Source organism: Streptomyces sp. NPDC097619 (genome assembly GCF_040302735.1).
GTDB lineage: Bacteria > Actinomycetota > Actinomycetes > Streptomycetales > Streptomycetaceae > Streptomyces.
In genome coordinates this window covers 1-47,288 of the sequence record NZ_JBEOSD010000053.1, presented here as the reverse complement: position 1 = coordinate 47,288, position 47,288 = coordinate 1, and the positions used below count along the sequence as shown (strand labels likewise).

General features: G+C 74.7%; 16 protein-coding genes and 2 pseudogenes. 10 read left to right on the top strand and 8 right to left on the bottom strand.

All coding sequences use genetic code 11. From position 1 onward, the window contains the following. The 3 genes and pseudogenes from ABTZ17_RS16940 to ABTZ17_RS36920 form a co-directional block, all read right to left on the bottom strand. On the bottom strand, positions 1–93 hold a 93-nt coding region (locus ABTZ17_RS16940; RefSeq protein WP_280842533.1), incomplete at its 3' end, for a biotin carboxylase N-terminal domain-containing protein. Positions 94–462: 369 nt separating this feature from the next. After that, complete coding sequence (locus ABTZ17_RS36925; RefSeq protein ID WP_502994709.1) at positions 463–2,724, bottom strand: ATP-binding protein; 2,262 nt, start codon at positions 2,722–2,724, stop codon at positions 463–465. 1,761 nt (positions 2,725–4,485) lie between these two features. After that, a pseudogene (locus tag ABTZ17_RS36920) lies at positions 4,486–5,241 on the bottom strand (AfsR/SARP family transcriptional regulator); the annotation flags it as partial. 370 nt (positions 5,242–5,611) lie between these two features. On the opposite strand from ABTZ17_RS36920, the gene ABTZ17_RS16930 reads away from it, so the two are divergent. The 5 genes from ABTZ17_RS16930 (at position 5,612) to ABTZ17_RS16910 (ending at position 12,113) form a co-directional block, all read left to right on the top strand. Then, on the top strand, positions 5,612–7,147 hold the full coding sequence (locus ABTZ17_RS16930; RefSeq protein ID WP_352196402.1) for an MFS transporter: 1,536 nt from the start codon (positions 5,612–5,614) through the stop codon (positions 7,145–7,147). A 248-nt stretch (positions 7,148–7,395) separates the two neighbouring features. Further along, complete coding sequence (locus ABTZ17_RS16925; RefSeq protein WP_352196401.1) at positions 7,396–8,934, top strand: MFS transporter; 1,539 nt, start codon at positions 7,396–7,398, stop codon at positions 8,932–8,934. A gap of 499 nt (positions 8,935–9,433) precedes the next feature. Further along, on the top strand, positions 9,434–10,609 hold the full coding sequence (locus ABTZ17_RS16920; protein WP_352196400.1) for an acyl-CoA dehydrogenase family protein: 1,176 nt from the start codon (positions 9,434–9,436) through the stop codon (positions 10,607–10,609). 24 nt (positions 10,610–10,633) lie between these two features. Beyond that, a complete protein-coding gene (locus ABTZ17_RS16915; protein ID WP_352196399.1) occupies positions 10,634–11,869 on the top strand; it encodes a cytochrome P450 family protein in 1,236 nt (411 codons plus the stop codon). Between the two features lie 13 nt (positions 11,870–11,882). Further along, positions 11,883–12,113 (top strand): ferredoxin, encoded by a 231-nt coding sequence (locus ABTZ17_RS16910; protein ID WP_352196398.1) that lies wholly within the window; start codon positions 11,883–11,885, stop codon positions 12,111–12,113. Between the two features lie 277 nt (positions 12,114–12,390). On the opposite strand, the gene ABTZ17_RS16905 is transcribed toward ABTZ17_RS16910, so the two are convergent. From ABTZ17_RS16905 to ABTZ17_RS16885, 5 genes and pseudogenes are all read right to left on the bottom strand, one after another. Further along, complete coding sequence (locus tag ABTZ17_RS16905) at positions 12,391–13,821, bottom strand: flavin monoamine oxidase family protein (protein ID WP_352196397.1); 1,431 nt, start codon at positions 13,819–13,821, stop codon at positions 12,391–12,393. 352 nt (positions 13,822–14,173) lie between these two features. Beyond that, positions 14,174–14,932 carry an SDR family NAD(P)-dependent oxidoreductase gene (locus ABTZ17_RS16900; RefSeq protein ID WP_352196396.1) on the bottom strand — a complete coding sequence of 253 codons (759 nt, stop codon included), beginning with the start codon at positions 14,930–14,932 and terminating at the stop codon, positions 14,174–14,176. A gap of 829 nt (positions 14,933–15,761) precedes the next feature. Beyond that, positions 15,762–22,244: a type I polyketide synthase gene (locus ABTZ17_RS16895; RefSeq protein ID WP_502994707.1), complete on the bottom strand. Its 6,483-nt coding sequence runs from the start codon at positions 22,242–22,244 to the stop codon at positions 15,762–15,764. Positions 22,245–22,286: 42 nt separating this feature from the next. Beyond that, positions 22,287–27,692 (bottom strand): annotated as a pseudogene (locus ABTZ17_RS16890) (type I polyketide synthase); the annotation flags it as partial. A 69-nt stretch (positions 27,693–27,761) separates the two neighbouring features. Further along, positions 27,762–41,546 (bottom strand): type I polyketide synthase, encoded by a 13,785-nt coding sequence (locus ABTZ17_RS16885; RefSeq protein ID WP_352196393.1) that lies wholly within the window; start codon positions 41,544–41,546, stop codon positions 27,762–27,764. Between the two features lie 336 nt (positions 41,547–41,882). Here ABTZ17_RS16885 and ABTZ17_RS16880 point away from each other — a divergent pair, with 336 nt between their 5' ends. The 5 genes from ABTZ17_RS16880 to ABTZ17_RS16860 all read left to right on the top strand — a co-directional run bounded on the left by ABTZ17_RS16880 (position 41,883) and on the right by ABTZ17_RS16860 (position 47,066). Then, positions 41,883–42,266 carry a YybH family protein gene (locus ABTZ17_RS16880; protein ID WP_352196392.1) on the top strand — a complete coding sequence of 128 codons (384 nt, stop codon included), beginning with the start codon at positions 41,883–41,885 and terminating at the stop codon, positions 42,264–42,266. Between the two features lie 141 nt (positions 42,267–42,407). After that, entirely contained in the window at positions 42,408–42,836 is a 429-nt protein-coding gene (locus ABTZ17_RS16875) for a YybH family protein (RefSeq protein WP_352196391.1), read from the top strand. Between the two features lie 160 nt (positions 42,837–42,996). Continuing rightward, positions 42,997–43,746, top strand: a complete 750-nt coding sequence (locus tag ABTZ17_RS16870; RefSeq protein WP_352196390.1) for a thioesterase II family protein — start codon at positions 42,997–42,999, stop codon at positions 43,744–43,746. An 82-nt stretch (positions 43,747–43,828) separates the two neighbouring features. Beyond that, positions 43,829–44,566 (top strand): 4'-phosphopantetheinyl transferase family protein, encoded by a 738-nt coding sequence (locus ABTZ17_RS16865; RefSeq protein ID WP_352196389.1) that lies wholly within the window; start codon positions 43,829–43,831, stop codon positions 44,564–44,566. Positions 44,567–44,873: 307 nt separating this feature from the next. After that, the gene (locus tag ABTZ17_RS16860) at positions 44,874–47,066 is read left to right on the top strand and encodes an ATP-binding protein (protein ID WP_352196388.1); all 2,193 of its coding nucleotides are present in this window, start codon (positions 44,874–44,876) and stop codon (positions 47,064–47,066) included. The last annotated feature ends 222 nt before the right edge of the window (positions 47,067–47,288 follow it).

Below are 47,288 nucleotides of genomic sequence, written 5' to 3'. Positions count from 1 at the left end.
GTAAACGGCAACGCTCGCGATCCCCGCGTCCCGGCAGGCCCGGGCAACACGGACAGCGATTTCGCCACGGTTGGCGATGAGCACCTTGCGCACGAAGGCTCTCCTCAACTTGGATGACGGTCTTTTTTCGGGTTGTCTGATGGGGTTGTCTGATGCAAGCCCGCACCTCATGCCGCCATATTCGGGCCAGACACGCCCAGAACGTATCCGGGTGCATTCCGCCTATCGTTCATCCGGCGGTAATCACGGACCGCCGGTGGGGCCGGACGGCTCTGTGAGCGGGGTCCGGTGGAACGGCCGGTGGGTGGGCGGTGAGCGGGCGGAGTTCCGGGGCTGGTCGCCGGAGGATCCGGGTGGGTCCGAAAGGGTGCGGAGCGGAGTGCCGGTGGGGCCGGACGGGTGGACCGGCCCCACCGGCGCTCCGGTGGTCGGGTGGGTCGGGGTCCGGGCTCGGGTTCCGGGTCAGGCGGGGTGGTCGGCGGGTTCTTCGGGGCCGACGAGGGTGTCGGGGGCGGTGCCGCGGCCGGTGGCGAACTCGGCGGCGTAGCGGGTCTCCCCCAGGGCGCGGCGGGCGGCGCCGGAGATGCGGGCCACGTCGGCGCCCTCGGCCTTGGCCAAGGGACGGCCGACGGAGGCGCGGGCCTCGGCGGCGGCGCCCAAGAGGCGGGCGGCGCGGTCGTGGCGGCCGGTGAGGACGTGGGCGCCGGCCAGGCCCTCCAGGGCGAGGGCGAGGGCCCGCGGGTCACCGGTCTCGCGGGCGGCCGCGTAGCCCGCGAGGTGGCGGGCGCGGGCGGTGACGGCGTCGCCGCGGTGCTCGGCGATGAAGCCGAGCTCGGCCATGACGAGGGCGGTGCCGAGGTCCCCGTAGACGGTGCGGAGCCAGTCCAACCACTTGTCGAGGTGGGCTTCGGCGTCGTCGAGGCGGCCCTCGCGGCGGGCGACGAGGGCGAGGCCGGTCTCGGCGAACTGTTCGCCGCGCTTGTGGGACTGCTCGGCGGCGAGCCTGCGGCCGTTCTCGTGGTACTCGCGGGCCGCGGCGTAGTCCCCGGTGAGGAGGGCGATCCGGCCCAGGCCCGACCACTTGTAGGAGGCGTCCGTCCACAGGCCGAGTTCCTCTGCGCGGTGCAGGCCCTCGCGGTGGAGGCGGGCGGCCCGCTCGTAGTCCTCCTCGATCTCGGCGAGGGAGGCGAGGGTGTCGGTCGCGCGGAGCCGGCCCCAGCGGTCGCCGAGCTCGCGGAACAGGTCGAGGCTGACGGTCGCGTCGCGGGCGGCGGCGGGGAAGTCGCCGCGGATGAAGGCGTGCCCGGCGCGGAGGGAGAGGGCGGCGGCGCGGCCCCAGGTGTCGTCGAGTTCCTCGAAGGCGGTGAGGGCGGCGGCGACCCGGACCTGGTTGGCGGCCAGGTCGCCCGATCCGTACAGGGTGAGGGCGAGGAGCCAGAGGGCGTGGGCCCGGTAGCAGGGGTCGGCGATGTCGTCGAGGGCGAGGAGGGCCCGGTCGACGGCGGCGGGGCCTTCGGCGGCGCCGGAGTGCAGGGCGAAGGCGGCACGGCGGACGGTGGCGTCGGCGCGGTGGGTGCCGCAGGCGCGGGTGCCGTCCACGGGGACGGTGAGGGCGCTGTCGAAGGAGCGGAGGGCTTCGCCGAGGCGGCCGCGGAGGAACCAGTACCAGGAGAGGGCGATGACCAGGCGGAGGGCCTCGTCGGCGGCGCCGGTGCGGACGGTGGTCTCCAGGGCGGCGCGGAGGTTGGCGGCCTCGGTGTCGAGGCGTTCGAGCCAGGTGCGCTGGGTGCGGCCGCGGAGGTGGGGGGCGGCGGTCTCGGCGAGGGCGAGGTAGTGCTCGGCGTGGCGCAGGCGGGTGGCGGGGCCCTCGGCGGCTTCGTCGAGGCGTTCGAGGCAGTAGGCGGCGACGGATTCGAGGAGGCGGTAGCGCACGCCCGCGGGCGTTTCGGTGACGGCGACGAGGGAGCGGTCCACGAGGCGGGTGAGGAGGTCGAGGACCTCGGGCGCGGTGACGCCCTCGCCCGCGCAGACGGCTTCGGCTGCTTCCAGGGTGCAGCCCTCGGCGTGCACGGCGAGGCGGCGCAGGACGGCGCGTTCCTCTTCGGTGAGGAGGTCCCAGCTCCAGTCGATGACGGCTCGGAGGGTGCGTTGGCGGGCGGGGGCGTCGCGGTGGCCGGCGGCGAGGACGCGGAAGCGGTCGTCGAGCCGGGCGGCGAGTTCGCGGAGGCCGAGGGTGCGGACGCGGGTCGCGGCGAGTTCGAGGGCGAGGGGCAGTCCGTCGAGGCGGCGGCAGAGGGCGGCGACGGTGGGGGCGTTGTCGGCGTCCAGGGTGAAGGCGGGGTGGGTGGCGCGGGCCCGCGCGAGGAAGAGGCGGACGGCGGCGGAGCGGCGGACGGTCTCGGGGTCGGTGTCCGTGGCGGGCGGCAGCGCGAGCGGGGGTACGGGGTGCAGGGCCTCGCCGGCGATGCCGAGGGGTTCCTGACTGGTGGCCAGGATGCGGAGGTGGGGGGCGCGGGCGAGGAGGATGCCGGCGAGGGCGGCCACCGAGTCGACCACGTGTTCGCAGTTGTCGAGGAGGAGCAGGCTTCGGCGGCCGGCGAGGGCCGCGGCGAGACGGTCCAGGGGGTGTGGGGGATGCGGGGGGTGTGGGAGGTGATCGGTGGGTGGGGCCGCCGTGGTGGGCGTGGTGGGGGCGGGGTGGTCGGCGGCGGTGTCGTCCCGCATGCCGAGGGCGGCGGCGACCAGGTGGGAGACCGCGGCGAGGTGCGGGGCGGTGGCGGTGAGTGTGGCGGTGGCGGCGGGGAGGGTGGTGCGGTCGAGGCCGGAGAGTTCGACGAGCCAGACCCCGTCGGGGAACTGCTCCTGGACCTGGCCGGCCGCTTCCAGGGCGAGGCGGGTCTTGCCGACGCCGCCGGGGCCGGTGAGCGTCACGAGACGGGGGCCGGGGGACGGGGAGAGCGCCGGGAAGGGCGCCGGGGATGGGGCCGTCAGGTGAGGGGCGTGGTGGGTGGGTTCGGGGTGGCCGCCGGTGAGCAGGGCGCGGAGGGTGGCCACCTCGACGGTGCGGCCGACGAGTTCCGTCGGGGCGACGGGGAGGTTCGTACGGGGGCGGGCCGGGGCGGGTGCCGGGTAGCCGGCGGGGAGGGCGTACGGGACGGCGACGCCGTGGGAGCCATGGGGGGATTGGGGGGCGTGGCCTCCGTACGGGGCATGGCCGTCCTGGGGGGCGGGGAAGGCGCCGGGCGCGGTCCAGCCGAGGGGGGCGTAGGGGCCGGCCTGGGGGATCTGTCCGGTGGGGTCCCAGGCGGCGGGGGCCGCCGCCGGCCACGGGCCCGACGCCGGCGGGGGCGGGGCGACCGGAGGCCAGGCATCGCCGAGGGGTGCGTACGGGCCGGCCTGCGGGGTCGGTGGGGTGGGGGTGGCCGGTCCCTGGGGTCCGGGGACGGCGAGAACGTCGGCGGGGACGGGGACGGTGGGGTGGGCTGAGCCTGGGTCAGCGGTGTCGTGGGCGTCCGCCGATATGGGTGCGGGCACGGGTTCCGCTGTGCCGGGCGCGCCTGTGAGGCGTACGGACGTGGGCGTACCGGCGGCGGGTGCGGGTGCGGGAATACCGGTGGTCGGGGTGGGCGGCGCCGGGATGGTGCCGGGCGTCGCCGCGTGGGCCGCGGCGGCGGAGCCCAGGGCGGAGGCGGGAACCACGGGTGCGGCCACGGGCGCCGGGGCCGTGGCGGACTTCGTCGTGGCGGGCGGGGCGGTGGGCGGATCCGACGGGTGCGCGTTCGGCGACGGAGCGGCGGGCGCGGCAGGCGGTACCGCGCCAGGGACCGGTGCCGTGGGCACGGCGAGCGAGGGCAGCCCGGTCGGGACGCCCGTGACAGGTGTGGGTGGCGCGGCGGGCGGCTGGGGGCTCGGGGGCGGGGTGATCAGGGGCGGGGTGATCGGTCCCGTGGGGACGTTCGACGGGTGGGGGGCCGGGAGCGCGGGATCGGAGGTCGTGGACGGCGGCGGTACGTCGGCGGTCGGCGCCCCGGGGGTGCCCGTGGACCCCGTGGATTCCGAGTACAGGGCCTCGGCCGCGAATGCCGGGGGCGCTCCCTGCGGCTGCGCACCCGGGGCCGCAGGGGTGGACGCCGCGGGTGCGGCCGACGGTTGGGTACCGGGGGTCGCGGTGGCGGGTGCGGGTCGGGTCGCGGTGGCGGGTGCGGGCGGGGTCGCGGTGGCGGGTGCGGGCGGGGTCGAGGGGTGGGGGATGCCCGCGGCGAACGTGAGCCAGGGGGCGCCCGGGGTCGGGGTGCGGGTGGCTGTCGGGGTGGGCTCGGGCGTGGGGCCTTTCGGGCGGGTGGGGGGTGGGGGCGTGGTGCCCGGGGAGAAGGTGACCCAGGGGGCACCGGGGGTCGGGGTGGGGGTGGTCCCCGTCGGGGTGGCGGGCGGGCCCGGGCGGGTGGGGGGAGGTGGGCCGGGGGTGGCGGGGGTCGAGGGGACGGCCGGCGGGGTGAGGGCGGGGTCCTGGCGGAGGATCGCGCGGTGCAGGGCGGTGAGTTCGGGGCCGGGGTCGAGGCCGAGTTCGTCGCGGAGGCGGCCGCGCAGGCGGTCGTAGGCGGTGAGGGCCTCGCTCTGGCGACCCGAGAGGTACAGGGCGCGCAGGTGGACGGCGTGCAACCGTTCGCGGAGCGGGTGCGCGGCGGTGAGGGCGGTGAGTTCGTCGGCGAGGGGGCGGTGGGCGCCGAGTTGGAGGCGGGCCTCGGCCTGCTCCTCCAGGGCGGAGACGCGCTGTTCCTCCAGCTGGCGGACGGCGCGCAGGGTGAACTCGGCCTCGGTGAACTCGCCGTAGGCGGGGCCGCGCCAGAGGGCGAGGGCGTCGGTGAGGAGGGCGGCGCGGGCCGCGGGGCCGGCGGCGGTGCGGGCGCGGGCGGTGAGGCCCTCGAAGCGGGCGGCGTCCAGGGCCTCGGGGGCGGGGGCGATGAGGTAGCCGGGGGCGCGGGAGACCACCAGGGCGCGGCCGCCGGGCTCGGCCTCCTCCAGGGTGCGGCGGAGTTGCCAGACCTTGTTCTGGAGGGCGGCGGCCGGGCGGGCGGGCAGGTCCTCGCCCCACAGGTCGTCGAGGAGGCGGTCCCGGGAGAGGGGGCGGCCGGTGTGGACGAGGAGGTCGGCGAGGAGCGCCCGGACTTTGGGCTCCCCGACGAGGACGGGCCGTCCGTCGTCGGTCCACACCTCCAGTGGACCCAGCACCCCGAAACGCATGGGGCGCACCTTAACTCAAACCCCTGGTGGGAGCGGGGTGCGGGAACCGTCGGGGGGAAGTGCGGTCGGTGGGCGGGCGGTTGGCCGCGTGGGGTAATCGGGGGCTCCGTGAGCGGGAGGGGGGTCGGCCGAGAGCGGGCCGTGAGGGGACCGAGAGAACGGGCGGCCAAGGTGTTCTCCGTAAGGCCGCCGTAAGCCCGTTGTAAGGAACGCAGCGGTCGGAGGACACGGCCTTCGGAGGCCGGGGACTCCCCGGAAGCCCTTCGTGACTCTCCTTCAGGACGAGTCCTCCAGCAGTAGGCAGGGACTCCTCTGATCCGTCAGATCGGAGGTCGGTCCCCGGACCCAGGAATCGAGGAATCGAGGCCCCATGTCTCGCGAACCCCGTCACACTCGCACTGACCACGGCGGCGCCGCCGGGTCGCAGGACCTGGCGACCGGTCCGCAGAGCGGCCCCGACCCCCACCGGTGGAAGGCGCTCATCCTTCTCGTCGCCGCGTTCTTCATGGTGATCGTCGACTCGCAGATCGTGATGCTGGCCCTGCCGGCGATCGAGACCGAGCTGGAGTTCTCCGCGGGCGGCGTCGCCTGGGTGATGAGCGCGTACCTGCTGAGCTTCGGCGGTCTGCTGATGTTCGGCGGCCGGACCGCCGACCTCCTCGGCGGGCGCCGGATGTTCCTGATCGGCACCGCCGTGTTCGGCATCGCCTCCGTGCTCTGCGGTCTGGCGTGGACGGACGAGGTGCTGATCGTCGCCCGTGTCCTCCAGGGCGTCGCCGCCGCGGTGATGACCCCGACCGCGATGGCCGTGCTGATGCACTCCTTCGAGGAGGGCCCGGAGCGCAACAAGGCCCTGGGCATCTGGACCGGTGTCGGTGCCTTCGGTGCCACCGCCGCGCTGCTCATCGGTGGTCCGATCACGGACGGCCTGGGCTGGGAGTGGATCTTCTACATCAACGTGCCGGTGGTCGCCGCGGTGCTGGTCTTCGGGCCGCGCCTGCTGAAGGAGACCCCGGTCCGCCCGGGCCGCAAGAACTTCGACCCGGCCGGTGCCATCTCCATCACCGCCGCGATCGCCCTGCTGGTGTACGCCGTCTCCGAGGCCCCGATCGTGGGCTGGGGCAGCGGCCGCACCATCGGTCTGCTGATCGCCTCCGCGGTGCTGCTGGTGCTCTTCACCGTCATCGAGAACCGTTCGAAGGCCCCGCTGGTCCCGCTGCGGATCTTCCGCTCCGCCACGGTGGTCGGCGGCAACATCCTGATGATCATCGTCGCGATGTCGGTGTACGGCGGTGCGCTCATCACCTCGCTGTACGCCCAGCAGGTCCTCGGCTACAGCGCCGTCAAGTTCGGTCTGAGCACGGCGATCTACGCCGCGATGTCCATCATCGGCGCGAACGTCAGCGCCCGACTGGTGGCGAAGGTCGGCTACAAGCCGATCGCGGTGGTCGGCATGGCGCTGCTCTCCGGCGGTCTGCTGCTGCTGACGCAGATCGACCCGAACGGTGGCTACTGGACCGACCTGTTCTTCGGTCTGGTGATCTTCGGCTCCGGTATCGGCTCCACGAACGTGGCGGCGGCCGTCGCCTCGCTGACCGGCGCCAAGCCGGAGGAGTCGGGCCTGGTCTCCGGCATCAACAACGCGGTCTTCCAGATCGGTGCCGCGCTCGGTATCGCCATCTCCTCCTCGGTGGCCTTCGCCTTCACCGACGGCACCAGCGCCCAGGCCCTGACGGACGGCTTCTCCGCCGGCTTCCTGACCACGGCCATCTACGCCCTGGTCGGTCTGGTGGTCGCCCTGGGTCTGCTGCTGGTCCGCAAGCCGGCGCAGCCGGTGGTCGCGGAGGGTGGCGCGGCCGCTCCGGTCGAGGCTCCGGCGAAGGCCCAGGTGCCGGTCGGGCACTGACGGTCCCTCGTACGACCTGAACCACCTGGATCACGTGAACGGCGTGAACGGCGTGAACGGCGTGACTCACCTGAACCACGTGAACCACCTGCACAACCCGCACCACTGAGTACCCGCACCACTGAGTACCAGCACAGCACCACCGCACCGCCAACAGGGGTGATCCCGAGTCCGCTCGGGGTCGCCCCTGTGCCTTTGTCGGGCCCGGGCGGCCCCGGGTCCGCGTACCCCTCGGTCAGGAGGACCGCATGTCGACACTCGTACGCCTCCCCTCCCCCGTACCGGCGCCGCCGCCCCCGCGCGGCCGGTGGCTGGCGCTGCCGGTGCTGCTGGCGGCCGTGTTCATGACCACCCTGGACTTCTTCATCGTGAACGCGGTGGCGCCCGCGACCCGACAGGACCTCGGGGCGGGGCAGAGCGCGGTGCAGTTCGTGCTCGTGGGATACGGGTTGGCGTACGCGGTGGGGCTGATCACCGCGGGCCGGCTGGGCGATCTGCTGGGGCCGCGGCGGGTGTTCGTGGCCGGGCTGGCCTTGTTCACGGTGGCCTCCGCGGTGTGCGGGGCGGCGCCCGGGGTCGGAGTGCTGATCGGGGCCCGGGTGGCCCAGGGCGTGGCGGCGGCTCTGATGGGGCCCCAGGTGCTGGCGCTGCTGGGGCTGCTGTACAAGGGTCCGGACCGGGCCCGGGCCTTCGCCTGGTACGGGGCGGCCGTGGGGGTCGCCGGGACGGGTGGGCAGGCCGTGGGCGGTCTGCTGCTGGCGGCGGACCCGGCCGGGCTGGGGTGGCGGACCTGCTTCCTGGTGAACGTGCCGCTGGGGCTGGCGGCGCTGGCCCTGACCCGGCTGCTGCCGGAGGGGGAGCGGGTGCCGCGGGGCACGGCCGGGAACCGGCTGGACCCGTGGGGGACGGCCTTGTCCGCGGCGGGACTGTTCGCGCTGGTCTTCCCGCTGGTGGTGGGGTGCGAGTACGGGTGGCCGCTGTGGGCCTGGGCGAGCCTGGCGGCCGCGCTGCCGCTGGGCCTGGCCTTCCGGGCGCAGCAGCGGCAGCGGATGGCGGCGGGGCACGAGCCGCTGGTGGATCCGGGGCTGTTCCGGGACCGGCGGTTCACGCGGGGCCTGATCTCGGTGGCGCTGCTGTTCGGGGTCTCCGCGGGGCTGACGTTCACGCTGTCGGTGTTCCTGCAGGAGGGCCGCGGGATGTCGGCGATGGCGGCGGGGGCCGTGTGCACCGCGCTCAACGCGGCCTTCCTGGCGGCTTCCGGCTGTACCGGGCGGCTGACGGGCCGCTTCGGGGACCGGTTGCCGGTGCTGGGCGCGGGGGTGCTCGCGGCGGGGCTGGTCGTGACCGCCTGGTCGGCCGTCGGGGCCGGGACGGGCGGGGTGCCGCTGGGTCTGGTCGGGGGGCTCGCGGTGACGGGTGCGGGGATGGGGCTGCTGATGGCCCCGCTGACGGCGGGTGCGTTGGCGGGGGTCGGGCAGCGGCGGGCCGGATCCGCGGCAGGGGTGCTGGGGACGGCCCAGGAGGCGGCGAGCGTGCTGGGCATCGTGCTGACGGCGCTCGTGTTCTTCGGGCTGCTGGGTCCGGCCGGGGCGGAGGCCCCCGGGGTGGGGGCCGGAGCCTGGTTGGGGGCGTTCCGGGGGGCGTTGGGGGGCTTGGCCGTGGTGGCGCTTTTGATCGCGGTGATCCATGGGGGGCGGGGGCGGTGGCGCCGTCGTCTGGGGGTGCGACTGCGGCTGCGGCGGGCCGAGGTGGAGGGGCGGGTCGCGGAGGAGGTGGGGGTCGGCTGATCGGAGAGGGTGCCGGTCGTGGGTGGTTGCTCGCGACCTTGGGCGGGGCCTTCACGTGGCCGAGTGCGTGCCGGTCGTGGGTGGTTGCTCGCGCAGTTCCCCGCGCCCCTGAGCAGGGGACCTCACGGCGCCGCGTACGTGCGGGCCGTCCCTGGTTGCTCGCGCAGTTCCCCGCGCCCCTGGACAGGGGAGCTCACGGCGCCGCGTACGTGCGGGCCGTCCCTGGTTGCTCGCGCAGTTCCCCGCGCCCCTGGACAGGGGGCCTCGCGGCGCCGCGTACGTGGGTGGTTGGTCGCGACGTTGTCCGTGGTGCTGGGTGGGGGGTGGAAACCGGTCAGGGGTGGGTGATCCGTTTGTGGGGGCGGAGGGGGTTTCGGCGGTGGTCGGGGGGTTACTGCCGAGTGGAATGCAAATGAGACCCGAATAGCTATGGTTACCCACGTCGCACGCCGACAGGGCAGAACAGATTAATCAATATTGATGATTCCCCGGAGGGAATATGGGCACGTCTGGCAACGCCACCGCTACCGTTCTCGAGGCCGTTCGGGAGGCGATTCCCGTCCTGCGCAGCAGGGGTGCCGAAATCGAGGGGAACCGCCGCCTCACGGACGAAAACATCGAGCTTCTCGAAAAGGCCGGGGTGTTCCGGATCGCCGTTCCGGAGCGTTTCGGCGGGCTCGACCTGCCGGTGGCCGACCAGGCGGAGGTCCTGGCAGAGATCGCCCGCGGCTGCGGCTCCTCCGGCTGGGTCTCGATGGTCTGGGTGTCCACCGCGTGGATCGCCACGCTGTACCCGGACAAGGCGCAGGAGGAGATCTTCGCCAACGGTTCCGTGCGGATCTCCGGCGGCTTCACCCCGTCGGGCACCCTCACGCCGACGGACGGCGGCTACATCCTCAACGGCAGCTGGCGGTTCAACACCGGCGTCGGCGGCTCGCAGTGGAACGTGCACGCGGCCATCGTGGAGCGGGAGGACGGCACGCACGAGGAGCTGTTCGCGATCGTGCCCCGCGAGGACGTGACGGTCGGCGACGACTGGGACGTCTTCGGTGCGGCCGGTACCGGCAGCGCCACCTCCACGGCGAAGGACGTCTTCGTCCCGCACCACCGCGTGGTCGACGTCTCCGTGTACGACGCCTCCACCCGGGACCGCTGGAACGCCGACCTCAACGGCCGCAACTACAACCTGACCAGCTACATCCTGGCGACCTGCGCCCCGGTGTACATCGGTCTGGCCAAGGCCGCCCTGGAGCTGTTCAAGGAGAAGGTGCACGGCAAGCCGGTCACCTACACCGAGTGGACCGACCAGGCGCAGCACCCCTACACCCAGGTGCAGCTGGCCGTCGCGGCGAACAAGATCGCCGCCGCGGACGCGCTGTCCAAGGAGTGGCTGTCGGTCATCCAGGGCCGCGAGGACCTCGGCGAGAAGCTCACCGTCGAGGAGAAGGCCGAGATCCGCGGGCAGGTCGGCTACGTGGTGCAGAGCACCAAGGAGGCCGTGGAGACCCTGTTCAACATCAGCTCGGCCTCCACGATCCTGCGCAGCAACCACTTCCAGCGCGCGTACCGCGACATCGTCGCGCTCTCGCTGCACGGCCTGCTGACCCCGGTCAGCTCCCTGGAGGTCCACGGCCGCGTGCTGCTGGGCCTCGAACCGCGCACCGACTACATCTGACGGGTCCTATCCAGGAGATCAGGCATGACTACCGCCCAAGAGGCGCCGGCACTCTTCGATTCCGCTTACTACCAGGACCCGTACTCCGTGTACGACTGGCTGCGCGTGAATTCTCCGGTCCATTCGTTCCGTTTTCCCGTCGGGGATGTCCCGATGGTGTTCCTCTCCCGGTACGAGGACGTCAAGTCGCTCATGAGCGACCAGCGGTTCAGCAATGACGGTGCTCTCTGGGGCAGCGAGGAGTTCAAGAAGTCGGGGATGATATTCGGGGGTGACACCCTCATCGGGCGCATCCTCACCGTCCTCGACCCGCCGGACCACACCCGCGTGCGCAAGCTCGCGATGGGCGCGTTCACGCCGCGGCGCGCCGCGCTGTGGAAGGAGCCCGTGGACCGCATCGTCAACGAGGCCCTGGACGAGCTGGCGAAGTCCGAGAACCCGGACGTCATGGACTTCGCGGGGAAGATCCCCGCGGACGTGACGGGCGAGATCCTCGGCTTCCCGCTGGACCGGTTCCGTGACATGCTCCACGCGATCGAGCGGGCCTTCCACGCCGACCCGGAGAACCCGAACAACGCGGCCGAGGTGGACGCGGCGTTCGAGGAGATCGTCACGTACGGGCGGGAGCTCATCGTCGAGAAGCGCAAGAACCCGGGTGAGGACCTCACCTCGGTGTTCATCCAGGCGCGGGACGGCGAGGACCGGCTCACCGAGGACGAGCTGGTCTCGATGGTCGCCCTGATGATCATGGCGGGCATCGACACCACCCGGAACCTGATCGGCTCGGCGGTGCTCGGTCTCCTGGATCACCCGGACCAGCAGCGGCTGCTCGTCGAGAAGCCGGAGCTGACCCCGGGTGCGGTGGAGGAGTTCCTCCGCTACGACGGCGCGTTCTGCGTCGGCCTGTTCCGCCTCGCGAAGGAGGACCTGGAGCTGGGCGGGGTCGCCATCCCCGCCGGTACTCCGGTGGTGGCCGGCCTCCAGTCGGCCAACCACGACCCGGAGCAGTACCTCAACCCGCGCAGTCTGGACATCACGCGTCAGGGTCCGCGGCACCTGGCCCTCGGGCACGGTCTGCACAACTGCATGGGCGCGGCCCTGGCCCGCCTGGAGACCGGCATCGCGGTGCCCGCGCTGCTGAACCGGTTCCCGAAGATGCGGCTGGCGGTCCCCCGCGAGGAGATCCACTTCGAGGACAACTGGCTGCTGCGCAGCCTCCCCCACCTTCCGGTGGACCTGTACGGCACCGGCGGCCGGTGAGCGGGGGTCTGGGATGAGCCACACGCTCGGCGTGGACCACACCGTGTGCACCGGCGCGGGTACCTGCGAGGCCATGTACCCGAAGCTGTTCAAGGTCGTGCCCGAGGGGTACGCGGTCGCGGTCAAGACGGAGCTCGACGACCCCGAGGACGTGCAGTCGGCGCGCAACGTCCTCGATGTCTGCCCCACTGAGGCGATCATGATCGCCCTGGCGGGCGGGGCCCCGTCCGACGACGCGGCCTGAGCCTCACCGCACCACGGAAGCACCCCCACCTGAACCGCCCGGTGGGGGTGCTTCCGTGTGCCCGTGCCCGTGCCCGTGGCCGTGGCCGTGGCCGTGATGACCTGCATGAAGCAGTTCATCGTCGGTCTCGGGAACGGCGGACGGGCCGGGGCCCCCGCAGGCTGCGGGGGCCCCGGCCCGTCACCGGGTGGGCGGGATCGCGGCGGCCCCTGTCCGTCGCGCGTCCCGGCCCGTCGGGGTCCGGCTCAGGGCCGGACCGTCGTGCGCGGTGCCCCGGTCAGGGGGCGATGACCGCGGCCTGCTGCGCGGCGCGGAAGCCGGATTCGATGGCGCCCTCGACGAAGGCCCCGTACCAGCCGCTGGCGATGTCGGCGCCCGCGAACACCACGCGGCCGTGCGGCTGCTGGATGGCGGGGAGCTGACGGAGCAGCTGGGTCGGCCTGCGGAGGCCCCAGCCGCCCTTGGCGAAGGCGTCGGCGCCCCACTTCATCGCCTTGTGGTCGATGACGGTGGCCTCGGGGACCAGGCCGCGGACGGCGTTCTGGACCGCGGTGGGGCTGTTGGTGTCGAGGCTGGTGCCGGCGAAGGCCACGTACAGGCGGTCGCCGTCGGCGAGCTGCTTCTGGGGCAGCATCATGAGGATCGGCGAGCCCTCGGGGGCCTGGGCGTACACGGCGTCGGAGACGCCGCGGACCTTGAGCCACATCTTGGTGGCGTGCGGGACGCCGACGCCCTCGGTGGCGGCGTCCGCGTGCGCGGTCGGCAGGCCGGGGGCGAAGGTGATCGTCTTCCAGAGGTTGACCGGGACCGCGACGACGGCGACCTCGGCCTTGTAGGTCTGGCCGGTGGCCAGCTTGACCTTGACGCGGCCGCTCTCCTGGGCCACGGAGGTGACCTGGGAGTTGTAGCGGACGGTGGCGCCCGCGCCCGCGAACATCGCGTTGAGCACGGAGATCATGCCGCCCTGCGGCTTCAGGCTCATCGTGGAGAGGAAGCCGTCGTAGGTGCCGCCGGCAAGCTGGTACCACTGGGCCATGCCGGTGAGGCCGCCGGTGGAGCTGGGGCCGCCCGCGAACACCGAGGTGGAGCCGTTGATCCACTTCTGGTCGGTGGCGGAGAGGTTGAGCTGCGCCAGCCGGGCCGAGAGGGACACCGGGTCGATGTTCTGGAGCAGGTCGGCGCGGTACAGCGGGTCCAGGGGGTGCTCGAAGTAGTTCTCGGAGCCCGCGTAGAACTGGCCGAACAGCGTGCCGAGGTGACCGAAGGCGTCCGTCGGGGACTGGCTCGTGAAGCCGGTGGCCGCGGGCATGACCGCGCGGGTGGGGGCCACGTCGTGGCTGGTGGTGATGTTGTAGCGCTGCAGCTCGGCGGCGACGTGGGTCTGGCCGGGACCGAACCATCCGCCACCGATCTCGACCTGCTCGCCGGCGAAGGTGCCGGTCCAGATGCGGCCGCCGACCCGGTTCCGGGCCTCCAGCACGAGGACGTTCATGCCGCGGGCGGCCAGTTCGCGGGCGGCGGTGCCGCCGGCGTAGCCCGCGCCGATGACGATGGCGTCCCAGACGATGTCCTCGGTGGCCGAGGCTTCGGAGGCGGCGACGGCGCCGAGGGAGGAGGCGAGCGCGGTCGCGCCGGCCGCCTTCAGGATGGACCGGCGTCCTATCTTCCGATCGGATGCAAACGTGTTCTTTCCGCCATGACGATTCACAGAGATTCCTTCTTGATGGAGGCCGACGGGACGCCCGAAACGGCGTGGGAGCTGGGCCGGACGCCACTGCAGGTCCGTGCGCGGGACTGGTGTGAATTCGCCAAATCTCCGCTGGCACTGACCGGAATCTACCAACGGCCATGGCTTCACCGTCCGTGGATTCCCACCCTCCGGTATACGGCTGATCATGAGGCCGCAATTCCATGGCAGAAATGAGGGCACAACACCCCGGCCGGTGTCCGCGAGATGATCCGCGGACACCGGCCGGGGTGCCGATCCTGTGCGTATTCCCTTATGCCCCGGCTGATTTCTCCGAAGCGTGTGGTCGGCCGGGGCGGGGCCCCGGAAGGGGTCAGCCGACCAGGCTCTGACCGATGCCGCCGTCCACCGCGAGCTCGATGCCGGTGGTGAAGGTGGCGTCGTGGGCGAGGAAGAGGAGGGCGGCGGCGACCTCTTCGGGGGTGCCGTGGCGCTTCATCGGGGTGGCCTCGTCGCCGGCCTTCATGAAGGCCTCGCGCTCCTCGGCGGACAGGCCGACCACGCCCATCGTGGGGGTGTCGGTGAAGCCCGGGGCGACCGCGTTGACGCGGATGCCGCGCGGCAGCAGCTCCGCGGCGAGCACCTGGGTGAAGGACTTCACGGCGGCCTTCGAGGCCGAGTAGACGGCCATGCCGCTGTAGCCCATGAGCGTGGCCACGGAGGTGGTGAAGACGATGGCGCCGCCCTCGCGGATGGCGGGGACCAGCTGCTTGACGGTGAAGAAGACGCCCTTGGTGTTGAGGTCGAAGTGCTGGTCGTACAGCTCCTCGGTGGTGTCCAGGAGCGGCTGGAGCTTGGACATGCCGACGTTCATGAAGAGGTAGTCGAAGCTGCCGAGCTTCTCGGTGACCACGGCGCCCAGGGCCTCGATGGCGGCGAGGTCGGAGGCGTCCGAGCGGACGACGTGGACCGGGGAGCCCTTCAGCTCCGCGGTGGCGGCCTCGATGTTCTGCTCGTTCCGACCGGTCAGAAGGACCTCCGCACCGCCGTCGAGGAGAGCCTTGACGGTCGCGAGACCCATGCCGTGCGTACCACCGATGACCACGGCCTTCTTACCAGCGAACTTACCCATGTGCACTTCCCTTTGCTTTTTCTGCGGCACCGCGGGGGCGTCCTGCGTGCGGCTCGGACGATTCCCGCGGGAGCGGGCTCACGAGGAATGACTTCAGAGCACTGACGTACGCGCCTGCCGACACCGGTCGGAGCGGAATCCCCGGTCTCCCGGGGTCCTTTTCATTTGCCTGGGACGGTCGGGCGCGGTGCGTTTCTTATCCATTGGCCAGTTCCGACTCTCCGGGGAGTGCGGATCCCCGGGAGTTTCCGGCTGCTCACTACGGAGCAACCCCGGAACCTCTCTCACAATACCGCACGGATGGTCTGTTAAATCGTCAACGGAGGCGGGGCGACAAGTCTGCGCCAAATCCGCCGCCCCCTACGAACTCGCGGCCGACTGTGCGACCGGGAAGGCCGGCAACCCCGAACAGACCAGGCAACTTCGTTGCAAATCAAGGCTCCTGACCCCTGAAGGCCCGTACGGGCCCGGATCGGCGGGGCGGTGGACCGACGGGGGCAAGGCGGCGCGCCGGAGCCCCTCGCCCCTCTCAGGGCCCCACTCGCCCCATTAAGAAACCGCCTCGCTGGTTTTTTCGAGGGGGGCGGGCGGCTACGAGATCGTGCAATGCTGTCTTGAAACGGACGATGAGGTTTCGCAAGGGAATAACCGGCCGGCCGCACGCCCCGCCCCGATGGCCGCCGGCGGTCACCGGCGGCACACGCGACAACGCGGGCGGGGCCCCCGAGGTGTTCCCTCGGGGGCCCCGCCCGCGCAGGTCGTCCGGACGTCCGGCCGTCGTGCTGTCGTGCCGTCGTGCCGTCGTGCTGTCGCGTCGTCAGGCCGCCGCTCAGGCGGCCGCGGGCACCTCCGCCGCCGGAGCGGCCGGGAAGTGCCCGGCCTCGACGAAGAAGTCCACGTACCGGGCGAACAGCTCCGCGGTCAGCGGCGGGCAGACGATGCCCGTGCCCTCCAGGGCCCGCTCGGTCTCCGTGGTGTCGATCGGCGGGTAGAAGCCGTCGGTGTCGGAGGTCATCATCTCGAAGGCGTGCAGCAGGGGCTGGAGCGCGTTCCCGCGGTCGGCCCGCACCCGCTCGCTCCACTCCTCCCAGCCGGCTTCCTCCAGCCCGTACCCGAGGCCGCGGAGGAACTCCACGCTCTGACCCAGGCTCAGCGAGCTCTGGTTGAACAGGTGGAAGGTGCCGCCGGAGGAGGCCGCCCGCCGGGAGACCGCCACGATGGCCCCGCTGACGTAGTCCACGGGCAGCAGGTGGAAGCGTCCGCCGCCGGTGGCCGGCACGGCCCCGGACTGGAGGATGCCCTTCAGGCTCAGCCAGACGAAGTCCTTGGTCTGGCAGGCGCCGTTCACGGTGTCCCCGGAGATCACGTCCACCCGGTACACGTTCACCGGCAGGCCGCGCTCCCGGGCGATCCCGACGATCTGCTCGGCCACCCACTTGCTCTGGAGGTAGCCGCTGGGCAGGTTCTCCGCGGGGCCCGTCGGGTCGGTCGTCCGCAGCGCGACGCCCTCCTCGATGACCCCGTCGAAGACGCCGACGGTGGACACGTAGTGCACCGGGACCGTGCGGTGCCGGGCCGCGAGCCGCAGCACCTCCACCGTGCCCGCGACGTTGGCGTCCCGCAGCGCGGTGTACGGGTGCAGCCAGTGCACCTTCGCCCCGTTGTGGTAGACCACGTCCACGGTCCGGGCCAGCTCGTCGAACTGCTCCTCCGTCAGGCCCAGCCGCTCCTCGGCCAGGTCGCCCAGCAGCAGGTTCAGCCGGGCCGGGTCCACCTCGTCCCACAGCTTGTAGAACTCCATGTTGGACCGGAGCCGGGCCAGGGCGTCCGCCCGGTCGGCCCCCCGCACCAGCAGGTGGATCCGGGCCGAGGTGGTGCGCAGCAGCTCGCGGAGGAGGAAGGCGCCGAGGAAGCCGGTGGCTCCGGTGAGGAGGACCTCGTCCGGGTCCTCGGCGACGGTGACCACCTCGGCGGCGGGGACGACGTCCTCGGCGAGCGCGATCTCGGTGGCGAAGTCGACGGCCCGGGCGGTCGCGGTGCCGGCGGCGCCCTCGGAGGCGAGTTCGGCGGAGACCACCGCGGCCAGGGCGGCCGGGGTGGGGTGGTCGAAGACCAGGGTGGCGGGCAGCTTGGAGCCGGTCAGGGCGCCGAGCCGGTTGCGGAGCTCCACCGAGGTGAGGGAGTCGATGCCGAGCTTGGCGAGCTCCCGGGAGGGCTCGACGGCGGAGGTGTCGGGGTGTCCGAGGACTCCGGCGACGGCGGCGAGGACCGCGTCGAGCACGGCCTGTTCGCGGGCCTCGCCCTCGAGTCCGGTCAGCAGCTCGGCGAGGGACTCCCCCGCGCCGGCGCCGTCGGCGGCGGCTTCGCGGCGGGACGGGGTGCGGACCAGGGAGCCCAGTACCACGGGGGTCTTGCCGGGCTGTTCGCGGAGGACGGCGATGTCCATGGGGGTGGCGACGACGGCCGGGCGTCCCAGGGCGAGGGCCGCGTCGAGGAGGGCGGGGCCCTGTTCCCAGGGCACCGGGAGGAAGCCGCTGCGGGCGATGCGGTGGAGGTCGGCCTCGCCGAGGTGACCGCTCATGCCGCCGCTCTGCTGCCACAGGCCCCAGGCCACGGAGGTGGCGGGCAGGCCGTGGGCGTGCCGGTGCTCGGCGAGGGCGTCGAGGAAGAGGTTGGCGGCGGCGTAGTTGCCCTGGCCGGGGCCGCCGACGACCGCGGCGATCGAGGAGAACAGGACGAAGGCGGTGAGCGGGGCGTCCTGGGTGAGGCGGTGCAGGTTCCAGGCCGCGTCGGCCTTGGGGCGGAGGACCGCGGCCAGGCGGTCCGGGGTGAGGGAGGCGATCAGGCCGTCGTCGAGGACGCCGGCCGCGTGGACCACTCCGGTGAGGGGGCGGTCGGCGGGGATCACGGCGAGGGCGGCGGCGAGGGCGTCGTGGTCGGCGGCGTCGACGGCGGCCACGGTCACGGCGGCGCCGAGGGCGGTGAGCTCCTCGGTGAGCTCGCGGGCGCCGGGTCCGTCCGGGCCGCGGCGGCTGGTGAGGAGGAGGTGGCGGATGCCGTGTTCGGTGACGAGGCGGCGGGCGATGTGGCCGCCGAGGCTGCCGGTGCCGCCGGTGATCAGGACGGTGCCCTCGGGGTTCCAGACGGTGGCGTCGGCGGCCGTCGTGGGGGCGGGGCTGCGGGTGAGGCGGGGGGCGCGGGCGCGGCCGGCGCGGAGGGCGGCCTGGGGTTCGCCGGAGGCGGCCAGGGCGGCCAGAGGGGTGCCCGGGTCGACCTCCGGGCCGGTGACGGCCGCGCCGTCGCCGTCGGTGTCGATGAGGGTGATGCGGCCGGGGGCCTCGGACTGGGCGGAGCGCAGCAGGCCCCAGACGGCGGCGCCGGTGAGGTCGGTGACGTCCTCGCCGGGGTCGGCGGCGACGGCTCCGGAGGTGACGACGGCGAGTCGGGTGTCCTCCAGGGCTTCCAGGGCCAGCCATTCCCGGGCGAGGGCGAGGGCGCGGCCGGTGGCCTCGTGGACGGCGCCCGGCAGGGAGCCGGCGGCGGGCGGGTCCAGGTGGGTGAGGACCAGGGGGACGGGGCGGCCGGCGGTGACGGCGGCGGCCACGTCGGCGGGGGTGGCGAAGGCGCCGCCTTCGCCGAGGACGGGGATCGGGGCGGGGGCCGCCGCGGGCAGGGCCAGCGGGGTCCACTCGATGTGGAAGAGGGAGTCGGCGTGCCGGTCGGCGGCGGCGGTGAGGGCCGCGGTGTCGAGGGTGCCGGTGGTGAGGGCGTCGACGGTGGCGACGGGCTGCCCGGCCGGGTCGGTGAGCAGGGCCCGGGTCCAGCCGGAGTCGCCGGGGGCGAGGTGGACCCGCAGGGCGGTGGCGCCGGTGGCGTGGACGCGGAGGCCGCGCCAGTGGGTGGTGGCGGGGGCGCCGGGGGCCTCGGCGGACAGGGGGCGCAGGGCGGCGTCGAGGAGGGCGGGGTGCAGGAGGAACCCGGCCGGGTCGGCGGCGCCGTCGGGGAGGTGGACCTCGGCGAAGAGTTCGTCCCCGCGGCGCCAGGCGGCGGTGAGGCCCTGGAAGGCGGGGCCGTAGCCGAGTCCGGCGTCGGCGCGGCCGGCGTGGAGTCCGTCGAGGGGGACCTCTTCGGCTCCGCCGGGCGGCCAGGTGGTGAGGGTGGGGGGCGTGGTGGGGGCGGCCTGGCCGAGGAGGCCGCGGGCGTGGGCGGTCCAGGGGGCGTCGGTGTCGTCGGGGCGGCTGTGCACGGTGACGGTGCGGCGGCCGTCCTGGTCGGCGGGGCCGAGGTGGACCTGGAGCTGGAGGGTGGTGCCGGGCGGTACCACCAGGGGGGCGTCGAGGACGAGTTCGTCGAGGACGGTGGCGCCCCGCTCGTCTCCGGCGCGGACGGCGAGTTCGGCCAGGGCCGCGGCGGGGAGCACGGTGGCGCCCGCGACGGTGTGGTCGGCCAGCCAGGGGTGGGTGCGGACGGAGAGGCGGCTGGTGAACACGTACTGGTCGGTGCCGGCGACGGTGACGGCGGCACCGAGCAGCGGGTGACCGGTGGCGGTGAGGCCGAGTCCGGCGGCGTCGACGGCGGGGGCGGCGGCGACCCAGAACCGCTGGTGCTGGAAGGCGTAGGTGGGGAGGTCGACGCGGTGGGCGCCGGTGCCGCGGTAGAAGCCCTCCCAGTCGACCGGCACGCCCTGCTGGTGCAGGCGGCCGAGGGCGGCGACGGCGGTCAGGGCTTCGGGGCGGCCGGCGCGCAGCAGGGCGACGGGGGCCGGGACGAGTTCGGCGGCGAGGGCGGTGAGGACGCCGTCGGGGCCGAGTTCGAGGGTGCGGGTGACGCCCTGGCCGGCGAGGGTGGTGACGGCGTCGGCGAAGCGGACGGCGCCGCGCAGCTGGTCGGCCCAGTAGGCGCCGGTGCGCAGGTCGGTGCCGGTGGCGGTGCGGCCGGTGAGGGTGGAGACGACCGGGATGCGGGGGGCGTGGTAGGTGAGGGTGTCGGCGGTCTTCCGGAACTCCGCGAGCATGGGGTCCATGAGCGGGGAGTGGAAGGCGTGGCTGACGGTGAGCCGCTTGGTCTTGCGGCCCTGCTCGGTCAGCTGCGCGGCGATGGCGAGGACTTCGGTCTCGGCGCCGGAGATGACCACGGAGCGGGCTCCGTTGACGGCGGCGACGGTGACCTTGGTCTCGAGTCCGGTGAGGAGGGGGGTGACCTCGTCCTCGCCGGCCTGGACGGCGACCATGGCGCCGCCCTCGGGGAGGGCCTGCATCAGGCGGGCCCGGGCGGCGACCAGCTTCGCGGCGTCGTCGAGGGAGAACACTCCGGCGACGTGCGCGGCGGCCAGCTCGCCGATGGAGTGGCCGGCGACGAAGTCGGGGGTCACGCCCCAGGACGTGACGAGGCGGTAGAGGGCCACTTCGACGGCGAACAGCGCCGGCTGGGTCCAGCCGGTGTCGTCGAGTCCCTCCCCCGAGGTGACGACCTTGCGGAGGGAGCCGTCGAGGTGGGGGTCGAAGGCGGCGGTGACCTCGTCGTACGCCTGCCGGAAGGCGGGGAAGGCGGTGTACAGCTCCTCGGCCATGCCGGTGCGCTGGGCGCCCTGGCCGGTGAAGAGGAAGGCGGTGCGGCCGCCGGTGCGGATGCCGGTGGCGAGGCCGGGGGCGGTGGTGTCCTCGGCGAGGGCGCGGAGGCCGGTGAGGAGTTCCTCGCGGTCGGCGCCGAGGATGACGGCCCGGTGGTCGAGGGCGGCGCGGCCGGTGGCCAGGGAGTAGCCGACGGAGGTCGGGTCGGTGCCGGCGGCGGGGCCTTCGGTGAGGTGGTCGAGGAGGCGGGCGGCCTGGGCGCGCAGGGCCTGGGCGGTCTTCGCGGAGACGGTCCAGGGGATCACGGGCAGGGTGGTGTCCGCGGTGGGGGCGGTCTCTTCCCGGGCCGGGGGCTGCTCGATGATGACGTGGGCGTTGGTGCCGCTGACGCCGAAGGAGGAGACGGCGGCGCGGCGGGCGCGGCCGGTGTCGGGCCAGGCGCGGGCCTCGGCGAGGAGTTCGACGGCGCCGGAGTCCCAGTCGGCCATGGGGGTGGGCTCGGTGAGGTGCAGGGTGCGGGGCAGGACTCCGTGGTCGATGGCCTGCACCATCTTGATGATGCCGCCGACGCCGGCGGCGGCCACGGTGTGGCCGATGTTGGACTTGAGGGAGCCCAGGTAGAGGGGGCGGCCCTCGGGGCGGCCCTGGCCGTAGGTGGCGAGGAGGGCGGTGGCCTCGATGGGGTCGCCGAGGCGGGTGCCGGTGCCGTGGGCCTCGACGGCGTCGACGTCGGCGGTGGTGAGGCGGGCGTCGGCGAGGGCCTGGCGGATGACGCGTTCCTGGGAGGGGCCGTTGGGGGCGGTGAGGCCGTTGCTGGCGCCGTCCTGGTTGACGGCGGAGCCGCGGACGACGGCGAGGACGCGGTGGCCGTTGCGGCGGGCGTCGGAGAGCCGTTCGACGAGGAGCAGGCCGACGCCCTCGGACCAGGAGGTGCCGTCGGCGTCGGCGGAGAAGGACTTGATGCGGCCGTCGGGGGCGAGTCCGCTCTGGCGGGCGAAGTCCACGAAGCCGCCGGGGGTGGCGGTGACGGTGACGCCGCCCGCGAGGGCCAGGTCGGACTCGCCGGTGCGCAGGGACTGCACGGCCAGGTGCAGGGCGACGAGGGAGGAGGAGCAGGCGGTGTCCACGGACACCGCGGGGCCTTCCAGGCCGAGGGAGTAGGCCACGCGGCCGGAGGCGACGCTGCTGAGCTTGCTGGTCAGCAGGTAGCCCTCGAAGTCCTCGGGGCCGTCGAGGCCGAGGTAGCTCTGCTCGATGACGCCGGCGAAGACGCCGGTGCGGCTGCCGCGGAGGGTGTCGGGGTCGATGCCCGCCTGTTCCAGGGCCTCCCAGGCGGTCTCCAGGAGGAGGCGCTGCTGGGGGTCCATGGCGAGGGCTTCGCGGGGGGAGATCCCGAAGAACCCGGCGTCGAAGTGGGCGGCGTCGTGGAGGAAGCCGCCTTCGCGGGTGTAGGAGGTGCCGGGGCGGGCCGGGTCGGGGTCGTAGAGGGCGTCGAGGTCCCAGCCGCGGTCGGTGGGGAAGCCGGTGATGGCGTCGGTGCCGGTGTCGACGAGTCGCCACAGGTCCTCGGGGGAGGCGACGCCGCCGGGGAAGCGGCAGGCCATGCCGACGATCGCGATGGGTTCGGCCTCGGCGGTCTCCAGTTCGGTGATCCGGCGGTTGGCCTTCTGCAGGTCGGCGGTGACCCGCTTGAGGTATTCGACGAGTTTCTCTTCGTTGGGCGTGGACATGGGGTGTTGCACTCTCCTCGGGCGCGGCAGGCGGGGGTGGTTCGGGCGTCGTCGTCAGTGGGCCGGGCGGCCGAGTTCCTTGTCGATGAGGCTGAAGAGGTCGTCGACGGAGGCCGAGGCGAGGGCGTCGGCGGGGTCTTCGTCGGCGGGGGCCGCTTCGAGGGCGGCGTCGGCCCCGTCGAGGCGGGACAGCAGGGCCCGCAGGCGGGCGGCGACGTCCTGCCGGTCGCGGGCGTCCGCGGGGAGGGTGGTCAGCAGGGCGTCCATCTGGTCGAGTTCGGCGCTGATCAGTTCCCGGGCGTCGGGGGCGGGCGGGGCGAGCCGGCCGCGGAGGTAGCCGGTGAGGGCGGCCGGGGTGGGGTGGTCGAAGACGAGGGTGCCGGGGAGCTTGATGCCGGTGGCGGCGGTGAGCCGGTTGCGGAGGTCCACGGCGGTGAGGGAGTCGAAGCCGAGGTCCTGGAAGGCGCGGTCGGGGGCGATGGAGTCGCCGTCGCCGCGGACGAGGACGGCGGCGACGGTGTCGCGGACCAGGGTGAGGACGAGCTGTTCCTGTTCGATGTCGCTGAGGGCGGCGAGCTTGGCGCCGAGTTCGGCGGCCGGGTCGGCGGCGGGGGCGCCCGCGGCGGAGGGTCCGGCGCCGGCGGTGCGGCGGCCGTGGGGTGCGGCGAGGGTGCTCAGGAGCGCGGGGACGCGGTCCTGGGCCCGTACGGCGGCCAGGCCGATGGGGGTGGCGACGAGGGCGGCGCGGCCGTCGGCGGTGGCGCGGTCGAAGAGGGACAGTCCCTCGACGCGGGCGATGGGGCGGAAGCCGCTGCGGGCGAAGCGGTTGAGGTCGCTCTCGGCGAGTCCGGCGTTGATGCCGCCGAGGGCCCACAGGCCCCAGGCGATGGAGGTGGCGGGCAGGCCGTGGGCGCGGCGGTGCGCGGCCAGGGCGTCGAGGAAGGTGTTGGCGGCGGCGTAGTTGGCCTGGCCGGGGCCGCCGAGGACGCCGACGGTGGAGGAGAAGACCACGAAGGCGGTCAGGTCCAGGTCGCGGGTGAGGTCGTGCAGGTGCCAGGCGCCGTCGGCCTTGGGTCGGAGGACGGGGCCGAGGCGGTCCTCGGTGAGGGCGGCCAGGGGGGCGTTGTCGAGGACGCCCGCGGTGTGCACGACGCCGGTGAGGGGGTGTGCGGCGGGGACGGCGGCGAGGGCTGCGGCGAGGGCGTCGCGGTCGGCGACGTCCACGGCGGCGACGGTGACGTGGGCGCCGATGAGTTCGAGGTCCTCGACGATCTCGGCGGTGCCGGGGGCGTCCGGTCCGCTGCGGGAGAGCAGCAGGAGTCGGGAGACGCCGTGTTCGGCGACGAGGTAGCGAGCGAATTCGATGCCGAGGGTGCCGGTGCCGGTGACGAGGACGGTGCCGCCGCTCTTCCAGGCGGGGGCGTCGGCGACGGGGGCCTCGGTGACGGGGACCTTGCGCAGCCGGGGCAGCAGGACCTTGCCGCCGCGGAGGGCGGCCTGCGGTTCGGCGGTGGCGGCGAGGGCGGTCAGGGCGGTGGGGTCCTCGGCGAGGGTGGCCGGCGCGGTGTCGGCGTCGACGAGGACGATGCGGTCGGGGGTCTCGGACTGGGCGGTGCGGATCAGGCCCCAGACGGCGGCGGCCGGCAGGTCGGTGACGTCCTCGCCGTGGGCGGTGGCGACCGCCCCGGAGGTGACGACGACCAGGCGGGTGCGCTCCAGTTCGGGGATGTCGAGCCATTCCTGGACGAAGGCCAGGGCGCGGCCGGTGCCCTCGTGCACGGCGTCGGGGACGGTGGTCCCGGCGGGTGCGGCGGTCCACGGGAGGAGGACGGCGTCGACGCGGGTGCCGGTGGCGACGGCGGCGGCGACGGCCGCCGGGTCGGGGTACCGGTCGGGGTGGCCGGGGTCGAGGACGGCCCAGGCCAGGGGGTCGGCGGGGGCCTGCGGGGCGGCCGGGTTCCAGTCGAGGTGGAAGAGGGATTCGCGGCCGGTGCTGTCGCCGCCGACGGCGGGCCGGAACTGCTCGTTGGGGACCTCCCGGAAGACGATCGACTCGACGGAGGCGACGAGGTCGCCGGCGTGGTCGGCCAGCTGGAGGGAGAAGGTGTCGGTGCCGGTCTCGGTGATGCGGGCCCGGACGGCGGTGGCGCCGGTGGCGTGCAGGCGGACGCCGTGCCAGTCGGCGGCGACGGCGACGGTGCCGGCGGCGGGGTCGACGGGGCGGACCGGGAGGGCGGCGTTCAGCAGCAGCGGGTGGAGCCCGTAGCGGCTGGCGTCGGCCTCGAAGGTGCCGGGGAGTTCGACCTCGGTGGTCCAGCCGGGGCCGGACTCGTCCCAGACGGGGGGCGTGGCGTCGGCGGGCTCGTCGGTGAGGTACCAGCCCTCGGCGTGCATGGTCCAGGGGGCGTCGCCGTCGTCGGGCCGGGAGTACAGGCACAGGCAGTGGCGGCCGGTGTCGTCGGGGGTGCCGGCCCGGACCTGGATCTGGATGTTGCCTTCCTCGGGGAGGACCAGGGGGACTTGGAGGTTGAGCTCGTCGAGGTCGGGGAAGCCGATCAGGTCGCCCGCGTGGATGGAGAGTTCGACCAGCGCGGAGGCGGGCAGCACGGGCGAGCCGAGGACCATGTGTTCGGCGAGCCAGGGGTGGCTCTTGAGGGAGAGCCGGCTGGTGAAGAGGATCTGGTTGAACCCGGCCACGGTGATGGGCGAGCCGAGGACGGGGTGCCCGGAGGGGTCGGTGCCGGGGGCGACGGGCTCCTGGTCGAGCCAGTAGCGCTGCCGCTGGAAGGCGTAGGTGGGCAGGTCGGTGAGGCCGGCGCCGGTGCCCGTGTACAGGCTCCGCCAGTCCACGGGGGTGCCGTGGACGGAGACGGCGGCGAGGGCGGCCAGCAGGGTGGCGGGCTCGTCGCGGCCGCGGCGCAGGGCCGGTACGGCGCCTTCGGCGAGGGCGGAGAGGATGCCGTCGGGGCCGATCTCCAGGAGGGTGGTGGCGCCCTCGACGCGGAGGGCCTGGACGGCGTCGGCGAAGCGGACGGCGCCGCGGACCTGGCCGGCCCAGTACTCGGGGGTGCGCAGGTCGTCGCCGGTGGCGAGGTCTCCGGTGAGGGTGGAGACCACGGGGATGCGGGGGGCCTGGTAGGCGATGCCCGCGGCGACGGTGCGGAACTCCTCCAGCATGGGGTCCATGAGGGGGGAGTGGAAGGCGTGGCTGACGGTGAGCCGCTTGGTCTTGCGGCCCCGCTCGGTCAGCTGTGCGGCGACGGCGAGGACCTCGGTCTCGGCGCCGGAGAGGACCACGGACTCGGGGCCGTTGACGGCGGCGATGGCCACCGTGGCGTCGAGTCCGGCGAGGAGGGGGGTGACCTCGTCCTCCGTGGCCTGGACGGCGACCATGGCGCCGCCCTTCGGCAGGGCCTGCATCAACCGGGCCCGGGCCGCGACCAGCTTCGCCGCGTCCGCCAGGGAGAACACCCCGGCCACGTGCGCGGCGGCCAGCTCACCGATGGAGTGACCCGCCACGAAGTCCGGAGTCAGACCCCAGGACTCGACCAGCCGGTACAGGGCCACCTCGACGGCGAACAGCGCCGGCTGGGTCCACCCCGTCTCGTCCAACCCCTCCCCCGAAACGATCACCTCGGTCAGCGAGCCACCGAGCAGCGGATCCAGGACCTCCGCGATCTCGTCGAAGGACTCGGCGAACACCGGGAACGCCGCGTACAGCTCGCGCCCCATCCCCGCCCGCTGCGCGCCCTGACCGGTGAACAGGAAACCGGTGCGGCCGTTGACGCGGATTCCGGTGGTGAGGCCGGGGGCGGCAGTGTCCTCGGCGAGGGCCCGCAGGCCGGTGAGGAGTTCCTCGGTGTCGGCGCCGAGGACGACGGCCCGGTGGTCGAGGGCGGCCCGGCCGGTGGCCAGGGTGAAGCCCACGTCCAGCGGGTCGGCGGGGGCCTCGGTGAGCCGGTCCAGGAGGCGGCGGGCCTGGTCGCGGAGGGCCTGCGCGGACTTGCCCGAGAGCAGCCAGGGCACCGCCGGGAGGACGGCCTTCGGGCTCTCCTCGGGCGTCTCCTCGACCTCGACGGCGGGCGGCTCCTCGATGACGACGTGGGCGTTGGTGCCGCCGAAGCCGAAGGAGGAGACGGCGGCCCGGCGCGGGGCGCCGGTCTCCGGCCAGGGCCGGGCCTCCTTCAGGAGGGCGATGGACCCGTCCTCCCAGTCCACGTGGGTGGTGGGGTTCTCGCTGTGCAGGGTGCGGGGCAGCACCCCGTGCTCCATGGCCTGCACCATCTTGATGATGCCGCCGACGCCGGCCGCGGCCTGGGCGTGCGCGATGTTCGACTTGAGGGAGCCCAGGTAGAGCGGGCGGCCCTCGGGCCGGTCCTTGCCGTAGGTGGCGAACAGGGCCTGGGCCTCGATGGGGTCACCGAGGCGGGTGCCGGTGCCGTGGGCCTCGACCGCGTCGATGTCGGCGGGGGTGAGGCCGCCCTGGACGAGGGCCTGGCGGATGACGCGTTCCTGGGCGGGGCCGTTGGGGGCGGTCAGGCCGTTGGAGGCGCCGTCCTGGTTGACGGCGGAGCCGCGCAGCACCGCGAGGACCTGGTGGCCGTTGCGGCGGGCGTCGGACAGCCGCTCCACGAGGAGCAGGCCCACGCCCTCGGCCCAGCCGGTGCCGTCGGCCTCGGCGGAGAAGGACTTGCTGCGGCCGTCGGCGGCGAGGCCCCGGAGCCGGGAGAACTCGATGAAGGCCACCGGGGTGGACATGACGGTCACCCCGCCCGCCAGGGCGAGTTCGCACTCGCCCCGGCGCAGCGCGTTGGCGGCCAGGTGCAGGGCCACCAGCGAGGAGGAGCAGGCGGTGTCCACGGTGACGGCCGGGCCTTCGAGGCCGTAGGTGTAGGCCACCCGCCCGGAGGCGATGGAGCCGGCGCTGCCGCTGAACAGGTAGCCCTCGAAGCCCTCCGGGGGCAGGTGGGGGCGGGAGCCGTAGTCGTTGTACATGACGCCGGTGAAGACGCCGGTACGGGTGCCCTTGAGGGAGACGGGGTCGATGCCGGCCCGCTCGAAGGTCTCCCAGGCCGCCTCCAGCAGTAGGCGCTGCTGGGGGTCGGCGGCCAGGGCCTCGCGCGGGGACATCCCGAACAGTTCGGGGTCGAACTCGTCGGCGTCGTGGAGGAAGCCGCCCTCGCGGGAGTAGCTGGTGCCGACCTGCTCGGGGGCCGGGTCGTAGAGGCGCTCGGTGTCCCAGCCCCGGTTCTCGGGGAAGCCGGAGACGGCGTCGACGCCGTCGGCGACCAGCTTCCACAGGTCCTCGGGGGAGGAGACGCCTCCCGGGTAGCGGCAGGCCATGGAGACGATCGCGATCGGCTCCTGCTCCTTGTCCTCGACCTCGCGCAGGCGCTTGCGGGCGTCCCGTGCGTCGGCGATGGCCCTCTTGAGGTATTCGCGGAGTTGTACCTCGTCAGCCACGTGAATTCTCCCGGGAAGTGAAGGGTGCGGTTGCTGTGGGGGCGGCGGGTGCCGCCGGGCGGCGGGTCACTCGAGCTCGTCCAGGAGCGCGAAGAGCTCCTCGTCGCTGGCGGTGTCGAGGTCCTGCTCCTCCTCGGCGAGGAGGCCGGGGCCGCCGGCCGGGGCGCCGACGGACTCGGCGGCCTTGAGGAGTTCCCGGAGCCGGGCCGTGATCAGGTCCTGGGCCTCGGCGTCGGGGCCGGCGGCCGCGATGGCGGCCTCCAGTCCGGCGAGCGGGGCGAGGACCGGGTCGGCCGCGGAGCCCTGGGTGTCCTCCAGGGCCAGTTCGCCGAGCAGGTGCGCGGCGAGGGCCTGCGGGTTGGGGTGGTCGAAGACCAGGGTGGTGGGCAGCCGGAGGCCGGTGGCCCGGTTGAGCTGGTTGCGGAGTTCCACCGCGGTCAGGGAGTCGAAGCCGAGCTCCTGGAAGGCGCGGTCGGCCTCGATCCCGCCGGGGTCGGCGTGTCCGAGGACGGCCGCGACCTGGGCCCGGACCAGGTCGGTGAGGGCCCGCTGCCGCTCCAGGTCGGAGAGGGCGGCGAGGCGTTCGGCGAGCGGGGCCTCCCCGGCCGCGGTGCCGGCCGCCGCGGCGGTGGCGGTGCGGCGCCGGGCGGGTCCGGCGAGGGCCCGCAGGACGGCGGGAAGGTCCTCGCCCCGGCCCCGCAGGGCCGCGGCGTCCAGGCGGCTGACCGCCAGGACGGGTTCCCCGGTGACGGGGGCCCGGTCGAAGAGCTCCATGGCGTCCCGGGTGCCCAGGGGCAGCAGGCCCACCTTGGCCAGGCGGCGCAGGTCGGTCTGGTCGAGGCCGCCGGAGAGGGCGCTGGCCTCGGCCCACAGGCCCCAGGCCAGGGAGGTGGCGGGCAGGCCCAGGGCCAGCCGGTGGGCGGCCAGGGCGTCCAGGAAGGTGTTGCCCGCCGCGTAGTTGGCCTGGCCCGCGGTGCCGATGAGGCCGGCGACCGAGGAGTACAGGACGAAGGCGGTCAGGTCGAGGTCCCGGGTCAGCTCGTGGAGCAGCCAGGCCGCGTCGACCTTGGGCCGCAGGACGCGGTCCAGCTGGTCGGCGGTGAGCTGGGCGGTGACCCCGTCCTCCAGGACGCCGGCGGTGTGCACGACCGCGGTGAGCGGGTGTGCGGCCGGGATGGCGTCCAGGACGGCGGTGAGGGAGGCCCGGTCGGTGACGTCGCAGGCGGCGATCTCGGCGTGGGCGCCGAGTCCGTCGATCTCGGCGGCGAGTTGGGCGGCACCGGGGGCGTCCGCGCCGCGGCGGCTGAGCAGCAGCAGGCGGCGGGCGCCGTGTTCGGTGACGAGGTGGCGGGCGAGGACGGCGCCGAGGGCGCCGGTCGCGCCGGTGATCAGGACGGTGCCCTGGTCCCAGCGGGGGGCCGGGAGGTCCGCGGCGGCTTCGGCGCGGGCCAGGCGGGGCACCAGGAGGGCGCCCGCGCGGACCGCGGTCTGCGGTTCGCCGCCGGCCGCGGCGGCGGCGAGCAGCCGGTCCCGGTCGGTGGCGGGGGCGTCCTGCGCCGGGTCGAGGTCGACCAGCTGGATGCGGCCCGGGTTCTCGGACTGCGCGGACCGCAGCAGGCCCCAGAGTCCGGCGTGGACCAGGTCGCCGACGTCCTCGCCGGGGGTGGTGGCGACGGCGCCGCGGGTGGTGACGAGGAGCCGGGTGTCGGCGAGTTCGTCGGCCGCGAGCCATTCCTGGACGGTCTCCAGGGTGCGCAGGACCGCGGCGCGGGCCCGCTCCGGGAGGCTGCCCGAGCTGTCGGCGGTGCTGTCGGTGCTGCCGGTGCTGTCGGGGGTCGCGTTCTCGGGGAGGGCGGGCAGCAGCAGGACGGTCGGGGCGGGGGTGCCCGCGGCGACCTCGGCGGCCAGGGCGGCCGGTCCGGAGTGGGCGGGCAGGGTGCCGCCCGCGAGCGGGGTGGGCTCTCCGAGGACGGCCCAGCCGTCGGTGCCGGGGGTGCCGGTCGGGGCGGGCAGGGCGTTCCAGGCCACCTTGAGGAGGCCGTCGCGGCCGGTGTCGCGGGCGGCCTTGAGGGCCTCGGCGGACAGCGGGCGCAGCAGCAGGGATTCGGCGCCGGCGACCGGGTTGCCCGCCGCGTCGGCGACGGTCAGCGCGGCCTCCAGGGAGCCGTCGCCGGGCCGGGTGAGGGCCAGGCGGACCCGCAGGGAGGTGGCGCCGGTGGCGTGCAGGCCCACGCCGGACCAGGAGAACGGCAGCCAGGAGGTGCCGCCCTCCTCGGCGACACCGGGCAGCAGCGGGTGCAGGGCGGCGTCCAGCAGGGCCGGGTGGAGGCCGTACCGGCGGGCCTGGTCGCGCTGCTGCTCCCCGAGGACGACCTCGGCGAAGAGGTCGTCGCCGGCCTTCCAGAGGCGGGTCAGGCCGCGGAAGGCGCCCTCGTAGCCGTAGCCGGAGTCGGCGAGCCGGTCGTAGACCCCGTCGAGGGTGACCTCGGTGGCGCCGGCCGGGGGCCAGGCGAGGAGTCCTTCGGCGGGGGTGGTGCCGGTGCCGAGGCGGCCTTCGGCGTGCAGGTTCCAGGGGGTGTCGGCGCCGTCGGTGCCGTCGGGGCGGGTGTGGAAGGAGACGGAGCGGCTGCCGTCGGCCTCCGGTTCGCCGACGACGATCTGGAGCTGGAGGCCGGCCTTCTCGGGGAGGACCAGCGGGGCGGACAGGGTCAGTTCCTCGACGCGGTCGCAGCCGACCTGTTCGGCGGCCCGGAAGGCCAGTTCGAGGAGGCCGGTGGCGGGCAGCAGGACGGTGCCGTGGACGGCGTGTCCGTCGAGCCAGGGGTGGGTGCGGCGGGAGAGGCGTCCGGTGAGGAGGTAGGCGTCGCGGTCGGCGACCCGGACGGCCGCGCCGAGCAGCGGGTGGCCGGCGGCGGCGATCCCGAAGCCCTCGGCGTCGCCGGGGGTGTCCGGGGCCTCCAGCCAGTAGCGGCCGTGCTGGAAGGCGTAGGTGGGCAGGTCGGTGCGGCGGGCGCCGGGGTAGAAGGCGGCCCAGTCGGGGCGGGCACCGCGCAGGACGGCGCCGGTGAGGGCGGCGGCCACGGTGTCGGCCTCGCGGCGGCCGGAGCGCAGCAGCGGGACGAGGAGTCCGGCTTCGCCCTCCAGGCAGTTCTGGGCCATGGCGGTGAGGACGCCGTCGGGGCCGAACTCCAGGTAGTCGGTGACGCCCTGGGCCTCCAGGTAGCGGATGCCGTCGTGGAAGCGGACGGCCTCGCGGATGTGGCCGGCCCAGTAGTCGGGGGAGGTGAGCTGTTCGGTGGTGGCGAGGACGCCGGTGACGTTGGAGACGACGGGGATCTTCGGCGGGTGGAAGGTGAGGCCCTCGGCGACGCCGCGGAACTCCTCCAGGACCTCGTCCATGTGCGGGGAGTGGAAGGCGTGGCTGACGGGGAGCCGCTTGGTCTTGCGGCCCTGGCGGCGCCACACCTCGGTGATCTCGTCGACGAGGGGGGCGTCTCCGGAGATGACGGTGGCACGGGGGCCGTTGATGCCGGCGATGGCCACGGCGTCGTAGTCGTAGTCCTCCAGGAGGGAGCGCACCTCCTCCTCGCCGGCTTCGAGGGCGGCCATGGCGCCGCCGTCGCGGGCGGCCTGCATGAGGCGGCCGCGTTCGGCGACCAGGGCGCAGGCGTCGGCGAGGTCGAGGACCCCGGCCAGGTGGGCGGCGGTGACCTCGCCGATGGAGTGGCCCAGGAGGTAGTCCGGGGTGATGCCGTGGTGTTCGGCGAGGCGGAACAGGGCGACCTCGACGGCGAACAGGGCGGCCTGGGTGAAGGCCGTCTGGTCGATGAGCGCGGAGTCCGCGGAGTCGGCGGGGGCGAACAGCACCCGCTTGACGGGGAGGACCAGCTCGGTGTCGAGGTGGCGGCAGACCTCGTCGAGGGCGTGGGCGAAGACCGTGGAGGTCTCGTACAGCTCGCGGCCCATGCCCAGGCGCTGGCTGCCCTGGCCGGTGAAGAGGAAGGCGGTCTTGCCGCGGCGGGGGCCGCCGGAGCGCAGGACGCCGGGGGTGTCGGTGCCGTTGGCGAGGGAGTCGAGGGCGTCGAGGAGGGTGGTGCGGTCGCCGCCGAGGACGGCGGCGCGGTGCTCCAGGGCGCCTCGGGTGGTGGCGAGGGAGAGGCCGGTGTCGGCGGCCGCGGTCTCCGGGGCCGCGGTGAGGTGGGTGTGGAGGCGGCGGGCCTGGAGGCGGAGGGAGCCCTCGTCCTTGGCGGAGAGGATCCAGGGCAGGACGCCGGTGCCGGCGGGGCGTTCCGGGGCGGCCTGGGGGGCCGGTTCCGGGGTGGCGGGGGCCTGCTCGATGATCACGTGGGCGTTGGTGCCGCTGATGCCGAAGGAGGAGACGCCGGCGCGGCGCGGGGCACCGGTCTCGGGCCAGGGGACCTCTTCGGTGAGGAGTTCGACGGCGCCGGTGTCCCAGTCGATGTGCGGGGACGGGTTCTCGGCGTGCAGGGTGCGGGGCAGGGTGCCGTGCCGCATGGCCTGGATCATCTTGATGACGCCGCCGACGCCGGCCGCGGCCTGGGAGTGGCCGATGTTGGACTTGAGGGAGCCCAGGTAGAGCGGGCGGTCCTCGGCGCGGTCCTGGCCGTAGGTGGCGAGGAGGGCCTGGGCCTCGATGGGGTCGCCGAGGCTGGTGCCGGTGCCGTGGGCCTCGACGGCGTCCACGTCGGCCGGGGCGAGGCGGGCGTTGGCGAGGGCCTGCTGGATGACGCGTTCCTGGGCGGGGCCGTTGGGGGCGGTCAGGCCGTTGGAGGCGCCGTCCTGGTTGACGGCGGAGCCGCGGAGCACCGCGAGGACGCGGTGGCCGTTGCGGCGGGCGTCGGAGAGCTTCTCGACGAGGAGGAGGCCCACGCCCTCGGCCCAGCCGGTGCCGCCGGCCTCGGCGGAGAAGGAGCGGCAGCGGCCGTCCTCGGAGAGGCCGCGCTGGCGGGAGAACTCGACGAAGGTGCTGGGGCCGGACATCACGGTGACGCCGCCGGCCAGGGCCAGGTCGCATTCGCCCTGGCGGAGGGCGTTGGCGGCGAGGTGCAGGGCCACCAGGGAGGAGGAGCAGGCGGTGTCGACGGTGACGGCCGGGCCTTCGAGGCCGTAGGTGTAGGACAGGCGGCCGGAGACGACGCTGGAGAGGTTTCCGGCGAGGAGGAAGCCCTCGAACTCCTCGGGGCTCTTGGCGAGCCGGGAGGCGTAGTCGTCGTACATGGCGCCGGTGAAGACGCCGGTGCCGGTGCCGCGGAGGGTGGCGGGGTCGATGCCCGCGCTTTCGAAGGTCTCCCAGGCGGTCTCCAGGAGGAGGCGCTGCTGGGGGTCGGTGGCGGTGGCCTCGCGGGGGGACATCCCGAAGAAGGCGGGGTCGAACCGGTCGGCCTCGTGGAGGAAGCCGCCGTGGCGGGTGTAGGAGGTGCCGGTCTTCTCGGGGTCCGGGTCGTAGAGGGAGTCGAGGTCCCAGCCGCGGTTGACGGGGAACTCGCTGATGGCGTCGACGCCGTCGGAGACGAGGCGCCACAGGTCCTCGGGGGAGCTGACGCCTCCGGGGAAGCGGCAGGCCATGCCGACGATGGCGATGGGTTCGTCGGTGGTGGTCCGGGAGCGGCGGGCGGGGGCCGTCGTGGCGGCCTTGGTGCCGGCGGTCTGCCGGTGCAGGTGGGCGGCGAGGGCGGCGGGGGTGGGGTGGTCGAAGACGGCGGTGGCGGGGAGCCGCAGGCCGGTGGCGGCGTTGAGGCGGTTGCGGAGCTCGACGCCGGCGAGGGAGTCGAAGCCGGTCTCCTTGAAGGCGCGGTCGGGGTCGACCTGGGTGGCGGAGGAGTGTCCGAGGACCCCGGCGACGATGCCGCGGACCAGGTCGAGCACGGCTTCCTTGCCGTCCTGCTCAGGGAGGGCGGCGATCTGGCCGGCCCAGCCGTCGCCCGCGCCCTGGGTGGTGGGGCCTTCGGCGGCGCGGGCGGTGGTGCGGCGGGGCCGGACCAGTCCGCGCAGGAGGGCGGGGAGCACGGGCAGGTTGCGCAGGCGGGCGGTGTCGAGGAGGGCGGGGACGGCGAGGGCGTCGCCGCCGGAGAGGGCGGCGTCGAAGAGGGCGAGGCCGGTCTCGGGGTCGAGGGGGTCGACGCCGGCGCGGTTCCAGCGGGCCAGGTCGGACTGTCCGAGGTGGGCGCCCATGCCGTGGCTGCCGTCCCACAGGCCCCAGGCCAGGGAGGTGGCGGGGCGGCCCTCGGCGTGCCGGTGGGCGGCGAGGGCGTCGAGGTAGGTGTTGGCGGCGGCGTAGTTGGCCTGGCCGGCGGTGCCGGTGATGCCGGAGACGGAGGAGAAGAGCACGAAGGCGGCCAGCGGGTGTTCGCGGGTCAGGTCGTGCAGGTGCCAGGCGGCGTCGACCTTGGGGCGCAGGACCCGGTCGAGCTGTTCGGCGGTGAGGGATTCGATGGTGGCGTCGTCGAGGACGCCAGCGGTGTGGACGACGGCGGTGAGCGGGTGCTCGGGGGCGATGCCGTCGATGAGGGCGGCCAGGGAGTCGCGGTCGGAGGCGTCGGCGGCCGCGGTGGTGACGCGGGCGCCGAGGTCGGCGAGTTCCACGGCGAGTTCGTCGGCGCCGGGGGTGTCGGGGCCGCGGCGGCTGGTGAGCAGCAGGTGGCGGACCCCGTGTTCGGTGACGAGGTGGCGGGCGAGGAGCCCGCCGAGGCCGCCGGTGCCGCCGGTGACGAGGACGGTGCCCTCGGGGTCGAGGCGCGGGGCGTCCTCGGCGGCGGGGGTCCGGTCGCGGGTCAGGCGCGGGACGCTCGCGGTGGTGCCGCGCAGGGCGAGCTGGGGCTCGTCGCCGGCGAGGGCGGTGGGCAGGAGTTCCTCGGCCTCGGGGCTGCCGTCGGTGTCGACGAGGACCACGCGGCCGGGGTGTTCGGACTGGACGGCGCGGAGCAGGCCCCAGGCGGGGGCGGCGTCCAGGCCGGTGACGGGCTCGCCGGGCCGGGTGGCGACGGCGTGGGTGGTGACCACGGCGAGGCGTACGGCGTCCAGTCGGGTGTCGGCGAGGAACCGCTGGGTGAGGGAGAGGACGCGGGCGACGGAGGCGCGGGCGACGGCCGGGTCGGGGGTGTCCCCGGCTGCGGTGCGCAGGACCAGGACGTCGGTGCCCTCGGCGGCGTCCTCGGGGAGGGTCTCCCCGGTGACGTCGGTGAGGCGGGCGGGGGTGCCGGCCGGGGTGTGGGGGGTCCAGTCCACGGTGAACAGGGCGTCGGTGCGGCCGCCGGCGGCGGGGGCGACGCGGTCCTTGGCCACGGGCAGCAGGGCCAGGGACTCCACGGTGGCGACGGGGCCGCCGGTGCGGTCGGCGAGGTGCAGGGTGACGGTGTCGCGGCCCGCGGGGGCGATGCGGACGCGCAGGGTGGTGGCCCCCGCGGCGTGCACGGCGACCCCGCTCCAGGCGAAGGGCAGCCGGATCAGTTCGGGCTGGGCCGGGTCGGCGGCGTCGAGGACCACGGGGTGGAGGACGGCGTCGAGGAGGGCGGGGTGGACGCCGAAGTGGGCGGCGGCCTCGTGCTGGGCGTCGGGCAGGGCCACTTCGGCGTAGGTGGTGCCGTCGTCGCCGCGCCAGACGGCGCGCAGGCCCTGGAAGGCGGGGCCGTACTCGTAGCCGAGGGCGGTGAGCCGGTCGTAGGCGTCCTCGACGGGCTGGGGTTCGGCGTCGGCCGGCGGCCAGTCGCGCAGTTCGTCGAAGGCGGCGTCGGCGGGGGTGTTGGGGCCGGTGGCGAGGGTGCCGGAGGCGTGCCGGGTCCAGGGGGCCGGGTCCTCGTCGGCCTGGTCGGGGCGGGAGTGGACGGTGAAGGTGCGGCTGCCCGCGGAGTCGGGGCCGGAGAGGGTGACCTGGACGCGGACGGCCTGCTGCTCGGGGAGGGCCAGCGGCGCTTCGAGGGTCAGTTCGGCGAGGTGTCCGGCGCCGGCGTTCTCGCCGGCGGCGACGGCCAGTTCGAGGAAGGCCGTGGCGGGGACGAGGACGGTGCCGTGGATGCGGTGGTCGGCCAGCCAGGGGTGTCCGGCGAGGGACAGCCGGCTGGTGAGGACCAGTTCCTCGCGGTCGGCGAGTTCCACGGAGGTGGCGAGCAGCGGGTGTCCGGCCGGGTCGAGGCCCAGGCTGCGGGCGTCGGTGCGGTCGGGGGCGGCCAGCCAGTAGTGGGCGCGCTGGAAGGCGTAGGTCGGCAGTGCGGCGCGGGTGGTGCCGGGGTGCAGGGCGGCCAGGTCCAGGGGGGCGCCGGCGGCGTGGGCGGCGGCGAGCCCGGTGGCGAGGACGGCGGCCTGCGGGCGGCCGGCGCGCTGGAGGGCGACGGCGCTCGCGTGTTCGGTGGCGAAGGAGCCCGCGGCCATGGCGGTGAGGACGGCGTCGGGGCCGACCTCGACGAAGACGGTGGCGCCCTCGTCCTCCAGGGTGCGGACGGCGTCGGCGAAGCGGACGGCGCCGCGGATCTGGCGGACCCAGTAGTCGGCGGTGAGGAGGTCGTCGCCGGCGGCGGTGCGGCCGGTGACGGTGGAGACGACGGGGATCCGGGGGGCGTGGTACTCCAGGCCCTCGGCGACGGTGCGGAACTCGTCGAGGACGCTCTCCATGTGCGGGGAGTGGAAGGCGTGGCTGACGTTGAGGCGGCGGGTCTTGCGGCCGCGGTCGCGCCAGAGGGCGGCGACCTCCTCGGCGGCGTCGGCGTCGCCGGAGATCACCACGGAGGCGGGGCCGTTGAGGGCGGCGATGTCCAGGCGGCCGGTGTACGGCAGCAGGGTGTCGGTGACCTCGTCCTCGGCGGCCTGCACGGCGATCATGGCGCCGCCGGGGGTGGCGGCCTGCATGAGCCGGCCGCGGGCGGCGACCAGGGCGGCGGCGTCCGCCAGGGAGAGGACCCCGGCGACGTGGGCGGCGGCCAGTTCGCCGATGGAGTGTCCGGCGACGGCGCCCGGGGTGAGGCCGTGGGCCTCCAGGAACCGGTAGAGGGCGACCTCGACGGCGAACAGGGCGGGCTGGGTGTAGCGGGTCTCGTGCAGGAGGGCCGCGTCGGCGGAGTCCTCGGGGGCGAAGGCCAGTTCGCGCAGGGGGCGTTCGAGGTGGGCGTCGAGGGCTTCGGTGACGGCGTCGAAGGCGGCGGCGAAGACGGGGTGCGCCGCGTACAGCTCGCGGCCCATTCCGGCGTACTGGGCGCCCTGGCCGGTGAAGAGGAAGGCGGTGCGGCCGGTGCGGGCGGCGCTGCCGGTGACCAGCTGGGGGGAGTCGGCGCCGCGGCGCAGGGCGTCGAGCCCGGCGAGGAGTTCGGCGGTGGTGGTGCCGGTGACGGTGGCGCGTTCGGTCCAGCGGGCGCGGCCGGCGAGGGCGCGGGCCACGGCGGCCGGGTCGCCGGCCTCCCGTCCGGTGAGGTGCGCGTGCAGGGCCTCGGCCTGGGCGGTGAGGGCTTCCCGGGCGGGGGCGGAGAGGTGCCACAGCACGGGGGCCGCGGGGGTCGCGTCCTCGGCGGGGGCGGTGGTGGGGGCGGCCGGCTCGGGCTCGGCCTGCTCGACGATGACGTGGGCGTTGGTGCCGCTGATGCCGAAGGAGGAGACGGCGGCGCGGCGGGCGCGGCCGGTGTCGGGCCAGTCGCGGGCCTCGGCGAGGAGTTCGACCTGTCCGGTGCTCCAGTCCACGTGGGGGGTGGGCTCGGAGACGTGGAGGGTCCGCGGCAGCGTGCCGTGGCGCATGGCCTCGACCATCTTGATGACGCCGCCGACACCGGCGGCGGCCTGGGAGTGGCCGATGTTGGACTTCAGGGAGCCCAGGTAGACGGGGGTGTCGGCGCGGCCGGTGCCGTAGGTGGCGAGGATGGACTCGGCCTCGATGGGGTCGCCGAGGCGGGTGCCGGTGCCGTGGGCCTCGACGGCGTCGACGTCGGCGGTGGTGAGGCGGGCGTCGGCGAGGGCCTGCCGGATGACCCGCTGCTGGGAGGGGCCGTTGGGGGCGGTGAGGCCGTTGGAGGCGCCGTCCTGGTTGACGGCGGTGCCGCGGATGACCGCGAGGACCTGGTGGCCGTTGCGGCGGGCGTCGGAGAGCCGTTCGACGAGGAGCAGGCCGACGCCTTCCGCCCAGGAGGTGCCGTCGGCGTCGGCGGAGAAGGACTTGCTGCGGCCGTTGGCGGCGAGGCCCCGCTGGCGGGAGAACTCGACGAACATGCCGGGGGCCGACATGACGGTGGCGCCGCCCGCGAGGGCGAGGGTGGTCTCGCCGGAGCGCAGGGAGCGGACGGCCATGTGGAGGGCGACCAGCGAGGAGGAGCAGGCGGTGTCGACGGTGACGGCGGGGCCGACCAGGCCGAGCTGGTAGGCGATGCGGCCGGACATGACGCTGCTGGTGCTGCCGGTGAGGAGGTAGCCCTCCACGCTCTCGGGGGCGTCGTGCAGGCGGGGCCCGTAGTCGAGGGCGGTGGCGCCGACGAACACGCCGGTGCGGCTGCCCTGGAGGCTGTGCGGGTCGATTCCGGCGCGCTCGACGGCCTCCCAGGCGGTCTCCAGGAGGAGCCGCTGCTGGGGGTCCATGGCGAGGGCCTCGCGGGGGGAGATCCCGAAGAACCCGGCGTCGAAGAGTCCGGCCTCGTGGAGGAAGCCGCCCTCGCGGACGGAGCTCTTGCCGGAGCGGCCGGGGTCCTGGTCGTACAGGTCCTCGGGCCAGCCGCGGTCGGTGGGGAAGCCGGAGATGGCGTCGGTGCCCTCGGCGACCAGCTTCCACAGGTCCTCGGGGGAGCCGACGCCGCCGGGGTAACGGCAGGCCATCGCGACGATGGCGATGGGCTCGTCGTCGGGGAAGGCGCCCGCCGTGAAGTCCTCGTCGGCGGTGGCGGCGCCGGTCAGTTCGGCCTCGGCGTAGGCGATGAGGGCGGCCGGGGTGGGGTGGTCGAAGAGGAGGCCGCTGGGCAGGGCGAGGCCGGTGGCCTCGGCGAGGCGGTTGCGGAGCTCCACCGACATCAGGGAGTCGAAGCCGAGGTCCTTGAAGGTGCGGCGCGCGTCGACGCGGTCGCCGGGGCCGTACTCCAGGACGGCGGCCACGTGCGCGGTGAGCAGCTCGGTGACGGCCGCGGTCCGCTCGGTCTCGCCCAGCCCGGCGAGGCGGGCGCCGAGTTCGCCGCGGGGGGTGCGGGCGGCGGGCTCGGCGGCCGGGGTCGCGGCGGGGAGGGCGGTGCGCTCGGCGGGGGTGCCGGAGACCCAGTGGTGGCGGCGCTGGAAGGCGTAGGTGGGCAGCGGGACCCGGCGGGCGCCGGTGCCGCGGTAGTAGCCCTCCCAGTCCACGGCCGCGCCCCGGACGTGGAGGGTGGCGAGGGCCGTGAGGAGGGTGGCGGGCTCGTCGCGTCCGCGGCGCAGGGCCGGTACGGCGCCTTCGGCGAGGGCGGAGAGGATGCCGTCGGGGCCGATCTCCAGGAGGGTGCCGGCGCCTTCGGCGGTGAGGGTGGTGACGGCGTCGGCGAAGCGGACCGCGCCGCGGACCTGGTCGGCCCAGTAGGCGCCGGTGCGCAGGTCGTCGCCGGTGGCGAGGCGGCCGGTGAGGGTGGAGACGACCGGGATGCGGGGGGCGTGGTAGGTGAGGGTGTCCGCGAGGGTGCGGAACTCCTCCAGCATGGGGTCCATGAGGGGGGAGTGGAAGGCGTGGCTGACGGTGAGCCGCTTTGTCTTGCGGCCCTGCTCCGTCAGTCGGGCCGCGACCTCCAGCACCTCGGTCTCGGCGCCGGAGATGACCACGGACTCGGGGCCGTTGACGGCGGCGACGGAGACGCGGTCGGTGAGGTCGGTGAGCAGCGGGAGGACTTCCTCCTCCGTGGCCTGGACGGCGACCATGGCGCCGCCCTTCGGCAGGGCCTGCATCAACCGGGCCCGGGCCGCGACCAGCTTCGCCGCGTCGGCCAGGGAGAACACCCCGGCCACGTGCGCGGCGGCCAGCTCACCGATGGAGTGACCCGCCACGAAGTCCGGAGTCAGACCCCAGGACTCGACCAGCCGGTACAGGGCCACCTCGACGGCGAACAGCGCCGGCTGGGTCCACCCCGTCTCGTCCAACCCCTCCCCCGAAACGATCACCTCGGTCAGCGAGCCACCGAGCAGCGGATCCAGGACCTCCGCGATCTCGTCGAAGGACTCGGCGAACACCGGGAACGCCGCGTACAACCCACGCCCCATCCCCGCCCGCTGCGCGCCCTGACCGGTGAACAGGAAACCGGTGCGGTCGTCCCGGACGCTGCCGGTGACCGTGCCGGAGCCGGGCAGGCCCTCGGCGAGGGCGGTCAGGCCGGCGAGGAGGGTCTCGCGGTCGGCGCCGAGGACCACGGCGCGGTCCTCGAAGGCGGTGCGGGTGACGGCGAGGGAGTGGCCGAGGTCGGCGGCGGCCGTCTCCGGGTGCGCGGCGACGTGCTCGGCGAGGCGGCGGGCCTGGGCGCGCAGGGCCTCGGGGCCGCGGCCGGAGAGCACCCACGGCAGCGCTGCGGGGGCCGCGGTACGGGCCGGGGCGGCGGGCGCGACGGGGGCGGGGGCCTCGGTGAGGACGACGTGGGCGTTGGTGCCGCCCATGCCGAAGGAGGAGACGCCGGCGACCAGCGGGCGATCGGGGTGCGGCCACGCGGCGAGGGCGCGCGGCACGGACAGGCCGAGGGCGTCGAGGTCGATGGCCGGGTTGGGGGTCTCGAAGTTGAGGCTGGCGGGGATCTCCCGGCGGGAGATGCTCAGCAGGGCCTTCAGGAGGCCGACGATGCCGGCCGCGCCCTCCAGGTGGCCCACGTTGGTCTTGGCGGAGCCGACCAGGAGGGGGTCGCCCTCGGGGCGGTGCGCGCCGAGCACGCTGCCCAGGGCCCCGGCCTCGATGGGGTCGCCGACGGGGGTGCCGGTGCCGTGCAGCTCGACGTACTGGACCTCGGCCGGGTCGGTGCCCGCCTTGTCGTACGCCTCACGGAGGACCTGGCGCTGGGCCTCGCCGCTGGGGACGGTCAGGCCCGGGGTGGCACCGTCGTTGTTGACGGCGCTGGCGCGGATGACTCCGTAGACGTGGTCGCCGTCGGCGAGGGCGCGGTCCAGGGGCTTGAGGATGACGGCGCCGCCGCCCTCGCCGCGGACGAAGCCGTTGGCGCGCGAGTCGAAGGTGTAGGCGGTGCCGTCCGGGGAGAGGCCGCCGAAGCGCTCCTCGGTGACGGCGCTCTCGCCGAGGATGTTGAGGTTGACGCCCGCCGCGATGGCGGTGTCGGACTCGCCGGAGCGCAGGGACTCGCAGGCCAGGTGGACGGCGACCAGGGAGGAGGACTGGGCGGCGTCGACGGTGAGGCTGGGGCCGCGCAGACCGAGGTGGTAGGAGACCCGGTTGGCGATGATGCCGCGGTTGACGCCGGTCATCGTGTGCTGGGTGATGGCCTGCTCGCCGTACTGGTTGACCAGGCTGGTGTAGTCGTCGCGCAGGGTGCCGACGAAGACGGCGGTGCGGGAGTCGCGCAGGCGGGCGGGGAGCACCCCGGCGTCCTCCAGGGCCTCCCAGGCCAGCTCCAGGACGAGCCGCTGCTGCGGGTCCATGGCGGCGGCCTCGCGGGGGGAGACCCCGAAGAAGCCCGCGTCGAACTCGCCCAGGGCGTCGAGGAAGCCGCCGCGGCGGACCCCGGAGCCGGTGCCGGGGGCGGCGGTGTCCCAGCGGCCCTCGGGGGCGTCGGTGATCGCGTCCCGGCCCTCGCTCAGCAGCCGCCAGAAGGCCGTCGGGTCCGGTGCCCCGGGCAGCCGGCAGGACATGCCGATGACGGCGACGGCGCCGTCGTTTCCGCGCGGCGCCCGGTTCTCCACAGAATTGCGATTACTCGTCATCGCGCTCGGCTGCCCTTTCCCTGGCTGTTTTCAAAACGGCCTTGATTTCTCTGATACGGCACACGGGTCTTTGCGTTCTCGTTAGACTCCCGATCCGGATGGCCGGGGGTCGCATTCCGCACATGACACCGCATCACCGACCCTAAGACCGGCCGACCTGTCCCCCGTCAACGCCTGCTCATGACCGGGTAACCGCCGGAAGGAACGGGAGATGTGGCCGCCGTTACTCCGCGGTGGACCGCCGGTGAGACGCCCTGCTCTACGTTCTTGACAGATCTGCACGGAACTTCGCGATTTGTTTGCGGCAGACCGGAAGAAAGTAGGAGCACACTCCTCATGAGCAATCTCACCAACGACGTCGAGAAGCACACCGCGCTGTACGAGGCCGCCTTCAACCGGGGCGACGTCGACGCGGTGAACGCGATGTACACCGAAGAGGCCGTGGCGGTCTGGGAGCCGGGTGTCCCGCTCACCGGGCAGGCCCGCAAGGACTCCGTCAAGGAGTTCCTGGCCCTGAAGCCGAAGATGAGCGCCCGCCCGCGCCAGTCCTTCGTGACCGGTGACACCGCGCTGCTGATCGTCGACTGGTCCATCGCGACGGTCGACGAGTCGGGCGAGCCCGAGATCCTGACGGGCGTCGGCGTCGACGTCCTGCGCAAGGGCGAGGACGGCAACTGGCGTTACGCGATCGACGACCCGTACGGCGAGCAGCAGCTGTAGGCACGCCCCGCTACGCACGGCGGTGCCGGTATCACGGGTGATCCGGGCCGCCGGCACCGCGCAAGGTAATTGCCGGTGCCGAATCCGAGTGTCCAGCCCGGCGTTCGTATGCCCTGGCCAAGAAAGCAGGATCCCAGTTTCATGAGCAGCATTCCCGGCATCACCATCGACTTCGACGTCAACAACCCGGACCTCACCGGTGACGGCGACACCCAGAACGAGATCTTCATCCAGCTCTTCAACTCGGGTGACGGCGCTCTCTTCGACCTGCTCTACCGCGACGACGCGATCTCGAACTTCTCCGGGGAGCCGCTGACGGGCGAGGCCCGTACGGCGTTCTTCAAGGAGTTCCTGGCCCCGAAGCCCTTCCTCAAGGCCGAGATCACGCACTCGTACGTCGCCGGTGACGTGGCCCTGATCGGCGTGAAGTTCAGCGTCGACAGCACGGGTCCGGACGGTGCGCCCGTCCGCATCGAGGGCAACTGCACGGACGTCCTGCGCAAGGGCGAGGACGGCCGCTGGCTCATGGCCGTGGACCGTCCGGTGGCGGGGACCCTCCTGCCCGAGTGACCCGCTTCCGCGGGCCCGTCCTTCCGCACGGGGACGGGCCCCGGAACCGGCCCCCGGTTCCTCCCGGACGAGACCCGGCGGGCACCGGCGGGCACCGGCCCGGCCCGAGCGGGCCGGGCACGACCCGACACGACACGACAGGACCCCGGAGAGGGACAGCGTGAACAGCAAGTGGCTCCGACAGTTCGCACCGGCCGCCGGTGAGGGGCTGCGCCTGGTGTGCTTCCCGCACGCGGGCGGCTCCGCCAGTGCCCTGGTCCCGCTGGCGCGGGCCCTCGGTGACCGCCTCGACGTGTACGTCGTGCAGTACCCGGGCCGTCAGGACCGCTACCGGGAGGAGCCCTTCCGGAACATCGCCGCGCACGCCGACGCCCTCGCCCGCGAGATCGCCCCGCTTGCCTCGGAGCCGTACGCCTTCTTCGGGCACAGCATGGGCGCGGTCCTGGCCCACGAGACCGCCCGCCGGCTGTCCGACGCCGGGCTGCCCGCGCCCCGCCGCCTCTTCCTCTCCGGCCGGGGCGCCCCCACCGGCCGGCCCAGCGTCCACGACCGGCTGAGCGGCGACGCCGAGGTGCTGGCCGCCGTCACCATGCTCGGCGGGACCGGTCCGGCGGTGCTCGACGACCCCGAGCTGCGGGAGATGGTGCTGCCCGCGCTGCGCGCCGACTACGCCGCGCTCGGCTCCTACGACTCGGCCCCCGGCACGCCGCTGGACACCGGGATCACCGCCCTGATCGGGGACTCCGACCCGGTGGTGACCGTCGCCGAGGCCGCCGCCTGGGAGGAGCACACCACCGGCGACTTCCGCCTGGAGGTCTTCCCCGGCGGCCACTTCTACCTCGACGAGCACACCGAAGCCCTGTCCTCGGCCGTCGCCGAGGGCTTTCTGGCCACGGACCCGCAGGCATGAGCCGCCCCGCGCCGCGGGATCCGTCCGAGGGGCGGGCGCGGCGGACCTGTCGTCCGCCCGCCCGCCCCGGGGCGCGTCCGGCGTGTCCGCGGTGACCGGGACCGCCGCGAGGCTGCCGGACACCGGGACCGCCGCGCTCGTCGGCGCGCTGCTGCCCCGCTCCGCCGTGGCCTCCGAACTGTGGCAGGACCCGCCCGGACCGCCGGTGCTCTTCCCCGAGGAGGAGCGCGTGGTGGCGGCCGCCGTGCCCGCGCGGCGCGCCGAGTTCGCCACCGTGCGGCTGTGCGCCCGGCGGGCCCTGGCCGGGCTCGGCCTCGCGCCCGGCCCGCTGCTGCCGGGAACCGCCGGTGCCCCGCGCTGGCCCGACGGGGTGGTCGGCACGATGACCCACTGCCGGGGCTACCGGGCCGCCGCCGTGGCCCGCCGTACCGACCTGGCCGCGCTCGGCCTGGACGCCGAGCCGAACGAACCGCTGCCGCAGCCCGGCATGCTGGAGCTGGTCTCGCTGCCCGAGGAGCGCGGACAGCTCCGCTCGCTCGCCGCCCGCCGGCCCTCCGTCTGCTGGGACCGGCTGCTCTTCAGCACCAAAGAGAGCGTGTACAAGACCTGGTACCCGCTGACCGGACGGCCGCTGGACTTCGACGAGGCCCGCATCGACCTGGACCCGGCCGGCACCTTCCGCGCCGAACTGCTCGTGGACGGGCCGGTGGTGGACGGGATCCGCGTCACCGCGTTCGAGGGCCGCTGGCGCACCGGTCGGGGCGTCGTCGTGAGCGCCGTCGCACTGCCGCCCCCGGGCTCCGCGCCCGCCGCCGCCTGAACGAGATCCGGCCACGGCCCCCCACCGGCCCGTACGGGAATTCCCGGGCGGGCCGCGATGCTTCCCGGAGCATACGGGGGGCAAACCCCCCACCGGGCAGTTCCTGCGGGATTCTCGTGGGATTCCAGACCGCCTCAAGAGCCCCGTGCCATACTCCAAAATAAAAAAACCGGCCAGTCCGGTTTCCGGTCATTTCGGATGGACTCCGAGCATGCCGGTGATGCGCCGGTGAGCGCCATGGAGTTACCGGACGGAACCGTTTCCGAAAACGGCTAGGTCTGATTCCTGAAAACAGGGGGAGTGGGCTGTGCAATTCAGATTGCTGGGGCCTTTGGAAGTGACCTCGGGGGGAGAACTCGTACCACTCGGAGGGAAGAAGCAGCGGGCGACGTTGGGCGCGCTGCTGCTGCGGGCCAATCGGGTCGTCGCCACCAGTGAGCTGGTGGGCGCCCTGTGGGACCCCGAGGAGGTGCCGGTGACCGCCCGGAAGATCCTCCACAACGCGGTCTGGGGGCTCCGCTCGATGCTGGCGGCGGGCCCCTCCCCCACGCTCGGGGAACCGTCCGCGCTGGTGACGCAGGCCCCCGGCTACGTACTCAAGGTCGACCCGGAACGGGTCGACCTGTCGGTCTTCCGGCAGTGCGTCTCCGAGGGCCGCGCCGCCCTGGCCGCCCGGTCCCCCGAGACCGCGGCCCGACTGCTGCGCGAGGGCCTGGACCTGTGGCGCGGGCCCGTCCTCGCCGACCTGGTCGAGTCCGGGATCTCCTGGCCCGAGCTGGACGCGGTCAACCGGGCCCGGCTCGACGCCCTGGAGGACCTCTTCGAGGCCGAACTGGCGTGCGGCCGACAGCACGCGGTGCTCGGCGAGCTGACCGTGCTCGTCGAGGCCGAGCCCCTGCGCGAGCGGGCCTGCGGCCAGCTGATGACCGCCCTGTACCGCAGCGGCCGGCAGGCCGACGCCCTCAACGTCTACGACCGGGTGCGCTCCGCCCTCGTGGAGAACCTGGGCCTGGAGCCGGGCCGCGGCCTCCAGATGCTCCAGCGGCAGATCCTCACCCACGACCCCGCCCTCGGCGCGGGCACCGAGCCGGTGCCCGCCGCGGTCACGGAGCCCCGGCGCGCCGCGGCCGTCGTCCCCGACCGGCCCGCTCCGGTCCCCGTGCGGCCCGCCGTCGCCCCGGTGCCCGCGGTCCCCCGCCCCACCGGACCGCGCGCCCCCGCGCCCGCGGCGGGCGGCGGGGTCCGTCAGGGCAGCACCACCGTGACCGAGCGGATCCCGGTGAGCGCCGTGCTGGTCAGCGTCCGCCACGAGGAGCCGGCGGGCAGTTCCCCGCGCGAGATCGACTCCGCCCTCGGCGGGGCCGGCGACGTGATCAGCGAGGTCGTCGAGGAGTTCGGCGGGACCATGGTGGCCGCGATCGGCTCGGTCTCCCTGGCCCTGTTCGGCGTCCACGAGCCGCGCGAGAACCACCCCGGGCGAGCCGTGGAGGCCGCCCTCGCCCTGCGCGACCGCTTCCCCGCCGGACACGGCACCGCGCTGCGGGCCGCCGTCACCACCGGGCAGGCCCTGGTGCGGCTCTGCCCCGACGCGGGCGGAGCCCTGCTGTCGGCCGCCGGCGCGCTGCTGGACGACGGCCGGACCCTGCTGGCGCAGGTGCCCGACGGCCAGGTCTGGATGACCGGCGCCACCCGACTGGAGACAGGCGACACCGTGGGCTTCCGCGCCACCGGCGGACCCTCCGACACCTGGCAGGTCCTGGGACTGCGCACCGCCGCCCTGCCGTCCGCGGAGCGGGCCCACGAGCTGGGCGTGCTCAACGGGCTGCTGGACTGGGCCCGGTACAGCAGCGCCCCGCACCTGGTCACGGTGCTGGGCGCGCCGGGGGTCGGCAAGACGCACCTGCTGACGGAGTTCGAGCGGGGGCTGCGGCGGCGGGCCGAACCGGCGGGCCGGATCCTGGCCGCGCGGGAGCCCGCCGAGGACGGGGCGCTGTCGTTGGCGGCGCAGATCCTGTCCGGGTACTGCGGGGTGCTGCCCGGGGAGGGCGAGCGGACGGCCCGGGACAAGCTGTCGGCGGCGGTGTGGCGGCTGCCGTTGGCCGCGGCGCGCCGGGCCCAGCTGCACCGGATGCTGCTGGGGCTGCTGACCGGCCGGGGCCCGCAGCGCGGGCGGCCGGGCGAGGTGTTGGACGCGTGGGTGGAGTTCCTGACGGCGGCGGCCGCGATCGAGCCGGTGGTGATGGTCTTCGACGACGTGCACCTGGCCGACGACGCCCTGCTGGACCGGCTGGAGCGGCTGGCGGACGGTCCGGGCAGCGCGCCGCTGCTGGCGGTGGCCACGGCCCGGCCGGAGCTGCTGGAGCGGCGTCCCGGCTGGAGCGGCGGGAAGGCCCGGGTGTCCACCCTGACCCTGCGGACCCAGCCCCTGGAGCGCGCCACCGCGGGGGTGGCGCGGTCCGGGCCGCCCGCGGAGCGGGCGGTGGCACCGGTCGCCGTGTGAACGAGGACCGCGTGGACGGGGGTCGCGGGAGCGGTCTCCGCGCGCGGGGCGGCCGCCCGGGCCGCAGGCGGGGACCCCGGCCGCGGCGGCGGCCGGGGTATCCCGCCCCGCTGCCGCGCCGTCCGGCATCGACGCCCTGGGCATCGAGGAGCACCGGGTCTCCGAACACGAGGTGCCCGGCACCGTGCGGACCATGCTGCGGCTGCACGAGAAGCAGTGGCG

Excerpts from the sequence above, each read along its gene's own strand:
- ABTZ17_RS16915 (WP_352196399.1), top strand. The coding sequence starts at position 10,634 with ATGACTACCGCCCAAGAGGCGCCGGCACTCTTCGATTCCGCTTACTAC.
- ABTZ17_RS16900 (WP_352196396.1), bottom strand. The coding sequence starts at position 14,932 with ATGGGTAAGTTCGCTGGTAAGAAGGCCGTGGTCATCGGTGGTACGCAC.
- ABTZ17_RS16875 (WP_352196391.1), top strand. The coding sequence starts at position 42,408 with ATGAGCAGCATTCCCGGCATCACCATCGACTTCGACGTCAACAACCCG.
- ABTZ17_RS16930 (WP_352196402.1), top strand. The coding sequence starts at position 5,612 with ATGTCTCGCGAACCCCGTCACACTCGCACTGACCACGGCGGCGCCGCC.
- ABTZ17_RS16880 (WP_352196392.1), top strand. The coding sequence starts at position 41,883 with ATGAGCAATCTCACCAACGACGTCGAGAAGCACACCGCGCTGTACGAG.
- ABTZ17_RS36925 (WP_502994709.1), bottom strand. The coding sequence starts at position 2,724 with ATGCGGGACGACACCGCCGCCGACCACCCCGCCCCCACCACGCCCACC.
- ABTZ17_RS16925 (WP_352196401.1), top strand. The coding sequence starts at position 7,396 with ATGTCGACACTCGTACGCCTCCCCTCCCCCGTACCGGCGCCGCCGCCC.
- ABTZ17_RS16920 (WP_352196400.1), top strand. The coding sequence starts at position 9,434 with ATGGGCACGTCTGGCAACGCCACCGCTACCGTTCTCGAGGCCGTTCGG.
- ABTZ17_RS16885 (WP_352196393.1), bottom strand. The coding sequence starts at position 41,546 with ATGACGAGTAATCGCAATTCTGTGGAGAACCGGGCGCCGCGCGGAAAC.
- ABTZ17_RS16910 (WP_352196398.1), top strand. The coding sequence starts at position 11,883 with ATGAGCCACACGCTCGGCGTGGACCACACCGTGTGCACCGGCGCGGGT.